General features: G+C 36.4%; 51 protein-coding genes and 3 riboswitches (2 of these 54 running past the window's edge). Of the genes, 33 read left to right on the top strand and 18 right to left on the bottom strand.

The window, feature by feature from the left end:
- The 3 genes in view from ACM9HF_RS16510 to hisD are tightly spaced (at most 14 nt apart) and all read right to left on the bottom strand, a layout consistent with a single transcriptional unit that may run on beyond the window.
- Window positions 1–554 carry the 5' portion of an alpha/beta fold hydrolase gene (locus tag ACM9HF_RS16510; protein WP_473611524.1) on the bottom strand. 157 nt of this gene lie to the left of the window's left edge, so only the first 554 of its 711 coding nucleotides appear in the window; the start codon lies at window positions 552–554; its stop codon lies beyond the left edge, outside the window.
- A 14-nt stretch (window positions 555–568) separates the two neighbouring features.
- Window positions 569–1,576 carry a LacI family DNA-binding transcriptional regulator gene (locus ACM9HF_RS16515; RefSeq protein ID WP_473611528.1) on the bottom strand — a complete coding sequence of 336 codons (1,008 nt, stop codon included), beginning with the start codon at window positions 1,574–1,576 and terminating at the stop codon, window positions 569–571.
- 3 nt (window positions 1,577–1,579) lie between these two features.
- Entirely contained in the window at window positions 1,580–2,854 is a 1,275-nt protein-coding gene (hisD, locus tag ACM9HF_RS16520) for a histidinol dehydrogenase (RefSeq protein ID WP_473611532.1), read from the bottom strand.
- A 120-nt stretch (window positions 2,855–2,974) separates the two neighbouring features.
- On the opposite strand from hisD, the gene ACM9HF_RS16525 reads away from it, so the two are divergent.
- From ACM9HF_RS16525 to ACM9HF_RS16540, 4 genes are all read left to right on the top strand, one after another.
- Complete coding sequence (locus ACM9HF_RS16525; protein WP_473611536.1) at window positions 2,975–3,715, top strand: SDR family NAD(P)-dependent oxidoreductase; 741 nt, start codon at window positions 2,975–2,977, stop codon at window positions 3,713–3,715.
- Between the two features lie 65 nt (window positions 3,716–3,780).
- Window positions 3,781–4,779, top strand: a complete 999-nt coding sequence (locus ACM9HF_RS16530; protein WP_473611540.1) for a cupin domain-containing protein — start codon at window positions 3,781–3,783, stop codon at window positions 4,777–4,779.
- 209 nt (window positions 4,780–4,988) lie between these two features.
- Window positions 4,989–5,303 carry a DMT family transporter gene (locus tag ACM9HF_RS16535; protein WP_473611544.1) on the top strand — a complete coding sequence of 105 codons (315 nt, stop codon included), beginning with the start codon at window positions 4,989–4,991 and terminating at the stop codon, window positions 5,301–5,303.
- Between the two features lie 48 nt (window positions 5,304–5,351).
- Complete coding sequence (locus tag ACM9HF_RS16540; protein ID WP_473611547.1) at window positions 5,352–5,759, top strand: ACT domain-containing protein; 408 nt, start codon at window positions 5,352–5,354, stop codon at window positions 5,757–5,759.
- Window positions 5,760–5,850: 91 nt separating this feature from the next.
- On the opposite strand, the gene cydB is transcribed toward ACM9HF_RS16540, so the two are convergent.
- From cydB to ACM9HF_RS16555, 3 genes are all read right to left on the bottom strand, one after another.
- Window positions 5,851–6,849: a cytochrome d ubiquinol oxidase subunit II gene (gene cydB, locus ACM9HF_RS16545; RefSeq protein ID WP_473611551.1), complete on the bottom strand. Its 999-nt coding sequence runs from the start codon at window positions 6,847–6,849 to the stop codon at window positions 5,851–5,853.
- Complete coding sequence (locus tag ACM9HF_RS16550) at window positions 6,849–8,213, bottom strand: cytochrome ubiquinol oxidase subunit I (protein ID WP_473611555.1); 1,365 nt, start codon at window positions 8,211–8,213, stop codon at window positions 6,849–6,851. The genes cydB and ACM9HF_RS16550 overlap by 1 nt, the downstream gene beginning before the upstream one ends.
- Window positions 8,214–8,347: 134 nt before the next feature.
- Window positions 8,348–8,893 (bottom strand): GbsR/MarR family transcriptional regulator, encoded by a 546-nt coding sequence (locus ACM9HF_RS16555; RefSeq protein WP_473611559.1) that lies wholly within the window; start codon window positions 8,891–8,893, stop codon window positions 8,348–8,350.
- 414 nt (window positions 8,894–9,307) lie between these two features.
- Between ACM9HF_RS16555 and ACM9HF_RS16560 the strand changes: the two genes are divergently transcribed.
- The 4 genes from ACM9HF_RS16560 (at window position 9,308) to ACM9HF_RS16575 (ending at window position 16,681) form a co-directional block, all read left to right on the top strand.
- The gene (locus ACM9HF_RS16560; protein ID WP_473611563.1) at window positions 9,308–11,830 is read left to right on the top strand and encodes a TonB-dependent receptor plug domain-containing protein; all 2,523 of its coding nucleotides are present in this window, start codon (window positions 9,308–9,310) and stop codon (window positions 11,828–11,830) included.
- A 338-nt stretch (window positions 11,831–12,168) separates the two neighbouring features.
- Window positions 12,169–12,364, top strand: a riboswitch (cobalamin riboswitch).
- Between the two features lie 135 nt (window positions 12,365–12,499).
- Window positions 12,500–13,060 carry a bifunctional adenosylcobinamide kinase/adenosylcobinamide-phosphate guanylyltransferase gene (gene cobU, locus ACM9HF_RS16565; protein ID WP_473611567.1) on the top strand — a complete coding sequence of 187 codons (561 nt, stop codon included), beginning with the start codon at window positions 12,500–12,502 and terminating at the stop codon, window positions 13,058–13,060.
- Window positions 13,060–14,553 (top strand): cobyric acid synthase, encoded by a 1,494-nt coding sequence (locus ACM9HF_RS16570; RefSeq protein ID WP_473611570.1) that lies wholly within the window; start codon window positions 13,060–13,062, stop codon window positions 14,551–14,553. Before cobU ends, ACM9HF_RS16570 begins: the two co-directional genes overlap by 1 nt.
- A gap of 55 nt (window positions 14,554–14,608) precedes the next feature.
- Window positions 14,609–14,737: riboswitch (cobalamin riboswitch) on the top strand.
- Window positions 14,738–14,791: 54 nt separating this feature from the next.
- On the top strand, window positions 14,792–16,681 hold the full coding sequence (locus ACM9HF_RS16575; protein ID WP_473611573.1) for a TonB-dependent receptor domain-containing protein: 1,890 nt from the start codon (window positions 14,792–14,794) through the stop codon (window positions 16,679–16,681).
- A 306-nt stretch (window positions 16,682–16,987) separates the two neighbouring features.
- Here ACM9HF_RS16575 and cobD read toward each other — a convergent pair whose 3' ends face one another.
- From cobD to ACM9HF_RS16590, 3 genes are read right to left on the bottom strand one after another with little or no spacing between them, the layout of a single operon-like run.
- Complete coding sequence (gene cobD / locus ACM9HF_RS16580) at window positions 16,988–18,010, bottom strand: threonine-phosphate decarboxylase CobD (RefSeq protein WP_473611577.1); 1,023 nt, start codon at window positions 18,008–18,010, stop codon at window positions 16,988–16,990.
- 26 nt (window positions 18,011–18,036) lie between these two features.
- Window positions 18,037–19,056: a cobalamin biosynthesis protein CobD/CbiB gene (locus ACM9HF_RS16585; RefSeq protein ID WP_473611581.1), complete on the bottom strand. Its 1,020-nt coding sequence runs from the start codon at window positions 19,054–19,056 to the stop codon at window positions 18,037–18,039.
- Window positions 19,057–19,085: 29 nt separating this feature from the next.
- Window positions 19,086–19,673, bottom strand: coding sequence for a histidine phosphatase family protein (locus ACM9HF_RS16590; protein WP_473611585.1), 588 nt, complete (start codon window positions 19,671–19,673; stop codon window positions 19,086–19,088).
- Between the two features lie 129 nt (window positions 19,674–19,802).
- Window positions 19,803–20,188: riboswitch (cobalamin riboswitch) on the top strand.
- Between the two features lie 122 nt (window positions 20,189–20,310).
- Between ACM9HF_RS16590 and ACM9HF_RS16595 the strand changes: the two genes are divergently transcribed.
- From ACM9HF_RS16595 to cobO, 4 genes are read left to right on the top strand one after another with little or no spacing between them, the layout of a single operon-like run.
- The gene (locus tag ACM9HF_RS16595) at window positions 20,311–20,907 is read left to right on the top strand and encodes a hypothetical protein (protein ID WP_473611588.1); all 597 of its coding nucleotides are present in this window, start codon (window positions 20,311–20,313) and stop codon (window positions 20,905–20,907) included.
- A gap of 40 nt (window positions 20,908–20,947) precedes the next feature.
- Window positions 20,948–22,309: a cobyrinic acid a,c-diamide synthase CobB gene (locus ACM9HF_RS16600; protein ID WP_473611592.1), complete on the top strand. Its 1,362-nt coding sequence runs from the start codon at window positions 20,948–20,950 to the stop codon at window positions 22,307–22,309.
- A 53-nt stretch (window positions 22,310–22,362) separates the two neighbouring features.
- Window positions 22,363–23,247 carry a tetratricopeptide repeat protein gene (locus ACM9HF_RS16605; protein WP_473611596.1) on the top strand — a complete coding sequence of 295 codons (885 nt, stop codon included), beginning with the start codon at window positions 22,363–22,365 and terminating at the stop codon, window positions 23,245–23,247.
- A gap of 13 nt (window positions 23,248–23,260) precedes the next feature.
- On the top strand, window positions 23,261–23,878 hold the full coding sequence (cobO, locus tag ACM9HF_RS16610) for a cob(I)yrinic acid a,c-diamide adenosyltransferase (RefSeq protein ID WP_473611600.1): 618 nt from the start codon (window positions 23,261–23,263) through the stop codon (window positions 23,876–23,878).
- Window positions 23,879–23,895: 17 nt separating this feature from the next.
- On the opposite strand, the gene ACM9HF_RS16615 is transcribed toward cobO, so the two are convergent.
- Window positions 23,896–24,387 (bottom strand): DUF3592 domain-containing protein, encoded by a 492-nt coding sequence (locus tag ACM9HF_RS16615; protein WP_473611604.1) that lies wholly within the window; start codon window positions 24,385–24,387, stop codon window positions 23,896–23,898.
- Between the two features lie 513 nt (window positions 24,388–24,900).
- Here ACM9HF_RS16615 and ACM9HF_RS16620 point away from each other — a divergent pair.
- The 4 genes from ACM9HF_RS16620 (at window position 24,901) to ACM9HF_RS16635 (ending at window position 31,167) form a co-directional block, all read left to right on the top strand.
- A complete protein-coding gene (locus ACM9HF_RS16620) occupies window positions 24,901–26,997 on the top strand; it encodes a DUF1800 family protein (RefSeq protein WP_473611608.1) in 2,097 nt (698 codons plus the stop codon).
- Between the two features lie 15 nt (window positions 26,998–27,012).
- Window positions 27,013–28,359: a DUF1501 domain-containing protein gene (locus tag ACM9HF_RS16625; RefSeq protein WP_473611611.1), complete on the top strand. Its 1,347-nt coding sequence runs from the start codon at window positions 27,013–27,015 to the stop codon at window positions 28,357–28,359.
- A 304-nt stretch (window positions 28,360–28,663) separates the two neighbouring features.
- Window positions 28,664–29,296, top strand: coding sequence for a hypothetical protein (locus tag ACM9HF_RS16630; protein ID WP_473611615.1), 633 nt, complete (start codon window positions 28,664–28,666; stop codon window positions 29,294–29,296).
- 245 nt (window positions 29,297–29,541) lie between these two features.
- Window positions 29,542–31,167 (top strand): 7TM-DISM domain-containing protein, encoded by a 1,626-nt coding sequence (locus ACM9HF_RS16635; protein WP_473611619.1) that lies wholly within the window; start codon window positions 29,542–29,544, stop codon window positions 31,165–31,167.
- Window positions 31,168–31,227: 60 nt separating this feature from the next.
- Here the strand turns inward: ACM9HF_RS16635 and maiA are convergent, their stop codons facing one another.
- From maiA to hmgA, 3 genes are read right to left on the bottom strand one after another with little or no spacing between them, the layout of a single operon-like run.
- Window positions 31,228–31,872 (bottom strand): maleylacetoacetate isomerase, encoded by a 645-nt coding sequence (gene maiA / locus ACM9HF_RS16640; protein WP_473611623.1) that lies wholly within the window; start codon window positions 31,870–31,872, stop codon window positions 31,228–31,230.
- A 15-nt stretch (window positions 31,873–31,887) separates the two neighbouring features.
- Window positions 31,888–33,216 carry a fumarylacetoacetase gene (gene fahA / locus ACM9HF_RS16645; RefSeq protein ID WP_473611627.1) on the bottom strand — a complete coding sequence of 443 codons (1,329 nt, stop codon included), beginning with the start codon at window positions 33,214–33,216 and terminating at the stop codon, window positions 31,888–31,890.
- A gap of 25 nt (window positions 33,217–33,241) precedes the next feature.
- Window positions 33,242–34,546 carry a homogentisate 1,2-dioxygenase gene (hmgA, locus tag ACM9HF_RS16650; RefSeq protein WP_473611631.1) on the bottom strand — a complete coding sequence of 435 codons (1,305 nt, stop codon included), beginning with the start codon at window positions 34,544–34,546 and terminating at the stop codon, window positions 33,242–33,244.
- A 582-nt stretch (window positions 34,547–35,128) separates the two neighbouring features.
- Here hmgA and ACM9HF_RS16655 point away from each other — a divergent pair.
- From ACM9HF_RS16655 to ACM9HF_RS16715, 13 genes are all read left to right on the top strand, one after another.
- Window positions 35,129–36,028: a LysR family transcriptional regulator gene (locus tag ACM9HF_RS16655; protein WP_473611635.1), complete on the top strand. Its 900-nt coding sequence runs from the start codon at window positions 35,129–35,131 to the stop codon at window positions 36,026–36,028.
- 115 nt (window positions 36,029–36,143) lie between these two features.
- Window positions 36,144–37,922 (top strand): GGDEF domain-containing protein, encoded by a 1,779-nt coding sequence (locus ACM9HF_RS16660; protein WP_473611638.1) that lies wholly within the window; start codon window positions 36,144–36,146, stop codon window positions 37,920–37,922.
- 261 nt (window positions 37,923–38,183) lie between these two features.
- Window positions 38,184–38,759 carry an RNA polymerase sigma factor gene (locus ACM9HF_RS16665; RefSeq protein WP_473611642.1) on the top strand — a complete coding sequence of 192 codons (576 nt, stop codon included), beginning with the start codon at window positions 38,184–38,186 and terminating at the stop codon, window positions 38,757–38,759.
- Window positions 38,760–38,762: 3 nt separating this feature from the next.
- A complete protein-coding gene (locus ACM9HF_RS16670) occupies window positions 38,763–39,827 on the top strand; it encodes a FecR family protein (RefSeq protein ID WP_473611646.1) in 1,065 nt (354 codons plus the stop codon).
- Window positions 39,828–40,118: 291 nt separating this feature from the next.
- Window positions 40,119–42,818: a TonB-dependent receptor gene (locus tag ACM9HF_RS16675; protein ID WP_473611650.1), complete on the top strand. Its 2,700-nt coding sequence runs from the start codon at window positions 40,119–40,121 to the stop codon at window positions 42,816–42,818.
- A 140-nt stretch (window positions 42,819–42,958) separates the two neighbouring features.
- Window positions 42,959–44,251, top strand: coding sequence for an NRAMP family divalent metal transporter (locus tag ACM9HF_RS16680; protein WP_473611655.1), 1,293 nt, complete (start codon window positions 42,959–42,961; stop codon window positions 44,249–44,251).
- A 111-nt stretch (window positions 44,252–44,362) separates the two neighbouring features.
- Entirely contained in the window at window positions 44,363–45,301 is a 939-nt protein-coding gene (locus ACM9HF_RS16685) for an SPFH domain-containing protein (RefSeq protein ID WP_473611659.1), read from the top strand.
- Between the two features lie 2 nt (window positions 45,302–45,303).
- Complete coding sequence (locus ACM9HF_RS16690; RefSeq protein ID WP_473611663.1) at window positions 45,304–45,780, top strand: NfeD family protein; 477 nt, start codon at window positions 45,304–45,306, stop codon at window positions 45,778–45,780.
- Between the two features lie 369 nt (window positions 45,781–46,149).
- The gene (locus tag ACM9HF_RS16695; protein WP_473611667.1) at window positions 46,150–46,857 is read left to right on the top strand and encodes a glutathione S-transferase family protein; all 708 of its coding nucleotides are present in this window, start codon (window positions 46,150–46,152) and stop codon (window positions 46,855–46,857) included.
- A 52-nt stretch (window positions 46,858–46,909) separates the two neighbouring features.
- Entirely contained in the window at window positions 46,910–48,853 is a 1,944-nt protein-coding gene (locus tag ACM9HF_RS16700) for a RecQ family ATP-dependent DNA helicase (RefSeq protein ID WP_473618324.1), read from the top strand.
- 263 nt (window positions 48,854–49,116) lie between these two features.
- Entirely contained in the window at window positions 49,117–49,659 is a 543-nt protein-coding gene (locus ACM9HF_RS16705) for a hypothetical protein (RefSeq protein WP_473611672.1), read from the top strand.
- A 192-nt stretch (window positions 49,660–49,851) separates the two neighbouring features.
- The gene (locus ACM9HF_RS16710; protein WP_473611676.1) at window positions 49,852–50,427 is read left to right on the top strand and encodes a hypothetical protein; all 576 of its coding nucleotides are present in this window, start codon (window positions 49,852–49,854) and stop codon (window positions 50,425–50,427) included.
- A 109-nt stretch (window positions 50,428–50,536) separates the two neighbouring features.
- Window positions 50,537–51,019, top strand: coding sequence for a RecQ family zinc-binding domain-containing protein (locus ACM9HF_RS16715; protein WP_473611680.1), 483 nt, complete (start codon window positions 50,537–50,539; stop codon window positions 51,017–51,019).
- A 79-nt stretch (window positions 51,020–51,098) separates the two neighbouring features.
- Here the strand turns inward: ACM9HF_RS16715 and ACM9HF_RS16720 are convergent, their stop codons facing one another.
- The 4 genes from ACM9HF_RS16720 to ygfZ form a co-directional block, all read right to left on the bottom strand.
- Window positions 51,099–51,944, bottom strand: a complete 846-nt coding sequence (locus ACM9HF_RS16720) for a hypothetical protein (RefSeq protein WP_473611684.1) — start codon at window positions 51,942–51,944, stop codon at window positions 51,099–51,101.
- Window positions 51,945–52,180: 236 nt separating this feature from the next.
- On the bottom strand, window positions 52,181–52,489 hold the full coding sequence (locus ACM9HF_RS16725) for an excalibur calcium-binding domain-containing protein (protein ID WP_473611688.1): 309 nt from the start codon (window positions 52,487–52,489) through the stop codon (window positions 52,181–52,183).
- A gap of 202 nt (window positions 52,490–52,691) precedes the next feature.
- Window positions 52,692–53,180, bottom strand: coding sequence for an FKBP-type peptidyl-prolyl cis-trans isomerase (locus ACM9HF_RS16730; protein ID WP_077340209.1), 489 nt, complete (start codon window positions 53,178–53,180; stop codon window positions 52,692–52,694).
- A 17-nt stretch (window positions 53,181–53,197) separates the two neighbouring features.
- Window positions 53,198–54,178, bottom strand: a complete 981-nt coding sequence (ygfZ, locus tag ACM9HF_RS16735) for a tRNA-modifying protein YgfZ (RefSeq protein WP_473611693.1) — start codon at window positions 54,176–54,178, stop codon at window positions 53,198–53,200.
- A gap of 132 nt (window positions 54,179–54,310) precedes the next feature.
- On the opposite strand from ygfZ, the gene ACM9HF_RS16740 reads away from it, so the two are divergent.
- Together ACM9HF_RS16740 and ACM9HF_RS16745 are read left to right on the top strand one after the other, a co-directional pair.
- On the top strand, window positions 54,311–54,562 hold the full coding sequence (locus tag ACM9HF_RS16740; RefSeq protein ID WP_473611697.1) for an FAD assembly factor SdhE: 252 nt from the start codon (window positions 54,311–54,313) through the stop codon (window positions 54,560–54,562).
- A 46-nt stretch (window positions 54,563–54,608) separates the two neighbouring features.
- Window positions 54,609–55,001, top strand: a complete 393-nt coding sequence (locus ACM9HF_RS16745) for a hypothetical protein (RefSeq protein WP_473611701.1) — start codon at window positions 54,609–54,611, stop codon at window positions 54,999–55,001.
- Between the two features lie 52 nt (window positions 55,002–55,053).
- Here the strand turns inward: ACM9HF_RS16745 and nadB are convergent, their stop codons facing one another.
- On the bottom strand, window positions 55,054–56,658 hold the full coding sequence (gene nadB, locus ACM9HF_RS16750) for an L-aspartate oxidase (RefSeq protein WP_473611704.1): 1,605 nt from the start codon (window positions 56,656–56,658) through the stop codon (window positions 55,054–55,056).
- Between the two features lie 215 nt (window positions 56,659–56,873).
- Here nadB and rpoE point away from each other — a divergent pair, with 215 nt between their 5' ends.
- Both rpoE and ACM9HF_RS16760 read left to right on the top strand, forming a co-directional pair.
- Window positions 56,874–57,452, top strand: a complete 579-nt coding sequence (rpoE, locus tag ACM9HF_RS16755) for an RNA polymerase sigma factor RpoE (protein WP_076420332.1) — start codon at window positions 56,874–56,876, stop codon at window positions 57,450–57,452.
- 40 nt (window positions 57,453–57,492) lie between these two features.
- On the top strand, window positions 57,493–57,671 hold the beginning of the coding sequence (locus ACM9HF_RS16760) for a sigma-E factor negative regulatory protein (RefSeq protein WP_473611709.1). The gene runs 445 nt beyond the window's last position; 179 of the gene's 624 nt are visible here — the first part of the coding sequence; the start codon lies at window positions 57,493–57,495; its stop codon lies beyond the right edge, outside the window.

A 57,671-nucleotide genomic window follows, 5' to 3' on the forward strand; every position in this document is an offset into this window, starting at 1 on the left:
TTGTCTTGTTTACCGCTAATAATAAGTATGTCGGCATTAAGTTGCTCAAGCACATTAAGCGTATCAGGTCTGTCTTCTATTGCCATAGCTTGTGCAGCAAAGCATTTTTCACCAAGAGATAATGCCATATCAAGAATTAACTTCTGATGATTTTCGTTTTGCTTATAAAGGTAGTTAGGCATAAAGGTATTTTTAATTAATTCGGTTAACTGCCCGTCGGTTGCTTGTTTTATTTGTGCGGCGCGTCCGGCTTTTCGTTCAGGTAAGTCGGCATGGCAATTTGAATTAACTAAAGCAAGTTTAACAATAAGATGAGGATGCGTTTTAGCGACTTCTTCAGCGACAATACCGCCCATTGAAAAGCCAATAATAGCGCAGGGTTGATCATTTGTTGCTTTTATAACGAGAGCGGCCATTTCTGCGAGAGTGGCTTCTTGCGTAAATTGCACCACAGATACATGGTTGCAATGCTTTTTTAATTGATTAATTTGGTGGGTAAACATGGCACCTGTACATAAGGTGCCGGGTAAAATTAATATAGGTAAAGAATGCATCTAAAATAACCTAGTTAAGGTCGCTTTACAGAATTCCCTTTAATTAAGGTGCCCGTTAATACACGAGCTTCTGGCGGCGAATCAGAGTTTTTAATATGCTCTAATAACATGTCTACAGCTGCTTTTACCAATTGCTCTACCGGTTGTTTTATGGTGGTTACTTGGTAACTCTGCCAAAACGAAGAGGCGATGCCGTCAAACCCTACAACAGACATATCGTTTGGAATATGTATGTTGTGGTTTTCTCTTATTTCGTCAATTACACCTATGGCCATTGTATCATTACTACATACTACAGCATCGGGAGCAGGGTGCTTTTTCAACCACTTAGCAAGGCAATCTCTGCCCGACTGGTAGGTGTAATCGCCGTAAAGAACATGAACGTTTTTTTCACCCATTTTTTCTAGTAAATCAAGGGTGATCTCTCTACGTTCATTGGCTACATCAGAATCTGTTGGTCCTGAAAGCACTAAATAAGACTGAGGATTATTCAGCTTTAATTCAGCAAGCAGTTGTTTAATACCTTGTTCGTGATTACAGCAAACTGTATTGGTTGACGCATCAGGAACATTACGGTTATAGAGCACAACGGGTACTTTATGTTGCTCAAATTGGGCTAAGCGTTGGCTTTCAAAATGAGCAGCAAGTGCGATAACGCCATCTACTTGGAAGGTCCAGATTTGTTCAAATAAATCATCTACACCATCGGCATCATCTAAGGTAAATAATAAAACTCGCTTATTGCGAGCCGCAAGTTGCTTACTGACTTGCGAAAGTACTTCAGGATAGTTTTCGTTTGCACGTGATGAAACAATTACAGCAACCATGCCAGACTGTTTAGTAATTAACATTCTGGCGATAGCATTAGGTCGATAACCCATTTTATTTGCGGTTGTCATAACCTTTTCACGTGTTTTTTGCGAAACACTTAACCCTGGTCGAAACACGCGTGATACGGCTGATTGTGATACACCAGCCTCACGCGCGACATCATAAGAAGTTACTTTTTTATTTTTACTCAATGTTTATCCTTTATATCTTCTCAAGCGAATATCTGCTTGCTCCTTGTGGCCAGCAAACCCTTCAACAGCACAAAGTCTTGAACAATACTCGCCCACAACAACTGATGCTTCTTCTGTAGCGCTTTGAAATGTACAGGTTTTGATAAATTTACCTACCCATAATCCGCCAGTATAACGCGCCGCTTTACGAGTTGGAAGCGTATGGTTTGTACCAATACATTTGTCGCCGTAAGACACGTTAGTTTCAGGGCCCAAGAATAGTGCGCCAAAGTTACGCATGTTTTCTTTAAAGTAAGGAATATTCTCTGTCATTATTTGTACATGCTCAAAGGCTAAGTCGTTAGCAACTTCGATCATTTCTTCGTAGGTGTCACATACAATTACTTCACCGTGATCTTTCCATGCTGCACCTGCAACTTCTGCCGTAGGTAGAATAGTTAATTGTCTTTCTATTTCTGCCATTGTATCGCGTGCTAGTTTTTCACTGTTGGTTAGTAAAATAGCTGGTGATGTAGGACCATGTTCAGCTTGGCCTAGAAGATCGGCTGCACATAATTCACCATCTACACTTTCATCTGCAATAACTAATGTTTCAGTTGGACCAGCAAATAAATCGATACCCACACGACCAAATAATTGACGCTTAGCTTCAGCAACAAAAGCATTACCTGGGCCAACAATCATATCTACTGGTGCAATGGTTTCTGTACCAATAGCCATTGCAGCAATCGCTTGTACGCCACCAAAACAATAAATTTCGTCAGCGCCGGCTAAGTCCATTGCTACAACGATAGCTGGTGAAGGTCTTCCATCAAATGGAGGAGCTGCAGCAATAACACGCTTAACGCCTGCTACTTTTGCTGTTACTACACTCATATGAGCAGACGCTACGAGTGGATATTTACCACCTGGTACATAACAGCCTACGCTTTCCATAGGAATATGCTTGTGACCTAAAATAACGCCCGGTATTGTTTCTACTTCAACGTCTTTCATTGAGTCACGTTGAATTTGAGCAAAGTTACGTACTTGTGTTTGTGCCCATTTAATATCTTCAATTATGCTGTCATCGAGTTCGTCGTAACAGGCTTTGATTTCTTCTGCACTCAATCTGAATGACTTCGGATTCCATTTGTCGAAAGTCGCAGAATATTTTGCAACCGCTTTATCACCATCAGTTTCAATGTCTTCGATTATGTTTTCAACAGTGTTTTTAACTGATTGTAAATAATCCTTTTTTTCTTCTTCTTGCTTGCCTTTTTTAAGGTATTTAATCATTTCAATATCTCCGGTTTTATTGACGTATATTAAGGTTTACTTAATTATTTTACTTGAACTTAAGTAAATCCTACGTAATAATGACTTCGAATGCAATAAATGATTTCAGGAAGTAAAACGATGGGTTTTGATAAAAATTTGTTCACTAATAAAAAAATACTAATTGCAGGTGCAGGTAAAGGCATTGGTTTAGCTTGTGCGGCTATGGCGGCTGAATATGGCGCTGATGTTATTGCTGTAGCAAGAACAGAAAGTGATTTAGATAAACTTGTTGCACGCTACCCTGAAAGAGTCACTCCATGGGTAATGGATGTTACCAGTGAAGATTTTTATCAAAAATTACGTGAATTACCGACTTTAGATGGCCTAGTAAATAACGCGGGTATTAATCGTGTTGGTCCAATGGAAGAGCAAAGTAACGAGAATATAGATGCGGTTATCGACTTAAATATTCGTACCCTTTATAAAATATCTCAAGCGGCTATTACGCCTATGAAGCATTCTAAAGCAGCATCTATTGTAAATATGTCGTCACAAATGGGTTTTGTTGGCTCACAAGGGCGTACCTTGTATTGCATGAGTAAACACGCAGTTGAAGGCGTAACTAAAGCCATGGCTGTAGAATTAGCCGATCATAATATTCGTGTTAATACCGTGGCGCCCACTTTTGTTTTAACTCCCATGACTGAGCCTATGTTTGAAGACGAAGATTTTAAAAACTTTGTGTTTAATATGATCCCTCTAGGCCGTTTAGCCAAAGTAGAAGATATAGCCAATAGCTGTACATTTTTGTTAAGTGATTTAGCGTCAATGATCACTGGCACTAGCATTAAAGTCGATGGCGGCTGGACAGCACGTTAATCAATAAAACAACAGATGAACATTGTTCATTATATTATTCCACATTAAAAATTAGGATATAAAAGATGAAGTTAGCAGATAGATTAATTAGATATGATGACTTAAAACCTTGCACTAATGCTTTTATTGATACGCGTAGCCCAGGCAGTGACAAAAAAGAAAACTTTACTTTAATTGGCCCCGGTGTGGCTGAAAACCCAGACCAACATATACATATTTCAATACCACATGGCTTTAATATTGGTGGTGCACGCCAACCAGCAGGGTGTTTAAATTCGCAACATAGTCATTTAACCGAAGAAGTTTTTATTATTCATAACGGTACTTGGGCTTTCATGAGTGGTGTTAATGGCGACGACGGAAAAATAATACTCACTGAAGGCGATATTATTTCAATTCCTACTGATATTTTCCGTGGATTTGAAAACGTAGGTAACGATACCGCTTACTTATATGCTGTGTTAGGGAGTGATGATCCAGGACGCGTATTATGGGCACCACAAGTATTTGATTTAGCTAAAAAGTACGGTTTGGTATTACTTGAAGATGGCAGTTTAGTGGATACCACCTTAGGTGAAGAGATACCTACAGACAAAAAACCAATGCCTGTAACCTCAAATGCACAAATTGCCGAACACCGTATTGTTGGTAGCGAAGCGATGGAAAGTATCGTGCAGCGCAGAGACACGTTTGAGTGGGCTAAAAATTCGTGCCTTGCTCAATTCGACGGCGTTGAAGAAGTACCACTCGCGGGACCTGAAAACCCCGCAGAAGATTTACCAGCAAGTAAATTAAATTGGGAACATGGTTTTGCTATACGTGCCTTAAAGCTTGAAGCAAAAGCTGTTATTCCTGCGCATATTCGTTTTGAAGAAGAGGTTATTTTTGTTCATCAAGGTCAAGTTGATATTACGGTTGATGGCGAGACACTTTCTTTAGGAAAAGGCGATACCTTTACTACGCCAATAGGTTCAACACGTACGTTTGCACAAAAAGGTGATGTTGAATGTATTTTGTATGTTACCAGACGAAATAATCAGCCGAGTGCACCTAAGTTTGTATAGTTAAAGTTAAGTATAAAGCTTTTGAACTTAGTGAGCTTTATCCGCCTAACCTGATAATTGGGTTAGGCGTTTTTAATAAACTATCAGGCATAAATTATTGTAGTTTTAGAATATTGATATAAAATATAAGCGTATTAACATTGAAGTGAGGACGACCTCACCGCTCTATCTTTATTAGGGGACGACCCCAGAATTAAAGAGAATGTTATATGTCTTGGTTTATTCTGTTTGTTGCAGGACTTTTAGAAGCTGGTTGGTTATACGGTATTCAAAAATCCGAATCTTTCACAAACATTCCTTCTGTAATCTTTGCCGTTGTTTCAATGGTACTAAGCCTAGTATTATTCTCTATTTCTATTAAAGATATCCCTATTGCTCACGCTTATTTGGTGTGGTTAGCTGTGGGCGTTATATCTATTTCTATTATAAATCATTACTTTTTTGACCAGCAATTAAAGCTACAACATTTGCTTTGCTTTGGCTTGATTTTTATTGGGGTTGCAGGACTGAAAGTTTTAAAGTAATGATTAATATAATAATTAACCTAAATTTATTTAATGTGAGGGTATAAAATGTCTGGTGAAAAAAACTTAGCAAAACTTATTACTTCAATGACTCCTATCTTACTAAGCGATGAGTATATTTTTGGTATGCTTGAGCAGGTAGATTATCAACAATTGAGCGTATTAGAGCCTGTAGGAACTTTCCAAGAAAAGGAAGGCTTAACGGTTATGCTAACAAAAGAAAAAGCTGACCTGCACAACATTGCTTACGAAGGTGTTTTTAAATGTATAACACTGAACGTACATTCTAGCCTTGATGCTGTTGGCTTAACGGCTGCGGTTTCTACTAAGTTAACGCAAGCTAATATTAGCGCCAATGTAGTAGCGGCTTATTATCACGATCATATTTTTGTTGCAGCCAAAGATGCTGACAATGCGTTGGCTGCTTTACAAGAATTAGTGCTTGAAGGTGTTTGAGGTTAAATAATAGTTGTAGAAATAGTATGAGTCATATTGGTTAAGCAGAATAATTTAAAACCTCTCTTATTACTAAGAGAGGTTTTATCATTTAATGATACCTTAGCTCTTGCACCTTGCCCCAAAACACACGATATGAAAACGCGGTGTAGCTAAATATTACTGGTACAACAATAATGGCACCCCATAGTATAAAGCTTAATGATTCTGGTGCTGAAGCCGCTTCCCAAATCGTAATTTTGTTTGGCACTATGTAAGGAAAAAAGCTAAAACCTAAACCAATAAAACACAATACAAATATGATTGCGGCAGCCGTGAAGGGCTTCCAACAACCTTTATCGTTTTCTGCGGGAAGTTTTTTTAATTGTACAAAACTGTAAACAAACAAGCTAAAGCAGAGTATAGGCAGCGGTAACATGAAAACCATGCTAGATGATTCAAACCAACGGTCAAATACATTAGGATTAATTATTGGGTTGATTACTGATACAGCTAATATGCCAATAAAACAAATAAGACCTGACTTTTTAGCCCAAGCAACGGCTTGCACTTGTAAATCACCTTCGGTTTTCATTATTAACCAGCAAGCACCAATATAGCTGTAAGCAGCAGCAACACCTAAAGCACTGAGCAAGCTAAAGCTGTAGGCAGCAAATGTACTTTCAAAGCCCATTACATACATGCCTAACATGTAACCTTGGCTCATAGAAGCGAGAAGCGATCCCATTTTAAACACTTTGTTCCATGTGGGTTTATGGCTAAACGCTGCTTTAGCTCTAAAATCGAAAGCGACGCCACGCAGTACTAAACTAATCAGCAGCACCGCAGTGGGTAAGTACAGCTCTTTAAATATATAGCTATGAGCTGCAGGAAAAGCGATCAGCAATAAACCTATCGCTAAAACTAACCAAGTTTCGTTAGCATCCCAAAAAGGGCCGATAGAGGCGATCATGGTATCGCTGTTATCTTCTTGTTTTAGGGGAAGTAAAATACCCACGCCTAAATCGTAGCCGTCTAATATGGCGTAAAGAAGAATTGAAAATCCCATTAAAGCGACAAATATTATGGCGAGTGCGTTAGCTTCAAACATTATTTTATTCCTTCTATTGCTGAAGTGATAATGGGTTTTGTAATTTCATCATCGCTGATTTCTTCAATTTCAACCGCTCTACCTGCCATAGTGAAAATAGTATGTAAGTAAGCAATCATTAACACGGTATACAAGATTAAATATAAGATTAACGATAAACCTACATTTGCGGGAGCTATATCAGTAGCAGCATCTTTAACACTTAATATCCCTGTTACTAGCCAAGGTTGGCGTCCTACTTCAGTAACGTACCAGCCAGCTAATGTGGCTACCCAACCTGAAAATGTCATGAACAATAAGGTTTTTAACACCCAAGGTGATAGCTCCTTTTTACGCCAGAGTTGAATACGCCCAGTCCATGCAACAAATAACATCAGAAAGCCGAGGCCAACCATAATGCGGAAAGAGAAGAACACTGGCATAACAGGCGGATGGTTACCTTCAAACTCGTTTAAGCCCTTGATCTCACCATTTAAGTCATGAGTTAAAATCAGGCTAGCCATATTGGGAATGCCTATTTCAAAATGGTTAGTTTTTTCTACGGCATCAGGTAAGGCGAAAAGTAACAAGGGGGCGCCTTTTTCTGTATGCCAAATACCTTCCATTGCCGCTATTTTTTGTGGTTGATGTTCTAAAGTATTTAATCCGTGAAAATCCCCTACTAATGCCTGTGTTGGCGCTAAAATAGCTGCCACCGTTAAAGCTATTTTTAAGGTAAGTTTAGGTGCGCGTTTGTCGTCACCTTTTAATAAACGATACGCACTGATGCCCGCAATTAAAAATGCAGCCGTTAACCCTGAGGCAATCAGCATATGTGTAAATCGATATGGGAATGATGGATTAAAAATAATGGCCAACCAATCAATAGGAAAAGCAACTCCATCACGCATTTCGTAACCTTGCGGTGTATGCATCCAAGAGTTAAGCGCTAAAATCCAAAAGGCTGATAACGTAGTACCAAAAGCAACAATAAAGGTAGAAAGGGTATGAACTAATGGTGATACGCGATTAATACCAAATAGCATAATGCCTAGAAAACCAGCCTCTAAAAAGAAAGCGGTTAGCACTTCATAACCTAATAATGGACCTGCAATATTACCGACAGTTTCCATAAATTTTGGCCAGTTAGTACCAAACTGGAATGACATGGTAATGCCACTTACCACGCCAAGAGCGAAAGTTAGAGCAAATATTTTTACCCAAAAGCGATAGGCTCGCATCCAAACTGGATCATTCGTTTGGACAAATCGTACTTTGAAAAAAAGTAAGAACCAACTTAATGCGATAGTGATAACGGGAAATAGAATATGAAAACTGATATTAGTTGCAAATTGAATGCGAGATAAAATCAAAGTATCTAACATTTTTTACTCCATTAGCCCTATGCAGCTCGCTGTGGGCCGTTGTTAAAATATGTGTAAAAAGATCGCTATGGCTTTGTAGCCAATAGCGATAAGGGAGGTTAATCGGCTTGGTTGTGCTATAAAATTAAAACTTATTAATTGCTCTTAAGTAATTTATCTTTAATATCAATTACTTTACTTACGCCTGCGCCCAGCTTCATTAAAGTATTCAATTTTTCTGGACTCATACTTTGTAGTTCACTTGCCCAATGAGTAATAGTTTCAAGCAATTCATGTATTTCATGCATTTTTACTTGTGCATATTGCTCTTCTTTATTAGCGGGTTCGTTTAATAAATTATCGCGTAATAAAGATAAGGTTGGGTCAACTTCGCGTTTACGACGTTCTTCAAATACACGTATAGCCATTTCCCAAATAGAACCAGCAGGAGAGTAATACTCTTTGCGATCTTTTGGCTTATGCTGCACCTGAACTAATCGCCACGATTGCAGTTCTTTAATACCCATGCTGACATTGCCACGAGAAATATTTAACGCTTCAGAAATTTGTACTGCGCTTAAAGGTTCTTGGCTAATCACAAGCAAGCCATACATTTGACCAACAGTACGGTTAAACCCCCAGCGACTGCCCATTTCTCCACAGTGCATTACAAACGATTCTATTTTATCTGTCATTATCATGATATGTATTTTCTGAAGTTTCAGTATTTTCTGAAAGTTTAAACCTTTGTTGATTTAAATCAATATTTATTTGAATATTTTTTAATTTATTTGAAGGTGAGTTAAGGAATATGAGGTTAGTTTTAAAAGTGCTAGTACATAAGTCATTTAGACCCATCGAAGAAGCGCTTGAGCAAAATCACTTCTTCGTTAATCCTTTTTATAAGGAACAACCATTATTACAAAGCATTGCCTTGAATTGATATCGCTCAAGCGCTCTGAAATACGTATCTTGATTGGTAACGGGTATATGAGCTGCTGAAGAACTAAAACTTAGGTTATTTAGCTTAAGTCTTTTGCATCAAATTAAGGGAGTCGTTAGAATAGCGCCAATAAAAACATCCCTCAAAAAATTCTCAAACAAAGAGCACTCACATGAAAAAAAAATTCCATTTACATGCAATTTCGCTTGCATTAAGTAGTTCATTTGTCGGTTTACCTGCTTTAGCACAAACACCAGCGGTTGAAACTGAAGAAGAAGTTGAAACCATCGCTATATTAGGTTCAAGGGTTTCAACGCGCACAGCAACTGAGTCTACTTCTCCTATTGATATTATTACGGGCGAATCATTAACTAAAGGGGGTTTTAGTGAGTTAGGCCAAAGCTTACAAGCCAGTGCACCGTCGTTTAACTTTAGCCGTACACAAGTCTCTGATGGTTCTGATTTATTTAGACCTGCGACTTTACGTGGTCTTCAGCCTGATCAAACTTTAGTGTTGATCAATGGTAAGCGTCGTCATAACCAAGCCATTTTTGGTTTAAATGGTACAGTAGGTGCTGGTGCGGCTGGAACCGATATGAACTCTATTCCTATGACTGCTCTTAAAAATGTACAGATTTTACGTGATGGTGCCGCAGCTCAATATGGTTCAGATGCGATTGCTGGCGTTATTAATTTAGAATTAAAAAATAGTACAAATGAAACCACTGGCTTTGTTCAAGCGGGATCGACAGGTGAGGGCGATGGCGACACGGTATCATTTGGTTTAAATACAGGTTTTGATATTGGAACTGAAGGCGGATTTATTAACCTTTCTGCTGAATATCGTGATGCTGATGGTACTAACCGAGCGCAACGAGATACAGGCGGTAGTTCTACCACTCCTGCTGGTACATTATCTGACGATGTTCGTTGGATCCAAGGTAACTCTGCTTCTGAATTTGGATCCGTTTTTTATAATGCGATGATCCCACTGAATGATATAGAACTGTATGCCTTTGGTGGCTTTTCAAATCGTACCGCTTTAGGTAATGGTTTTTATCGTGACTTTGGTGATGCTGTTAAAAACGTACCTCAAGTGTATGCGGATGGATTCTTACCAAGAATAGACAACGAAGCTGAAGATCTTTCAACAGCGGTAGGTGTTCGCGGTGAAATGAATGACGATTGGAGCTATGACGTTTCAGCTACTTACGGTCAAAACGAATATGACTTCCATTCTGCAAATACGATTAATGCTTCTTACGCTGCTGAATACTTAAGCTTAAATCCTAGTGCAACTGATGCTGATATAGCCGCTAATGCTGGACCTACTTCAGGCTATTCAGGAGGCTTTAGGTACGATCAATTAACCCTTAATGCTGATATTACGGGCTTAATTGAAATAGGCTTAGCAGAACCACTTTATATCGCTTTTGGCGCGGAATACCGTGATGAAGATTATGCTATTGTTGCTGGTGAAGAAGCTTCGTATGCTTGTGGACTTGCGAACCAAGATGTAGCGTTTCCATCGGTAATTGATGATTCAGTTTTTGCAGAATGTGGCTTTCAAGCCTATCCAGGATTAAGACCTAACGCAGCAAGCGGTGCGGATAGACATAGTTATGCCTTTTATGTAGATACAGAAATACAGTTAATGGAAGATTGGAATTTGGGTGCAGCCCTTCGTTATGAAGACTTTTCAGATGCAGGTGATAAATTAATTGGTAAATTATCAACACGTTTTAACATCACTGAAAATTTTGCATTGCGTAGTGTTGTATCAACGGGGTTTAGAGCACCTTCACTTCAACAAAGTGCGTACACGGCTTATACTGCTAATTTAGGTGCTGATGGCGTATTGTTACCGTCGTTTACTGCAACAGCAGGTTCAGATTTTCCATCCGCTTTAGGTGTTGATAGCTTAGGTCTAGAAACCTCGAAAAACTATAGTTTAGGCGCTGTTATCACTTTATTTGATGACATATCTGTAACGATTGATGCTTATCGTGTAGAAATTGACGATAGAATTACATTAGGCAGTTTACTTAATGCTGACGACGTAGCGTTTAATCCAGCAGCGGTTACAGCATTAGAGGCTAGCGGAGCAGTACAGGCTAACTATTTTTCAAACTCGGTTAACTCTATAACAGAGGGTGTTGATGTGATTGTTTCATACAATACTGACTTACTTTCTGGTGACTTTGGGGTAACTTTTGCAGGTAACATTAACGAAACGGAAATTGACAGTGTTAATACCCAAAACGGTATTCCTGAATCGGTAGCGTTAGACAACTTACAACGTAGTTTTTTAACTAACGGACAACCTAAAAAACGTGCAACCTTAACCTTTGATTACGCGCAAGATGCTTGGACAACCGTTGTAAGAGCGAATTACTTCGGTGAAACGGATGTAACTTACTTTGGTAATGATCATATTAACTTAGGCAGTGGGTTTAAGCCAACGAGTACCGTTGAGTCAGCCGTGTTGATTGATGTGAATCTTGATTGTCAAATTAATGAGACCTTTACTGCTTCTATTGGTATTAACAATATATTTAATAAAACACCTGATGAGTTAGGGCAAGATGAAGTGCTTGATGCTATTACTAATGGTGCGTTTAAATATCCAGTTAGAGCTTTACCATACGGCTTTGATGGCATGACTTATTACGCACGTTTGAACTTTAGGTTTTAATAGTTTTAGTTTTTTAGCGAGTAATTGCTATGTAAAATAATGGTTAAACGCTCAAGCATATAATATATGTTTGAGCGTTTTTTTATTATTATTTTTACATTAATACCGTTTAAATTCTTAAAATAAATCAATGCAGTAAGAATATTGAGTATCTGTAGTAGGCATGCGAGTCAACATATCTTTATAGTCTTATGCCCTATAATACTGGCCTAGAATAAAATAAACCTTGCTATTTTTTTCTATAAACCGATAATCTCGTCCGTAATTATAGCCAAAACATTGCAATACACATATTGCAATGTTTTGGCTATATATCATGTATTTTTCATATTTATTTCATTCAATTTTATCATTAAGCTTTGGCTTAGAAAGAAGAAATAAAACTGGGAATGTGGTGAAAATCCACAACTGTACCCGCAACTGTAAACAGAGCGACATACATACTATTTAGTAATACCACTGAGTTAACTTACTTGGGAAGGTGTATGTTGAGATGCTGTAAGTCAGGATATCAGGTGAAAATACATGAATTTTAAGGTCGAGCGGGTCTACTCGAACAATTCATATTTTTATCTGTTTTACTGAACAGATGAATGTGTTCTGCTTCCCCTCTTGTACCTATGTTTAATGATCATTTTAACTTATTGATACATTTTATAAGGAGACAGTATGGGGCAAGTACATTTAATTTTAGGCGGTGCGCGATCGGGCAAAAGCTCGCTTGCAGAGCAGTGCGCCAAAAAAATAAACCTACCTGTTACCTATATAGCTACTGCTCAAGCACTTGATAAAGAGATGGAAAACCGTATTGTACTTCATCAGAAGGACAGACCCACACAATGGAAAACGGTAGAATCACCTCTCTTATTAGCTGCTACGATTGACTCTCTTATTGAACTTATAACAAGTAATACTTCAAATAAGGGCCAATGTATTCTAATTGATTGCCTTACCTTGTGGGTTACTAATTGTTTATGTAATCACGATTTAGCGTATTTCCAACACGAAAAACAGCAATTATTAGCCAGCTTAATTAACAGTCAAAAATATAAAAATCTGCATATTATTTTAGTCAGTAACGAAGTAGGACACGGTATCGTTCCTATGGGCGATTTATCACGTGAATTTGTAGATCAATCAGGCTGGCTACATCAAGCTATTGCTGAAATAGCCAATAAAGTCGACTTTGTTATGGCGGGCCTTCCTTTAACCTTAAAGGGAGATAAGTAATGAAAACCATCATGATACAAGGCACAACGTCTGACGCAGGTAAAAGTACGTTAGTGGCGGGTTTGTGTAGAGCTTTAGTAAATCAAGGAATTAAAGTTGCACCATTTAAGCCACAAAATATGGCGTTAAATAGTGCGGTAACTAAAGACGGTGGCGAAATTGGTCGTGCCCAAGCATTACAAGCAATAGCAGCCAAAGTAGAAGCGCGTATAGATTTTAACCCTATTTTATTAAAGCCCAATAGCGATACTGGCGCCCAAGTTATTGTTCACGGCAAAGCTATTTCTAATATGGAAGCGGGTAAGTACCACGACTATAAAAAAGTAGCCATGCAAGCTGTGCTTAAATCGCACCAACGCCTTGCTAACGAGTACGATGTATTAGTGGTAGAAGGCGCAGGCAGCCCCGCAGAAATTAATTTACGCGCTCATGATTTAGCCAATATGGGATACGCTGAAGCGGTAGACTGTCCCGTAATTATTGTGGCAGATATTGATAAAGGCGGTGTTTTTGCACATCTTGTAGGAACGCTTGAATTATTGTCTGAATCGGAACAAAACAGAGTTAAAGGTTTTATTATCAACCGTTTTAGAGGTGATATTAAACTGCTTGAGTCAGGCTTAACCTGGTTAGAAGAACGCACAGGTAAACCTGTTTTAGGTGTTATGCCTTACTTACATGATTTAGCGTTAGACGCTGAAGATGCCGTTGCATTAAACAATAAAGTTAGCCAAGCCAAAGTTAAGATATTTGTTCCGCTACTACCTCATATGAGTAATCATACCGACTTTGATCCGTTACGCTTACAGCCTAATATTGATCTGCAATACATAAAAATAGGGCAGTCGTTACAAGGTGCTGACTTGATCATTATTCCGGGCAGCAAAAACGTGACTTCAGATCTTCAATTTTTAAAAGAACAAGGTTGGCAGCAAGAAATTAATCAACATTTGCGTTACGGCGGTAAAGTGATGGGGATTTGTGGCGGCTTTCAAATGCTAGGGAAAACGATATTTGATCCCCTACATATAGAATCTCATGTTGAAGAAATAACAGGACTGGGCTTACTTGATTTTACGACCACACTGACTCAAGAAAAAACCTTAACGCAAGTATCTGCTGTGATGAAATTAAATGATGAATCTTGCACATTGCAAGGCTACGAGATCCATTGTGGTGTTTCGACTGGCGAAGCATTAAGTCATCCTCTTTTGCATATTATGCATAACGATAACGCTATCGCAGATGGCTGTATTTCTGAAGACAATCAGATTATAGCCACTTACCTACATGGATTTTTTGATTGCCCAGAACCTACCCAGAAAGTTTTAGACTGGTTAGGGATCACAACTTTAGATCAACCTGTTATTGATATTAACCAACACAGAGAAGTGCAATTAGAGCGCTTAGCCGATGTTTGTGTGGATCACTTAGCACTAGAAAAAATTCAAAAAATTATCGAAGAAGGTGTTAATACTCCAGCTATTTTATAGTTTTTACGTATAAATAAAACTTAACTCTTTACTCATAACACGACAGTACTTACTGCTTATTTAAGTAGTAAGTACTGTTTACCATAATAAATTTAAGGAAAGAGGATGAAAATTCCTCGCTGCCCCCGCAACGGTAAATACATAAAAAATGTATGAGCCCGACCGCTTAAATTTATTTAATAAAGTCGTGAAACACGGCTGCCAAATGATGCGGAGGGCATCATTAACGAGGTAAAACATGAAAGCACTACAAACACATAAAGTTAAACAAACAAACACATTTAAAAAATCAGTTCTTTTACTAGCAATTACAACGGCTATTTCTATGCCTGCTATGGCGGTAGATAAAACCGTAGCTGAAAAAGATTTAGATATTATTACGGTAACGGCATCGCGTACAGCGATGAATATTGATGACTCATTGGCATCTCAAATTGTAATTAATCGTGCTGATATTGATGAAGTTCAACCAAAATCTGTTTTAGACCTTTTATCTACGGTTGCTGGTATTGATTTTTCAACTTCGGGTGGTAGAGGTCAGGCTTCATCTGTGTATATGCGAGGTGCTAATTCTAGTCACACATTAATTCTACTAAACGGTGTTCGTATTAGTTCTGCAACCTTAGGGTCAACTAATATCAATGATCTAGCTCCTGAATTAATTGAACGTATTGAAATCGTTAAAGGTCCTCGTGCTGCTTTATGGGGGTCTGATGCTATTGGTGGTGTTATTCAAATATTCACTCGTAAACTTAATGATGGAGAGCACTTTGTTCGTGCAAGTTTAGGGAGCGAAGGTTACAAAATGTTGAATGCTGGCGTTGGCATCGAACATGGTGATGGCCATACAAGTATCAATATTGATCATGAAGAAAGTAATGGCTTTGATGCTAAAGATGATGCTGAAACGGATGATGATGGTTATAGTTTTGATTCTATCTCTATAAATGGTCAACAAAAGATTACTGACACATTGAGTGTTGATTGGTTGACACAAGTGGATCAAGGCGATACTGAATATGATAGTTCATTTGGTGGCAATGAAAGTGCAATAAGTAATTACGTTTGGAAAATTGGTGCGAATTATCAATGGGACCTTGGTGATATAAAAAATGATACTCAATTTAACATTGGTCAAAATAGAGTGTCAGATATAAGACATGGAAATGGTACAAGTAAAGATGACGGTTCGTCATTTGATTCTAGAAGGAAGCAATATTCAGTAATTAATAGCAGTTTACTTTCTGAAGAATGGCTATTGAATTTAGGCGCTGACTTTTATAGCGAAACATTGAAAGGTGATGCTGAGTTTCCTGTAGACGAACGAGATACAACGGGCGTTTTTGCACATGTAATGTATAGCAAAGACAAATTATCTTATGAATTAGCAACACGTTATGATGATGTAGAAGGGGTTAAATCAGAGGTAACTTATAACTCAAGTATTGGTTATCAAGTGCTAGATAATACTCAAGTGAGTTTATCTGTAGGTACAGGATTTAAAGCACCAACCTTTAATGATTTATATTATCCTCTTCAATTTGGTTTTGTAGGTAATACGGATCTGGTTTCTGAATCATCAAAGAGTTATGAATTAAGTATAAAAAGTTCATTTGATAATTTATCAACTACATTTAATCTCTATAAAACAGATATCGATAATTTAATCGAGTGGACAGGTAAAGATGCAGACAATAACACTACCCCTGTAAATATTAGTGCTGCTGAAATAAAAGGTGCAGAGCTTGGCGTTATTTATAAAGGTTTGGGTGGTCAACATCAGTTTAATGTAAGTTACATTAAGGCCGAAGATGCTTCTACAGGTGAACAATTGGGCCGTAGAGCAAAACAGCAAGCAAATTATAAGTTTAGTAAACAAATGGAAAATACGAACATTTATGCAGATGTTCAATACAAAGGTAAACGCTATGATTACCCTTTTTCTGGTGACGCTGTAGTATTAGATAGCTATTCTTTAGTTAATTTAGGTATTAAATACGCCATATCGGAAAGTGTAAAAGTTACAGCAAAAATTAATAATGCTTTTAATGTGCAATATCAAAACTCTATGACTTATTTTACTCAAGATCGCGTTGTATATTTTGGTGTTACTTATCAAAACTTTTAAGCTGTGAATAAACGGTAGCGTTAAATTAATATAAACAGCGCTCTAAAAACACAACCCCAAAAATATTCTTTTGGGGTTTTTCTTAGTTTATTTCAAATAAACGCTTTACAATCTAAATAAGAATGATTATCATTAAGTTGTTGGTTAGGGATGAGTCCACTACTACTTACTCTAACCGATATTGATAAGCCTGAGTTTATGTTACAGGACGCGTAAACTCAGGCTCTCCCTCTATTATGATGTAGAACTTTTATCTCCGGTTATTAGCTATTCCCCAATAGTTAATAACCTTTTTTTTATTCTTTTTTACTTTATTGAATGACACACATTAAAAAGTTTATCTAATTTATCTTCTGTTGTGATACCAAATCTTAATTTATCTTTTTCGTCGGTTAGGCGAACGTAAACAGCTTGTTGGCATAATAATTCATATATTTTTTCAGCGCTTTTAGTGTTATTAAAGGTTAGGGTCAAAAATAAATCGCTTCCTTTAATTTCGGCTATCACTTCGCTACCAAAGGCTTGCCATAATAGGGCTTCTTGCTTTTTTCGCAATATATGTAGCTGTTGTTTTTGCTGTTGATGCCAATCGGTATCTTTTAGTGCGTGTTGGGCTACAACCTGCGCTGGGCCATTCACTTGCCAAGGCCCTAAATGCTCGTTAAATATATCGCACCAATTTTTATTCGCCACTAAAAAGCCAATACGGATACCCGCTAAACCAAAAAATTTCCCAAAAGAGCGAAATACTAATGTATTGCTGTTTTCAACCTGCGAGCAAATAGAATGATCATCTGTTATTACATCCATAAAAGCTTCATCAACCACTAACAAACCATTAAGCTCTTGCATTAATGTTTGATATTGCATGATTATTTTACGTGTAAATAACTTACCTGTGGGATTATTTGGGTTAATAATAACCAGCACGCTGTTCAGGTAAATAGTATCTATTGGTGGTAACTCATCTAAATAAAAATGTAACTCGTAGCCAGATTTTCTCCATGCTTGAGCATGTTCTTTGTAGCCATATTTGGGTAGGTAAACATGTTGAGAAGTGCTATTTTTTAGCTGCCACAATTCAGGCAGTGCTTTTATTATGGCTTGGCTACCGTTGGTTACGGTTACGTGTTTGCATTGGTAATAATGTTTAGCCGCAGCTAATAACTCGTTATTACTTTGGGGTAAATTTTGCCATATGCTTAATGGAATATTTGGAATAGGGTAGCTGGTTGGTGCAATGCCAGTGGATAGATCAAGCCATTGTTCTGCAGGTATTTTATATTGGTTAGCTATTTGCTGAAGCTGTCCGCCGTGGATAAGCGCCATGAAAAGTTCTCACTCATATTTGAATATTATATGATGTTTAAAAGTAGGTTAACTGTTTGCCATAACAATACGATTAACGTGAGTATTATAGCGGCTCGCTTCACAATTAAGATACTTTTAGGAATATCTTCAACTGTTATATTTTCACCACAACCTAAAGTAACCGATTCAACTATTTTACCATTATATTGCGCTGTGCCACCTAGCTTTTTATTCATCACGGTTGCACCGGCTGCCATAACCCAGCCGCCATTATGGCTTTTGTATGTATTACCTTGTTTATAGGCGTTTGCTAATGCTGTAAGGAATGTATCTTGAATGGCATATAACAAGGTGCATATTTTTGCACTAATAAATCCTAATGCATCATCAAGCCGAGCACTGGCGAAACCAAAAGAGTTAAATTGTAATGTACGATAGCCCCACATTGCATCTAACGTATTGGCAAAACGATGAAAAATAACTAGCGGTGCACCGCCAATAATAAAATAAACTATCGATGCGATAACCGAGTCGTGGCCATTTTCTAACATAGACTCAACCGTTGCTCGCGACATTTCAGTAGGCGTTAGTTCAGCCGTTTCTCTACTAACGAGGTAACCAGTAAAGTACCTTGCTTGTACTAAATTATTTTCTTTTAGCGGTTGGTAAACCTGCATAGCATGTTGATACAAACTGTTTAGGCCAATGGCTAAATAAAGCACGATAGCGTCTAATAATATTTGCCAGTACCAAGTTAAATGATTGAGATATAAACAATAAAGTAACGGAATAGGTAGCACTAAAATAGCCCATGCGAGTGAGCCTAATAATGCCTTTTTTATATTGAAGCGTAATGGCTGTGTTTCGTCTGATTTTTTATCGGTTTGAAAGGTGTTTAAACGTTTTTCGATTTGTTGAGCAAGCCAACCAAAGCCCACTAAGTAATGATACTGACGAGCTTCGCCTAAGTACTTATCAAGTAATAAAGCTAAAATAATTGTTAATGTTAGCGTATAAAAAGGCAGTGTAGAAAACAACCATAAAGTAAGTTCGTTAAATGTCACTTTCTTTCCTTTTTATAGAGCAATTTAGCTTAGGTCGATGGCGTTAAATGAAAACTTGAGGTGTTATGCTCATAAGTTAGTTTGTTAATAGAACCATTTTTAAATAAGTCGTAGGCATTCATATTCGAATTATTACCAATATAACCATAAAAACAACGCAGAGCCTCACCATGAAAAATCACTAAAATATGAGCTGTTTTATATTCTATCGCTATTTTTTCAAGTGCTTTGTAAATACGTTCGCCACAAGTTACAGCGCTTTCTCCACCTTGAGGTGTTAGCTCAGTAAATTTCTGCAATAGCTCAACATAATTAGGATCTTTCGATAAGGTTGTTATTTGCTTACCTTGCCAATAGCCTAAATGCCTTTCGGTAAGGCTAGATTTTACTTGGGTGTTTACGCCAAGCGTTTGTTTACATATTTGAGCACTGTTTACGGCACGTCCTAAATTTGAAGAGAAAATAACTTCGATATTATGCTTAAGCACGTTTTGAGCTATTTGCTCTGATTGGGTTTTACCTAACTCGGTTAAGTTGCTATCAAGCTGTCCTTGAAAACGTTGTATTTTATTCCACTGAGTTTCGCCATGGCGAGCTAAATATAAAGTTGTAATCATAGAGCCGTACTTTTGCTAATTGCAGCGCAGCATAACTAAATCAGCAACAGTGTTCAATGCACAATATTAATAGTGTGCATCATTTACTTTGATATGGGTATATGTTGTATAAACAGCTTGCTTCAGGTACTATTTCAGTCAGATTTAGGTGTCGAAATTAATGCTTATAATTTAATGAATAAGTATTAATTAAGATGAAACGTGAAACTGGTGAAATACCAGTACTGCCCCCGCAACGGTAACTGTGAGCAGCAATAAAAACCACTGTGTTTATACCAATCGCAATAACCAATTGATCATTTATACTTGTTTAAATGGCCAATTACATCGTTATTTATTTAATAATTAGAACAACTAGTTATTAAAATAAATGCCTTGTATTTGACCATTTATTCTTCATATAAAATAGTTCAATTCATTAATGCGTTTGGTATTCTTCATTCAATGAAAGCATGGGAAGGTATTGCAAAGCGATGAACAGGAGTCCGGAGACCGGCCTAATTTATACTCGACAACTGCGGTGGGCGGCTTTTCAGAGACTAGTAAATTTGTATTAGCCTATAACGTTCTTATTTATAGTTTTCACTTCTTTTACTAACTTTGATTTCTCCACCGTTAACTATTTAACGGGATTGTTATGAAATTAACTGAAGTAAAATCACCCCTTTCTTTGTTCTTAAGCATATGTGGCTTATTAACTTTGTTAATGATCGCTACACGTGGTAATCATTTTTCTACTTTCAATAGCCTGCCAAGTGCTTCTACAGCTGTGTTCTTTTTAGCAGGTATGTACTTGCGTAAAGTGAAAGACTTTTGGTTTTTTTATATTTTATCTATCACTATTGATTTAGCGTCTTCATTTCATCGAGGACAATTTGGTGATTGTTTAACCGCGTCTTATCCTGCTCTAGCTTTTAGTTATGTTGCTATGTTTGCAGCGGGTTATTACGTGCGTCCTGATTGGTCACAACAAAATATGATAACCAATATTGTTAAAGTGAGTGTAGCGTTAATTATTGCTAGCTCTATTGCCTTTTTCATCTCTAATGGTAGTTATTATGCCTTCTCGGGGAAATTTCCAGATTTATCGTGGGCTGAATATGCAACACGAGTAAATAAATACTTTTTTAAATCAGTTTCTAATCCTGTGTTTTATGTTGCTACAGGAATAGTAATGCATTGGTGTATCAATCGTTTTTTCACTGAAAAAACAACAGCTCAACTTTCATCATAAATTGTTGCTTACATCAACTTATTAATAAAAGGCGTTTACTTTGGCATTTGAAAATACTCCTGATAATGTAAAGGGCACAGGCACTATGTGCCCAGCATTAATTGTTGCTGCTCCTTCATCAGGCACCGGAAAAACAACAATTACTGCTGCTATCGCTAGGTATCATCGTAATCAAGGTAAAAAGGTTACCGTATTTAAAGTAGGACCTGATTTTATTGATCCTATGATTTTACGCCAAGCCAGCGGCGAATTAGTGTATCAATTAGATTTGTGGTTAGTGGGTGAACAAGACTGTAAACAGTTGTTATATAAAGCTGCGCTTGAGTCAGATCTCATTTTGATTGAAGGGGTTATGGGGCTTTTTGATGGTACGCCAAGTAGTGCTGATTTAGCTGAGTATTTTAATATTCCGGTATTAGGTATTATCGACGCTTCTGCCATGGCGCAAACCTTTGCAGCGGTTGCTTTTGGATTAGCTAACTATCGTCCTAATTTGCCATTTTCAGGTGTTATAGCAAATAGAGTTAACACGCCTAGACATACCGAAATATTACAAAATTGCTTGCCTGACGATTTACGCTTTTACGGTCGAATGCCTAAAGATGCAACCATTACGTTACCTCAACGTCATTTGGGTTTAGTACAAGCACAAGAGTTGGCTGATATTGATGTACAACTTGATCAAGCTGCGTCTCATATTGCCGCTACAGGTTTAGCTGAACTTCCTGCCAGTATAGAGTTTTTTCCTTGTGAAGAGGTTGAACACGAGTATCAACATGAAGGTGTTTTAAAAGGCACTCGTATTATTATTGTAAAAGACAAAGCTTTTAGTTTTATTTATGCGGCTAATATCGCTTTTTTACAAGAAACAGGCGCTGAGTTAGTTTATTGTTCAGCACTTACCGATGCTGAGTTACCAGCAGGTGATGTGTTATATATTCCCGGTGGTTACCCAGAATTATATGCTGAGCAACTTGTTCAAAATACAAGCTTTATATCGAGCGTACGATCTTTTGCTAAAACCAATAAACCATTGATTGCAGAATGTGGTGGTATGTTGTATTTACTTGAGCAGCTAACTGATTTACAAGATAAAAAGTTTTCAATGGTTGGCTTGTTACCGGGTAATGCCATTATGCAAAAAAAGCTAGCGGCTATTGGTTCTCAGTGGGTTGAATTACCTTTAAAAGGAACTGAAACGTTAGAGAATAATGTAATGCGCGGCCACAGTTTTCATTACTCAAGTGCCGACATTTCGTTAGAGCCTATTAGTCAAACTAAGCATCACCCCAGTGAACGCTTAGGCGAGTTTGTTTATCAGCACGGTAATATTATAGCGTCGTACATGCATTGGTATTTTCAAAGTAATCCTGAATTAACGGTAAAACTTTTTACTAAGTAATGGCTGCAGGGTAGTATGGTCAAATAAATTAAAACAAACTTCAAGGAAGTTAGGTGACAGAAAATACAGGAATAAAAGCAGCTATGGCATTAAGAACCATAGGTTTCCGTCCAATAAAAATTCCCTTAAAAACGTTTGCGGTGGTTCTTGCTCTTATTGCTTTGTATTTCAGCTTTACAGAATATATGGACTATAAGCATCAAAAAGATAACTCTTTGGCTATTATTTTAGAACCTAAAATTAACGACATTTACTTTATTGATTTTAGGCTGATTAAAAAAGATTTACGACCCCATGAAAAATACAGAATTGCTAAGGTAGTGGATATAACGGGCGACATTGTTACGCTTATGTATGGCGGTTTTTATTATCAAAGTAAGCATGCGGTTATTAATGCAATTTACTATGGGCAATTAGGTTTTAAAAAATACTTTGAAACTCGACGTTACGATATATCACATAATGAAATTAAGAATATGTTTAGCAACGGGGCTATCTATTTAGCTAATAGACCTATTCAAAATCTGCTCTATGGTAACGTGGTTGGGCCCATGAAAGAAAATTATCGTTCTAGTGGTTTAATATACGGTAAAAAAGAAAATAATAAAGGCGTAGCTTTTTTAAATGATCGTTTTAATGAAACGGGTTTAGAAAGCGCTTTTAACTTTTTTCAACAATCAGCAGAATTAGGTTACGCAAAAGGGCAAGTTAACTTGGCTCAAATGTATATTAATGGGCAGTTTGTTAGTAAAGATTTTAACAAGGCGTTACATTGGTTAAAGCTCGCTTCTTTACAAAGTAGTAAAACCGCTATTTTAAAATACGGTATTGTATGTAAGCAGGTTAAAGAGTGTAACCTTGCCGATTTTTATCAAGAACTCACAAAATCAGGCGTAAACATCAAAGTAAGAAAACTCGACTTTGAACTTAGCCCCTAGAAAGAAGACAATTATGACAGAACAACGTAATACCTTAACCGATGAAGAAAAACATAAAGCTCGCCAACAAAAAATTAAAGCTAATGTAGATGAGCGTGTAGCAAAAGCCACCGAAGAACGCGGTGTTTTAGTGGTTATTACTGGTAATGGTAAAGGTAAAAGCACCTCAGGTTTCGGTACTATATTACGTGCCGTAGGACATGGTTTAAACACAGGTGTTGTGCAATTTATTAAAGGATCAAAATGGGAATGTGGCGAAATGAACATTCTTAAACAATTTCCAGTAGAGCATCATGTGATGGGAACCGGCTTTACTTGGGAAACTCAGAGTAAAGAGACCGATATCGCTGCGGCAAAAGTCGCGTGGGAAAAGAGTAAAGCAATGTTAAGTAACCCAAACATAGATATGGTGCTGCTTGATGAAATGACCTACATGGTGAAGTACGGATACATAGATTTAGATGACATTATTGAAACATTAAATAATCGCCCCATAATGCAACATGTATTAATTACCGGTAGAGCTTGTCATCGACGCTTACTTGAATTAGCCGACACAGTATCTGAAGTTCAACCCGTAAAACACGCCTTTAAATCCGGTGTTAAAGCGCAAAAAGGTTTAGATTGGTAACTCGCTTTTTATGTGATTTATAAGTATTCATGTAAATATAAATATAAGGGAAGAACCGCCAGAGCTAAAGTAATAGCCATACCGAAAAGTCCAGGTTTTACCAAGTAGCTCTTTTTCGGGTTTTTAGGGTTATAAAATACATTGACCGTGCCATCTTCATTCTTTTGAATATAACTTAATTGTTTCGTAAGCAATGATTTAGCATTGTGGGAGGCGACTATTATCCAAGGTGATACTCTTGTTCCTTGGTATTCCTTTTCACACACCTGATATGTATACAAAGAATCAACTTTATAATCTTGCTCTGATACAATTAACTCAGCGTCTCCCCATTTTTTGACAGAAGCATTTTGTAAAACACCTTTTGCAACGGGCCATTGCTTTATTAATACTTGCCGAACAAGAGAGTATAAGCAAATAACTAATGCGTAAATTACTACAAAAAATAGCACTCCTTGCTTATCTCCTTCAGTAGCAAGTTCCCACATGTTTATTGTATATTCAATCATATTTTTAATACCTATTTACCAATCGCAATAACCCATTTCTCATTTATATTCTTTTAAATGAGTTTAACAACTCAGCTGTATATGAAAAAGTTTTGTTAGATTCAATAAAGTTTGGTACTGCTCTAGCGTTATCCACATTCCTTACATTCATTTAGGAACTTTATAGGAATTAATAAAGCATCAGTATTTATAAACCAGACGTTCTGAACTTACATTTTAAATGGTTTGGATATAAATATATTTATTTTTTCACGGCATCAGCGCAGTCTTTATCTAACCCACAATATCTATATCTTAAGTCCTAAATAAATAATTTCTTTTATATCATGTTGATAAAATTATTTTTTTAACGTCTCAAATCATGATTTAGGACGACCTGCATGCTTTACATCGTTAATTTCCCACTTTAAAAATTCTAATGTAGCGTAATATTTTATTTAAGGTTTGCTAAATATGCATAATTTAAACCCGCTTTTATCTTTGTTATACATAATGAAAAGATATAAAAAATTCATGATGTTTCTGGTAGTTTTTTGTACCGCTGCCAGTTCATATGCAATGGAGCCAGTTGCTGCTGTAAGGTTATTGCAACAAGCGACATTTGGCCCAACACAAGAACAAATAACTAAACTTGAAAAAATGAGTGAAGAAGCATGGATTGATGAGCAATTATCTAAGCCAGCGACTTTACATAGGTCTTATTATGATGCTGCTTTTGAGTATCCGCGAGCTAACTTTAGGCGTAATCAAGGATGGTTGAAAGCGGCATTACATGCGGAAGATCAGCTACGCCAACGTATGGCATTTGCATTAAGCCAAATATTTGTGGTTTCTCAGGTGGGCACAAGCTTAGAGCGTTACCAAGCAGGATTAGTTAACTATTACGATACATTGATTGATGGTGCTTTAGGTAATTATCGTGATCTTATGTACAAAGTTACTATGCATCCTGTTATGGGAACCTATCTCACTTACTCACCAAATTATAAAGCTAATCCTGAAGGTTCAAATGAGGCTGATGAAAACTATGCTCGTGAGATGCTACAACTTATGAGTTTAGGTACTTATTTGCTCAATCAAGATGGAAGTTATCAGGTTGATGAACGTGGTAAGCCGATTGAAACATACTCTCAAGCACAAATTAAAGGCTTCGCTAAGGTATTTACCGGTTTATGTTATTCGGGCCGTTGTGATTGGCGTTTTGGTGATTATACGAAACCTATGGCCATGAGTTATAACGCACATGATCTTACTGAAAAACAATTGCTTTCAGTAACACTGCCTGCAAATCCTAAGAGTGTAGAAGAGGATATTCAAGCAGCTCTTGATGATGTTTTTGCTCATTCAAATATAGCTCCCTTTGTTAGTCAACGATTAATTCAAATGTTAGTTACATCTAATCCTACACCTGGTTATATAGCTCGAGTTGCAGCGGTATTTAATGATAATGGGAATAATGTAAAAGGGGATTTAGCTGCTGTTGCTAAAGCTATACTTCTAGATGATGAAGCACGTAATGGCCATATGGGTGAAAATGCGCTGGAGTTTGGTAAGTTACGTGAGCCACTTATTATGATGACTCATTTTTTCCGAGCGTTAGATATGTATCAAAATACCGATACGCCTGAAAGTGGTTTTTATAAATTGGAAAATGATTTATACCAAGCTCCAATGATGGCCTCTTCTGTATTTAACTTTTATCATTTTGATTATAGTAATCCTAGATTATTACAAGCGGGATTAGTTGATGAATCAGAAGCTATAGATGAGCCTCAAAATACAGATACTCGTATAATAAGCTTGGAATCAGCAAACTATCCTGGACATTTTGTGCAGCATGTTGAAAGTAAAGTAAGAATTAGTGCTATAGAACCCGAAGAGGTAACTGCTCAGTGGAAAGTTGTTGAAGGTCTTGCGGGAGAAGGTACGTTTTCACTTGAGTCTGTAGATGTACCAGGTAATTTTCTTCGCCATAGGAAAGGCAATATTTTACTTCAGCCATTTGAAGATAAACAACTTTATAGAGAAGATGCTAGTTGGTTTTGGAAAGATGGATTTGTTGATCCTAATGCTATTTCTTTAGAGTCATTGAACTATTCTGATGAATATATCCGTCATCGTAACTATTTCTTAGACAGAACCGTTATTAATAGCGAGCTGGATAAAAATGATGCAACTTTCTTTGTGAAAGATCTAGTTAGTACAACCACAGGTACTAATAACCCAAGTAGTAATAAGCCAAATTTAGTTTTTCCTGTATTCGAACTTTCACCTGAAGACAAATTGCTTTCTCGTTTTAACTTTATTCATAGACATGTTGTTGGAGGATCTGCGGCAATGCGTGCATATGATAAATGGGCTGAAATTATTAATGAAGGTCAAACTAGAGAAGAAGGTATCAACAACTTAATTGATTACATTGATTTAATGTTTACTCAAGGTGAAATGTCAGATGCACTGAGAGAACAAATTCTATATATCATCAATATGGTTCGCCAAAATGATACTAATTTAAATGGGACTTTGAAAAATCAGCACAACGACTCTAACGCTTTGAATGCAGTAATGATGTTGCTGTTTACAAGTCCAGACTTTGCCATTCAACGATAATTAAAGGGGGAAAAAATGGAAAATTTAACAATGAATCGTCGTCGTTTTATGCGCAATATGCTAGTTAGTGGCTCTGCGGCTTACGCGGCAGGTGGGATGCAGTTGGTTAATGCTGCTACCGCGCAAGATCAAACGGATTATAAAGCATTGGTTTGTGTGTTTTTATTCGGTGGAAATGACTCATTTAACATGCTCACACCTTTGCATGGACAGGCAAGAACTGACTATGAAAATGTGCGAGGAGGGTTAGCTCGACCTTTAGGGTTAGAAATATTTCCTCGCGGTCAAAGTTTTGAGGGAGGGTTGGCTCTTGATATTGAAATGGCTGGATTAAAAGATTTATTTGATCAAGGGAAGTTAGCTATACAAGGTAATGTGGGGCCTCTTATTGAACCCGTATTAGATGAGCAAGGTAACATAAGACCTGATAGTTCTTATCCTAAAGGTTTATATGCTCATGATGCCTCTCAGCAAAACTGGATGCGTGGTGCTGATTTAGCGCAAAAAGGTACGGGGTGGGGCGGACGTGTATTAGATGCTGTGGAGGGCGAAAACTCTTCCAATCAAGCATTTATGAGTAATATTAGCTTAGCAGGATCTAATTTCTGGCAAGCAGGGGCACTTCATAGCCCATACAGTATTCCTCGAGATGGAAAAATACAGACCAATTTTATGGGTAACGGTAATATTACTTGGATCCGAACGAATGCTATTGAAAACTTACGTCGTAGTGAGAAAAGTAATCACAGACTTAAAGCCGCTTTTGGGAACCTATTTGAAAATGCGATGGATAACAATAGTAGCCTCGTTGAGCAACTCGCTGATGTTGAAGAAAGTACGATTGTTTTTCCTGGAGATAATGGTCTTGCGCAAGACTTAAAGGCTGTATCTAAAATGATTGAAGTAGGGCGTAATAATGGTTTAAGTCGTCAAGTATTCTTTGTTGGCTTAGGTGGTTTTGATACGCATAATAATCAAAGCAGTAGCCATCCTAATTTACTTAGAATATTAAGTGAAGCTATGGCAACATTTTACGATTACAGTGTAGAGAAAGGCCTGGAAAATAATATTACAACATTTACCATGTCTGATTTTGGGCGTTCAATACGATCTAACGGTGACGGTACAGATCATGGTTGGGCAGGACATCAATTTATCCTAGGTGGCGCAGTTGATGGTGGTCGAATATACGGAGATATGCCGCTTCAAAGTTCTTCAACCAATCCAGTACCTACTACATCGAATGAGCAGATGTTTGCTTCATTGGCCAAATGGTATGGCGTTACTGATGATCAAGCGCTTAAACAAATTTTTCCTAATTTGAAAAACTTTAATGCTAATCCAATTGACTATTTCGGATAAGTTTACTTCTTAAATACCTCTTCTACCTTGTAACTTTATGAGGTAGAAGAGGCATGTTTAATAGACAGAATACCTCAGTTCAGTCCATCCTTTTCTATACGTTGGTATAGCAACTTTTTTATTACGTTCAATATTATGTATAAACATGTGAAAGGAAACGTTTCGTTAATATTGGTATTACTGCTTCTGGGGGCTGTAATATTTAATCACTCTTTACATTAATGATAACGGGGTACGCTGATGGTAATTTGCAGAATATGTAGTATTAAATCATTTAATTATTATGCAAAGTAATGGAATAATCATGAAGCTTAAACTTTTTCAATATATGCTAATCGTCCTGATCACGATAAGTAGTATTAACTTGGCAAATGCCTCTTTGTTAACTTGGGACTTTACGAGTGTTGTTAAATGCATTATTCAAGATGGCTCTAATAAAATCGATGGTAGTATTACAGGGGGTTCTACATTGTTTGAAAGTATCCCTTATGACAGTAGATTTATGAAGTATTCACCAAGGATCTACTATTCGGATCCCATTGGTACTTTTACTCTTTCAGGTTTAGGATTGTATAGCTGGAACGCTGATGTTTCTGTGTTATATAACCGTGATGGAGATATTTATGATGTTAATAGAGATTATTATTTAAGTGAAATTCGCGAATCTATAGAGATTAGTTTCTTGGATTATAGCCAAAGTTATGTTGATGGTTTATTAACAGAAAACTGGTATATACCGCCGTTAGAATTTAGCAATATCGTTTTTGACTACACGTTAAAGCTTGATACGAGCCCATGCTGTAAGGATTCCCGTTTACAGGGGGATATTGAATTACATACATCACCATCACCGAACAATTCGCCAGAACCTTTTAAATTAGCTGTTTTTGCTGTTGGCTTGATGGGAATGGGATTACACCGTATAAAAAAGCGCTAAGTGAATATCAGTTTTATTAAATAACGGTAGTGGTTATTGATTCTTCTCGGTTGCTTAAATTGATCTGGATTAGCTTAAAATAAGGTATGTTATTTGAACAATTCCAATCAAGAAGAAATGTTGATAATGGTGTATCTATAATATAAAGTACTCCGCATTAAAGTTTTAACTCGGCTAATAAGGCAATAAGTGTGGGCAGACGAATAGCACTTATTTTACTCTTTATAGTCTAATAAGGAATGTCAGTGCTTCACTGGAGTATAAGGATATTAAGCGTATTTTTTGCGTTGTTTGCAAGAATGACTTTCGCTACGACTACAGATTTTATTGTATTAGAGGATCAGCACACCGTTACTTTCCCTACCTTAGAATATCAAGCGATAGAGGCCGATTTTGATACCATTAAAGAGCTTTCTACAGGTTGGGCAACTACAGAATCAGAATTATTTAATGTAGGCTTTTCTCCCTCTACTTTTTGGCTTAAGGTAAAATTAAAGAATCAAAGTAGAAATGATGAATGGTTTTTAACTTTAGATAATACTCGACTTGATTTTGTTGACTTTTACTTATTGAATGGTGAAGGCTTACAGTATCTTTCATCAGGCGACCATCGGCCTATTTCTGGGCAATCTTCATCTTCTCCAACGTTTAAATTCTACTTAGCCCAAAATCAATCTGCACAACTTTATATCCGAGTACGTTCTGAAGCAAAAATAGATTTTACCCCTAAAATACGCGGTAGTTTTAAATATGGGGAACATCTTTCTGAGGTCAAACAAATACATGTTTTTTATGTATTAATTTTATTAATGTTTGTAGTTTTTCAATTGGCTTTAAATCAGAGGATAATCAATAAAATTAATCTATATTATATAACTAGCTTATGTTTTGGATTTGCTTACAGCCTATTTTATTATGGCGAAGGTAATTTATTATTTTGGCCAGACAATATAATATTAAAAAATCGTGGTTTTTTTGTTTTTGCTATGATGTCATATGTGTTTTCAACCTTGTTTCTACAAAAGTACCTACGTAGTCGTATTATCTCTCCACATCTACATTATTTACTAAATTGTTTCTTGGTGTTTCTTGGGGTTAGTATCATTATTATATTATTTCCTGTAACAAATATGGTACGTGTAGTATTGGTTTTGCTAGCAACCTTTGCAATGTGTTTATTTATTCTTATTGGTACAGTGCGAACTATTCGTTACGATAGTTATTGGGCTATGGGGCTGGCAGTTCCGTTATTTTTTACTATCTTAGCCTTGATTATTTATACATTTACTTTTCTTGGTGTATTGCCTAGTACAACATTTACGTCGCACTTAATATTATGGTCTATGCCCTTAGATATATTGATGATATCGGTAAGTTTGGTGTTTAGACATTCGGCCTTACGTCGTGAAAGAGATGCTTTATTAGCTAAGATGCGAAATATCTCACTACAACAAAAGAATATGGATACGGGAGAGGTATTGTCGATAAAGCCGTCACTGATGGATAGTAATCAATGTGAGCCTAATAAACGACTTAGTAATATTAATACAGATTCAACTATTCTAAGATTAATTCAATATCTTGAGCATGATAAACCATTTTTGGAGCCAGGAATAAGTGTTGAAGATGTAGCATTGCATTTACAGGTGAGACCAGATCAACTATCAACTTTAATAAATAAAGAGTTGCATACCTCTTTTCCAACGTTGATCAATATTAAACGCTTAGAAGCCGCAGGTGAACAGCTTAAAACACAGCCAAATAAAACAGTTCTTGATATTGCTCTAGAGTGTGGTTTTGGTTCGAAAAGTAGTTTTAATCGGTTGTTTAAGGGGCATTTTAATACAACTCCTTCTCTTTATCGCAAATAAATAACTAAAGTTAAGGTATACGTATTACTGCCTGAGGTTAATTTATGTAATTGTTAACGATCAGATCGCTTTAGGATTAGGAAAATCTATTTGACTTTCAGGCTTTGCCTCATCAAATGCAGGCAGTTTATTGCAGTTGTTATAAACAGCTAAAATATTAGGGTAGAGTGTCATATCAAGCTTAAAACGCAGAGCATTATATACTTGTGGAACAAGGTATAAATCTACTAAGGATACTGTGTCGCCTAAGCTATAAGGTGTTGCCTTTATTTGACTTTCTAACGCGTTAAACCCTTTGTTTATCCAATGAAAATACCACAACATTTTTTCATCTTCATTCACGTTCAAGGTTTGTGTTAAATATTTAAGCACGCGTAAGTTATCGAGTGGGTGAATATCGCAGGCAATTAAATCAATCATGCTGCGTACTTCTGCTGCAGCAAACGCGTCAGTAGGAATCAGTGGGTGCTGCGGATACAGCGCTTCTATATATTGAATAATAGCGCCAGACTGGCTTAAAAACCGACCGTCGTCTGTTTCTAAACAGGGCACTAGGCCCTGAGGTTGTTTATCAGTATATGGAGCTTGTATATGCTCACCTGTTAGTAAGTTTACCGGTACTAGCGTGTGTGCAACGTCTTTTAAGTTTAATGCAATTCTTACACGGTAAGCCGCAGAAGAACGATGGTAGCTATAAAGTTTCATATTTACACCTGTTCATTAGCTAACATATTTATTTGCGACAGCAGGAAGTACCGTACCTACCACTTCACCAAAACCAATTCTAGCTGCGCCTTCACGTTGACATGAAGCGCGCATAATAATGGTATCGCCGTCTTCTAAAAAGGTACGTTTTTCACCGTTTGGTAAGCTAAACGCTTCTTTGCCACCTTTACTTAACTCTAATAAAGACCCCGCTTCAGGCTCGGTTGGGCCTGACTGTGTACCTGAACCTAGTAAGTCACCCGCGCGCATAGTACAACCGTTACTTGCATGGTGTGTTACTAGTTGTGCTGCGGTCCAATATGAGTGTTTAAAGTTAGACGTTGATAGCTGAACCATAGGTTGGTTAGCGTCACGCATTTTTTGTGTTTCAATGTAGCATTCAAGATTTATGTCTAAGTTACCTTGCGCTGAGTTTTTGTCAGAGCTTAAATAAGGCATAGGTGCAGGATCTGCTTCAGGGCGTGTGAACGAGTCGCGATACGGAGCAAGTGCTTCCATGGTTACAATCCACGGTGAAATAGTTGAGGCAAAGTTTTTCGCTAGAAATGGCCCTAAAGGTTGGTATTCCCACGCTTGAATATCGCGTGCAGACCAATCGTTAAAAACACATAAGCCGAATAAGTGATCTTCAGCATCGTCAATATCAATTTGCTCGCCTAAGCTTGTTTCTTTACCAATAAACAAGCCCATTTCTAGTTCGTAATCTAAACGCTTACAGGGGGCAAAAATAGGTGCTTCCATGTCAGGTGTTTTTGTTTGGCCAATAGGGCGATGAAACTCTTGACCTGAAATATCGATAGTTGAAGAACGACCGTGGTAGCCAATAGGGATCCATTTATAGTTTGGTAATAATGGGTTGTCGGGTCTGAATAATTTACCTACTGAGGTTGCATGATGAATTGATGTGTAAAAATCAGTGTAATCACCAATAACACAAGGCATGCCGTATTCAATATTGGCTTGGTCAATTAAACAGTCAGCAATTTTATCTTGTAAATTTGAACCAGTTCTAAGGGCTTGAGACAAGGCTAATCGTAATGCTGAGTTTGCTTCTTTACCCATAGCCATTAAGGTATTTAATGTAGTTTCGCTACTAGCTTCTAGCGCTTGTTGAGTAAGCCCAGTAAAGATGTTTTTTTGCGCTAATGCCGCTAAATCTACAACTTTTGAACCTATAGCAACTGCGCCACGAGGTGCTTCATTACTCCCTTTAGGTTTAACAATAGCAAAAGGTAAGTTTTGAATAGGGAAGTCGCTGTTTTCATTCGCGCAGCTTACCCAACTTGTTAAGTTTACGTCATGAGTTTCATTAATTTGTGTCATTACTTATTCCTATTATTGGGTATAACTATTTCTTACCATTAAAATGCTTTTTCATGTTGCCCCAGCAAGCTAAATAGTTTTCTTGTTTAGCGGGTGTGGTTAAGGAAAATTCGGTTGGTTCAATCACATAACGCGATTCGAACATAAAGGCTAATGTATTTTCGTATCGTTGCGGAGCAAGTTCTGCATTGCTGGCTTTTTCGAACACATCGGCTTCTGGACCATGGGGTGTCATGGTGTTATGTAAACTCATACCACCGGGCACAAAGCCTTTTTCTTTCGCGTCGTAAACACCTTCAATAAGTCCCATAAATTCACTCATAATATTACGGTGATACCAAGGTGGGCGGAACGTGCCTTCTGCCACCATCCAACGAGGAGGAAAAATTACAAAGTCTACGTTGGCTACACCTTCTTCACCACTAGGTGAAGTAAGTACGGTAAATATTGAAGGATCGGGATGATCAAAACTTACGGTGTTTATTACATTAAAGCGCGATAAATCATATTTATAAGGTGCGCTAGTACCGACCCAAGCAACTACATTCAATGGTGAGTGATCTAAAGCGGCTTGATGTAGCTCACCGCAAAACTTAGCAATAAGTTGGTAATCACCTTCTACGTCTTCAAACCATGCCGTAGGGTATTGAAAGTCGCGGTCGTTAGCATAACCATTGGCACCTACAGGGCCACGTTCTGCTAAGCTCAGTGCATGGCCATAGTTTTCACAAATGTAACCACGAATAGGGCCATCAACAGGGTCTATTTTAAAGGTGATACCACGAGGAATAACTAAAATTTCACCGGGTTTTACGTGCAAAATACCTAATTCAGTATAGGCAATTAATTCACCTTGCTGAGGTACAAACAACATTTCGCCATCAGCACTGTAAAAAAAGCGATTACCCATGCCTTTGTTTGCGGTATAAACATGAATACCAATACCTGCTTGGCCTTTGGCATTACCGTTAGCAGCCATGGTCGTTAAACCATCAATAAAATCAGTTGGCTTAGTAGGTAGTGGTAAAGCGTTCCAACGCATAACATTGGGCGGGCATGTTACTTCAGTAATCGGCCCAGTTCTTAATAAACCTTTATCAATAGGAGTAAAGTCACCCATACTGATTGAAGGCTGAATTCTGTACATCCAGGTTCTACGGTTTGTATTACGCGGTGCAGTAAATGCGGTGCTACTAAATTGTTCTGCGTATAATCCGTATGGACATTTTTGAGGATTAAATTGGCCAATAGGCAAAGCGCCTTTAAGTGCTTCTGACTCGTGCTCATTGCCAAAGCCGTTTGAATACTTAAGAGAATTAATATCTATCATTATTACCTCTTTTAACATTGACGTGGTTAATGCATAAGTTTATGTAAAGTAATGTACTTTTTGTGTTTTAGGTTGTTACTTATTACATAACCAGAGCTCAAGTTACTTTCTCATATGTATGATTAACTGTAGTTTACGGCGGTAAGACTGCTTGAGTAAATTGCACTTAAGCATTAATTCTTCAGGCGTTTGTACAGCTATGTTTACCGTTACTGTAAATGGTTTAAGTATTATTAAAGCCACTTTTTTAATCCATGATTTAATAGATTTTTTCTATATACGGTTATTGCCTGAATGAATACTTAACTATATTTTTAGCAGGATGAAAGGCTCTTGTTAAATATAAAAGGTGTTAATGAATTTTATTATTTTATCTATTAATCAAATGGTTATGTTTTTTATCGAAGGGTAGGTAAATATGTACTTCTTCACTTACGTTATTGAAAAAAGAATTGATGAAGTTTAGTTTTATGAGCATTTTTATTGTTATGTTGTTCTGCATTTGTATTTTTTGATAAATAGCAAGATTCATTAACTTTTTAAATGTATATTAACGTTTACATATTATTTAGGAATAGTGTGATGAACGTAACATTAAAACAAATTAGGGCTTTCGTTACCGTTGCAAAAAGCAATAGTTTTGCTGAAGCGTGTGAAATTCTTCATTTGTCTCAACCTGCTTTAAGTATTTCTATAAAAAACTTAGAAGCTACCGTTGGCGGCCCTTTATTTATTCGCTCAACGCGCAGCGTGTCTTTAACGCCTGAAGGTGAAAATTTTTTTCCGGTAGCTAAAAACTTATTAATTAATTGGGACGATGCCTTTAGCGACTTAGGTAATTTGTTCTCGTTAAATAGAGGTAAATTAACACTGGCGGCTATGCCTTCTTTTGCCAGTAGTGAATTACCGGTTCAATTGCAAAAATTTAAAGCAAGCTTTCCTAAAATTAATATTAAAGTACATGACGTAATCGCCGAAGATGCTGTAAATATGGTACACAATGGCCAAGTAGAACTGGCATTAACTTTTGATCCTGACGAAGCCGATTATTTGCATTTTGAGCCATTATTTACTGATAACTTTATTATTGCACTTCCACAAGAACACCCGTTATTAAAGCACGATATTATTACGTGGCAGATGGTGTCGCAATACCCTTTTATAACGCTACAGCGTCCATCGAGTATTAGACAATTACTTGAAACATCGTTAAGTGATGAGAATATTGATTTAAATATAGAGTTTGAAGCGAATCAGCTCGCCACTATTGGGCAAATGGTATCTATTAACTTAGGTATTAGTGCTATGCCGTCTTTATGTAAAACACAATTACAAGCGCAAGGCGTAATTTGTAGGCCGTTAACATCACCGCCTATTAGTCGTAGAGTAGGTATTGTTACTCGTAGGCGCTATCCTCTTTCAAGTGCAGCTAAAGCCTTTATTGATATTATTAAAAATGAATATCATTCTCGCACAATATAAATTTGTAACTCATTGTAAATATTTACATTTTATTAACTTTTGATTGTTTGTTTGTAATAAAACTGACATGAATGTTTTATAAAGTGTACAAAACCCTCCGCCTTGAAAAGTTACTTTGAAAAAGCAATTACAAACAATCATTGAAAATGAGCAATTAACGGCTTTATTTCAACCTATTTATAACACTAAAGAAACAGCTGTGTATGGATATGAAGCACTTATTCGAGGACCGTCTGATAGCCCATTGCATAGCCCGCAAGCTTTATTTGATGAAGCCGTAAATCACGGGCTTTTATCAGAACTTGAACTGGTTTGTAGGCGCATATCTATTGCGCGTTTTGTAGAATTACAGCTTAAAGGGAAGTTGTTTTTAAATGTTAGCCCTATGGTATTTTTACAGTCAGACCATCCACAGGCTGTTACCTTATCTTATTTAAAAGAACATAACTTATCGCCCGAGCAGGTGGTTATTGAGCTAAGCGAGAAATACCCGATTGATGCGTCAGATCTTTTACAAACGGCGCTACTGCATTATCGTAACTTAGGCTTTCAAATAGCGGTTGATGATTTGGGGGCAGGGTATGCAGGGCTTAAACTGTGGTCAGAAGTTAAACCTGATTATGTAAAAATAGATCGGTATTTTATTAATCAGTGTGATCAAGACCCAGTAAAAAGAGAGTTTATAAAAAGCATTCTTAACTTGGGGCAAAGTATTAACGCTAAAGTAGTAGCAGAAGGTATTGAAACCCAAGGTGAGTTTGAACAATTAGAAGAGTTAGGCTTGTCTATTTACCAAGGCTTTTTATTTGCAAGGCCTGCGTTATATCCTCCGTTAGAGCTACCCGTAATATTGAAAAATAGGCAGCGTTCGCAACTTTATCCTGTTCATTTTGAGCAAGTTGCTAGCTCGTTATTACAGCAATTAACTCCTTTAGATCATAACGAGTTAACAAAAAACGTTGTTGACTATCTTCATAAAAATCCAAAAATCAATTCAATTCCTGTGGTTAAAGATCATAAACCTATTGGAATGATCTTGCGGGATCATATTCTAGAATTGTTTTCTACGCCTTATGGTCGAGCGCTAAATGAGAAAAAACCGGTTGTAGAAACGATGTTGAAAAATCCGGTAATTGTTGATGTAGATGCAAGATTAGACGAAGTGGCTCAAATGGTGACTTCTGAACATAATGAAAAATTACTATGGCACTTTATTTTAACGCAAAAAGATAAATACATAGGCATTGGTTCTGTGCGTGATTTATTGCGACAACTTACGCAGTTGCAATTACAGCATGCTAGATACGCTAATCCATTAAGTTTACTACCAGGCAACGTACCTATTTATAGACACGTAGATAAATTGATTTCTCGTAAACAACATTTTCACTTTGCCTATTTTGATTTAAATAATTTTAAGCCTTATAACGACCAATATGGTTATGCTAAAGGCGACCAGATTATTCAGTTAGTGGCTAATCTTGTGCAGCTGCATTGTCAGGGACATGACTTTGTTGGTCATATTGGTGGTGATGACTTTGTTGCTGTATTTCAAGGAAAACACTGGAGAAGCAGCTGTGAAAAAATACTTGAAGATTTTGACCAGCAAATACAGCAGTATTACACCAAAGAACATTTACTCGCTGGGGGAATTAAATCTAAATCTAGAACGGGCGAATTACAGTTCTATCCTTTATTGAGTTTAGCTGTGGGGGTTGTAGAACCTAACCTCGATTTATGTTTATCGCACCATGACATTGCTGAAATGGCTACAGCCGCTAAAAAGCAAGCTAAGCAAGTAACCCATTCTTCTATCTTTGTGTGCCAGCGAGGTGCTCCTTCATATAGAGTAAGAGAAAATCATAAAAATAAAGTATTAGAAAGAGTACTGTAATTTCATATCCCGAAGAATAAACCTATTTGAATAATGAGTTAAATAACCTGAACTCTGGTTAAGTTATTTTACTCAGTAATGCTATTTAAGCGCCTATCTGCGTTGTTTTTACTTCCAATAACCTGTTAACTAAAGTTCAGGTTAAATAGGTATGATTTCCTGCTAAGTTTACAACGAGCTTTAATGTGATCTTACGACTAAAATATACTTTTATTATTGCCTCTGATATAACAGCAGCAGATATTGGGGAAGAAAATAATAATGAAAAATCCTTTTAAGGGGTTATCCATAGCAGAAACATTTCTCGGAAATGAGAAAATTTTAAAACAATTTTTGCGACGGTTTACCTCTAACAAACATGACATTGAAGATATTTGCCAAGAGACGGTAGTACGGGCTTTAGAGGCCGAGAAGTCTAAAAAAATCAACGAGCATAAAGCTTTTTTATTTGGTGTTTCACGTAACATTGTTAGAACAAAGCTTGATAAAGAGTCAAAATCTATTATCGACTTTATAGAGGATTGTACGCCGCAAGAGTACTTAATAAATGAACCAACCATAGAAGATAACTTAGATAGTCGAAAACGTATGTTATTATTTATGGAAGCGGTAACGACTTTACCTAAGCAATGCCAAAAAGTGTTTATATTAAATAAAGTTAAAGGCTATTCGCACAAAGAAATAGCGGTAGAGTTAGACATTTCAATAAGTACAATTGAAAAACATGTCGCCTCAGGGTTAAAGCGAATTAATCTGTACATGGAGAGCAAAGCGGTAGAAGCACAAGTAAATACCGATAGTAATATCCCAATGAGTAAATTTAAAACAGATGTGTAAGATATGAGCGAGCGTACAAATTTTAACGACACTACAGAGATCACCGCAGAAGCTTGTGCTTGGATGGCGCAGTTAAGCACGGGCGAACTTACCACGGCAGATGAATTGGCACTGAGAGAATGGATCCAACGTAGCCCTCGCCATGCCGCAGAATTAAAGAAAATAGCTAACCTTTCAATGGAAATTAATGTCTTAACTGAAATGGGAGATGCTATTGAAGAAGCCGCAACTGAGCAGCACTGTATTGTAAAATCTCAAGTGAAAAGAAAGAGTCGATTAATGCCCTTTGCACTTACTGCAATGGCTGCCTTTATCGTAATGGGCGTGTTATTTTTTAATGTTAATTCTCTTTCTGTAGTTCAGCCCATGCTCATCAGTACTGCGATAGGGGAGTTTCGTGAGGTTGAACTCCCAGATGGTTCTATTGTAAAAATAAACACTAATACCAAGCTGGAAGTTAATTATACCAAGCAGGTTAGAAAGGTACGTTTATTGTCTGGCGAAGCTCTTTTTGAAGTAAAACATAATCCTAATAGACCTTTCCTTGTTTATGCCGACGAGCAATACGTGCGTGCCGTAGGTACAGCTTTTACCGTGAGCTTATTAAGAGATAAACTTTCAGTTACCGTAGTAGAAGGTAAGGTTGAATTTGCTAAACTTGAGTTGTCTAAAGAAAATAATATTGATGAAGAACAATCTCAACTCAGCACACCTTCATTGTCTGTAAAACCGGTATTTTTAGAAGTGGGTCAACATATTTCAATTTCGGCTGATATTCCTATTGGTGTAGTAGAAAACATGCCAGAGAATGATTTTAAAAGAGAGCTTTCTTGGCAACATGAATTGTTCGATTTTTCAGATACCCCCCTTAAAGATGTTATCCAAGAGCTAAGTCGCTATTCTGATGTTAAGGTTGAAATAATAGATTCGTCTTTGTTTGATATTAAATTTGGTGGCATATTTCGTACAAACGATACCAAACCTTTATTTGAAGCATTAGAAACAACCTATGGTGTTGGTGTGACTTATCTCAATGATAAACATGTTCAATTAAGTAAAATTAATTAAACGACAACAAATATTAAATATAATTTTTACTAGTTACCTCGTTAAGTGGCACTTTCTCTTTCTCATTTTGAGCATTTTCAACGAGTACTTAAAAATAATTAACATTTCTTATAGAGGATTCTTGTGAGTAAAAGTACTTCCTATTTGAGGCCGCATGAGAAGTGTTTAATATTTTTAAACTTTTTGCTGGTTGATATAAAAAATAAAACAAAACTGTTATGTTTTTGTTTATTTGGTATGTGCTTTGTAACTACTCAGGTTTGTGCGAATAATATCAATAAAAAATACTCATTGAATATTCAATTAACACAAGCAAAAGTTTCAATTAAAGCCCTATCTAGACAAACAAAAAAATCAGTCCTATATCAATCAAAAGATGTTGAAAATATAAAAACAAATCCTGTAAATGGAGATTTTACCTTACAAGAGGCGTTAGGTATTTTATTTGCAGACACTTCTTTAACCGGCAGCCTTACGAAAAGTGGAGTTATTACAATTTCACGTTTGGATTCAAACAAGCTGGTAAATAATACTATGAGAAATACTACTACAATAAAAAAATCATTCTTTACAGGATTAGCCACATTTTTTGGGTTACTTGCAGGTACTCAAAATTTATCTGCTCAAGAGCAAAACCCAGAAAATAGTCAAGAAGAAAAAGAAGAAGCTAAGTCAGGAAAAAGCTTCGGTGTTGAAGTTATTACTGTTACTGCGCGTAAGCGTGTTGAGAGTTTGCAAGACACTCCTTTATCTATCACGTCTATTCAAGGTGACCAATTAGAAGAAATGGGGGTAGCTGATTTAACGGGGATTGCGAGTGTTGCACCTAATGTAAGTTTTAGTACATCTGGAGCGGTTTCTGGTTCATCTTCAAATGCGGTTGTTTATATTCGAGGTATAGGTCAAAACGATTATGTGCCTGTAGTTGACCCTGGTGTTGGTATATATGTTGATGATGTATACATGGGACGTACATTAGGTTCAGTACTTGATCTTGCCGACGTGCAAAGTGTCGAAGTTGTACGAGGGCCACAAGGAACATTATTTGGTCGTAATACTATAGGTGGTGCAATTTCACTTACCTCTAAAGATCCCGATCAATATGACAATGGCAAAGTACGTGTTTTGGTGGGCGATCAGGGGCGACTTGATGTGTTTGCAACCGTTGCTGGCGATTTAAGTGACAATGTAAGTGGTATTATGACGCTGATGTCGCGTGATAGAGACGGTACTGTTGAACGCGTTAACGTACCTGACAGCGAAAAACTCGGTAATACCAATGCTCAGGGTTTCAGAACCAAGCTACTTTATAACGCAACGGCTGATTTAAGTTTTAAGTTTATTGCTGATTACATAAGAGAGCGTGAAGAGTCATCTGCAGAAGTTAATGCTAAATATGTAGATAACAGAACCTTACCTGGCGCATGGAATGGCTTTAATGGTTTTTCTGGTTTTGCGCCTAACTCGACATCTCAAGGTTGTGTTGAAGGAAATAGTTCAGTCGGTACAGATTGTTATAATGAGTCGCAACAATTGGGCCCTTATAAAACGGGTGAAAACACATTATCTCAAAATGATATTGACGCTTGGGGCGTATCACTTGGCACCAATTATGTTGTAAACGAAAATATTGATGCGACCTTTATTGTTGCTCATCGTCAATTAGAAGCTAATATTGCTCGTCAAGTTGATGGAACAACGTTAAATATTTTTGAAAATCGTGAGTCTTTTGATTCTGAGCAAACCTCTTATGACTTTAGGCTAAATGGTATATCAGAAAAGTTAACTTGGGTTGCTGGCGCTTTTTATTATGAAGAAGAGTCAGATAATCAGCTTGATTTTGATGGTGCGCTACAAGGTACGTTGTATCCTATTCACATCGGTGGAATTACAGATAACTCAAACTACGCAGTTTACGCTGAAGGGACTTATGATCTAGATGAAAAATGGAGCTTAACACTTGGTGCTCGTTATACAAACGAAGAAAAAAATGCAACACCTAACGATTTCGCCTTTCCCGGTTGTTCTATAGATTTACGTCCTACTTCACCAACAACTGATTGTGATTCAACCACTGCAACTATTCCTCGTCGTTCAATAAATACAACGGATTACTTAATCGATAATGTAGAAAATACCATTTCATTCGACGAAACAACATGGCGAGTAAGTGTCGGTTATGATGCAAGTGAAGATGTTAAACTTTATGGTACAGTTTCTACTGGTTTTAAATCAGGTGGTTTTGAGTGGCGTATAACAAATACAAGTTTTACTACGCCTGAAGCACAAGCATTAATTGCTCAAGGTAATGGTGAATGTGGTGATGGTAATGAATGTTTGCCTACTTTTGATCCTGAAAAAGTTACAACCTATGAAATGGGAGTGAAAATTGATTTTAGTGATTCACTTCGCTTTAACTCAGCTGTTTTCTATAGTGATTATACCGATATGATCGTAGCTGCAAATAGAGGCGGTATTGCTACTTTCCAAACTAATGCTGCAAAAGCAACCATTAAAGGTTTAGAAACTGAAATTACATGGGTACCTGTTGATTCAATGCTGGTTAACTTAGCTTATGGTTTTACAGATGCAGAGTATGATGAAATATCAGAAGATGCTCAAGCAGCAGGTATTACTGTGGATGACGAGTTTGTATTTACGCCTAAACATAACGGTAGCTTAGGTGTTTCTTATATGTTTGAGTTAAACAGTGGAGCATATTTATCTACAAGATTAGACGCTGTCTATAAAAGCTCTCAAGAATTTGAGGCCGCTAACTCTGATTACGTAAGAGCAGAAGGATATGCTGCCTATAATGCTGCACTGGTGTATACCAGCTCAAATGATGATTATAAAATTACTCTCGGTGTTGAAAACCTAACTGATAAAATTTATAAATTAGGTGGTGATGCGAATAACGAAATTGGTTACGAAAACGTTATTTATTCTCGCCCGCGTAATTACTATTTATCTGTAGACTACGAGTTCTAACTTTTCTTCAGAAGTATTTATGATTTAAGCGCTTATATGTCAATTTACTAATAAATTTGATATATAAGCGTTTTTGCTTTTCAATTTATATATCGTCAATTTGTTTTTATTGTATTAGTTGACGGATAATGGTGAACATTATGAAACACTTAAACGCTAATGTTAGCGAATCCCCACCGAACTTCTTTGACTTTTTTATACAAATTAAAAATAAACTCGGTCCAGGTTTATTACTTGCTGCAACAGCAGTAGGAACATCTCATTTAATTCAATCAACAAGAGCTGGCGGAATGTACAGCTTAAGTTTGGCTATATTTATTTTATTAGCCTGTTTATTAAAGTATCCCGCTTTTAGATTAAGTACTGATTATGCTGCGGCAACAGGGCGCACTTTACTGCATAGTTACCGAGAGCAAGGTAAATGGTGCATTGCTATATATTTTATTGATGCAATTATTACTATGTTTGTGGCAACCGCTGCGTTATCAGTAGTTACCGCAGGATTATTGAAAAATATATTCTCGTTAGACTATAGCTATGTTTCTATTTCTGTTTGCTTATTAGCAACCATTGCGGCGGTATTAATATCGGGTAAATATCGTTTGTTAGAACGCATAGCCACTTTTTTTGTTGTGTTGTTTACTGTATTTACTTTTGCTGCTGTTTTTATGATCGCACCTGATTTTGCATGGCAAAGTGCTCAATATGTACCCGAGTTAAGTTTTGATACGACCCAAGTGCTTTTTTTAATTGCGTTAATTGGTTGGATGCCTACAGCTGTTGGTGTTTCTATTTTTCAATCGTTATGGGTGAATGCAAAGTCAAAAGAGTTAGGCAGAAGAGTAACAATGGCTGAAGCACGTTTTGACTTTAATTTTGGTTACTTTTTAACATTTATTTTAGCCATTTGTTTTTTATTTTTAGGTGCTGGCTTGCTTTATAATACCGGTACTGAAATGCCTTCTAGTGCCGCTGGTTTTGCTTCAATGTTAATCACTATGTTTGCTAATGCAATTGGCGATTGGGTTATTCCTCTTATATCTGCTGCTGCAATAGCGGTTATGACCTCTTCATTAATGACGGTTTTAGATGGTTATCCAAGAGCTTTTCAAGCCATGCAAAAAATAATATCGCCTGATTCAGCTGAAAATAATCGTTATTATTACGCAACATTGTTTATACAAATTTCAGGTGCTCTCTTACTCATTCTCTTTTTATTAAAGTCTTTCAAAACCTTCATTGATCTTTCAATTAGTGTCTCTTTTTTAACGGCGCCATTCATTGCGTGGCTAAACCATAGAGCAATGTACGCTGATGAAGTTGCTGAAAAAGACAGGCCCACTAAAGCAATGAGAAGGTGGAGTATATCGAGTATTGTTATTTTAGCGTTAACGAGCCAAGTTTATATTTATTATAATTTTTTCTTAGATTAGATAAACAAGTCTTCATTTGATGAAATAAAGCAAGTTGACATATTATGTCGTTAATTGATAGGGTAGAGTTAATTAACCCGAACCCGGGATAATCAATGCAAGGAGAAAAATATGGAAATAATTTTTGAGTATGTTTTAACTGTACCCTTCGCGATATTAATATTTGTTATTATTACCTTGAAGTCATCTATTAAGTTTGTTCCTCAAAATCGAGCTTGGGTTATTGAACGTTTTGGTAAGTATCAATCAACTAAAATTGCCGGATTAAACTTTATTATCCCTTTTGTAGATACAATATCAGCAGACCGTTCCTTAAAAGAGCAGGCTTACGATATTCCTGGTCAGTCAGCTATTACCAAAGATAACATTTCTTTGCATGTTGACGGTGTTTTATACTTCCGTGTGTTAGACCCATACAAAGCCACTTACGGCGTTGAAGATTATGTGTTTGCGGTAACACAAATAGCTCAAACCACTATGCGTTCTGAAATCGGTAAGATAGATTTAGATAAAACTTTTGAAGAGCGAGATATGCTTAATAGTCGCATTGTTACCTCTATTAACGAAGCCGCTGAAGTATGGGGTGTTGCAGTTTTACGTTACGAAATTAAAGATATTACGCCACCACAGTCTATTATGCATGCGATGGAATCTCAGATGAAAGCCGAGCGAGAACGTCGCGCTAAAATACTTGAATCTGAAGGTGAAAAACAGTCAGCGATTAATATTGCAGAAGGGCAAAAACAGGCGCAAGTACTGGCTGCCGAAGGTGAAAAACAAGAACAAATACTACAATCTGAAGGTGAAGCTAAAGCAATAATAGCGGTTGCTGATGCACAAGCATTGGCATTAAAAGTTATTGGTGAAGCTGCTTCAACAGATCAAGGACAAAAAGCCGTTCAATTAGATCTTGCCACCAAAGCGATTGCTGCAAAAGCTGCTATCGCTAAAGAATCGAGTATTGTTTTATTACCTGACAGTGCAACAGAGGCAAGTTCGCTCGTAGCACAAGCAACCACCATTATAAGTGCACTGAATGGGAGTAGATAATAATGAATGAGTGGCTTACACAATATTTAGCTGAAACCATAGTTGCCATAGGTTTGTTATTATTAACCGTTGAAGTAGTTATTTTAGGTTTTGCTACTTTTATATTGTTTTTTATGGGCTTAGCTATGGTGTTAACTGGAACTGCCCTCTGGTTAGATATATTACCTCATAGTTATAACAGTGTATTAATGTCTACTGCATTGCTCACGGCAATATTAGCTTTTAGTTTATGGAAGCCCTTAAAACGCATGCAAGGCGATACTGATAATAAAGAAGTTGATAGTGATTTTGTGGGTGTTTGTTTTATGACAGAAGAAGCGATAAGCCTACATGAAAACCCTGACTATAAGTTTTCAGGCATTATGTGGAAGCTAAAATCTGAACAAGAAATAGAAGCAAACACTGAGGTTAAAATCATTAAGGCAGAAGTGGGAACGTTATGGGTGAAGCCTGTAACTAAACACAACGCAGTGTGCTAAATTAATTAAGTGATATTGCATTGTATAATAGCCTGTAATACTGGTTATTACAGGCTTTTGATAAAGTGCAGATTAACACTGTTGCTTACTTGTGCTATTTAGGAAAATGAGCACTTAATAGTAACAAGAGTGGTTTGGGGATATTCATAATTCCCTCATTTATTTCTAATATTTCCGAATATATATCAAAATAAAAATCTAATGACTTTTTATCATACTAAACTAACAATGTTATGAGCTTGATAGTAAAGGGGGTATTTCAATCGTCCTTTTATTTTTTAATAATGTATTAGGTAAAAATGAATAGTAAACTACACTGTTTTACTATAGATTTTTGCTGATTATTAGTATTAAGGAAGTGTTACATACATGATTACTTTATATAGTTTTGGTCCAGCTTTCGGTGTTATGGATGCAAGCCCGTTTGTTGTGAAGGTTGATTTGTATTTACGAATTGCTAAGTTAGATTACCAAGTTAAAAGTGGTATAAATAACTTAAAAAAATCACCCAAAGGTAAACTCCCTTTTATTGAAGATGATAACCAAGCCATTGGTGATTCAGCTTTTATTATTGAATACCTCAATAATAAGTACGCGATAAATATCGACAAGTCTTTAACTCCTGAGCAAAAAGCAACGGCTTATTTATTAACAAAGTCGTTAGACGAAAATCTATATTGGTGTTTAGTGTATTCACGCTGGGCCGACGATAAAACATGGCCTATATGCAAAGAGACTTTTTTTGCGGGTATTCCTTTTCCAATCAACAATATTGCTGCTGGCGTTATTCGTAAAAAAACCATTAAAAAATTAGACTCCCAAGGTGTTGCACGCCACAGTCGAGATGAAGTGTTATCTATCACCGATCAATCTTTAGCGGCATTATCTAACCTATTAGGTGATAAGGATTATTTCTTTGGTGAGTCTATATCAAGTTTTGATGTAACGGCTTATTCAATTCTTTGCCAGTTTTTATTAGTAGACTATTCAAGTGACTTTAATTTATTAGCTAAAAAATATGATAACTTAGTGGGTTATTGCGCACGTATTCAAAGCCACTATTATTCAACTAAATAAATAGTCACTTTATTCGTTAATATGTATTTTTTCGTTATTTATAAATAAGGTCATTTTTTTGCAGTTACTTTCTAATTTAAAACAGGTTTTTGGTTTTGATGGCTTTCGAGAAGGACAAGAGCAAGCCATCAGGCAATTAATTGATGGGCAATCGTCTCTTGCTATCTTTCCTACAGGTTCAGGTAAGTCGCTTTGTTATCAACTAAGCGCCTTACACTTGCCTCATTTAACCTTAGTGGTATCGCCGTTATTAGCGTTAATTAAAGATCAACTCACCTTTTTAGAAGCTAAAGGTATTCCGGCTGCTAGCATTGACTCTTCTTTAAGTGCTGAACAGCATCAACAAGTTATTCAAAACGTAAAAGCAGGTAACATTAAAATACTTATGGTGTCGGTAGAGCGTTTTAAAAATGAAAGATTTAGGCGTTTTATCTCATCGGTAGCTATTTCACAGTTAGTGGTTGATGAAGCTCATTGTATTTCAGAATGGGGTCATAACTTTCGCCCCGATTACCTCAAATTACCTGCTTATAAAAACGAATTAAACATACCGCAAGTATTGTTACTTACGGCAACCGCCACCGCAAAAGTAAAAAAAGATATGGCAGCTAAGTTTGCTATTCAACCACAACATATAGTGCAAACAGGTTTTTACCGAGCCAACTTAAATTTATCGGTTGTACCTGTTGCTCAGCAACATAAAAACCAAGAACTAATTAATACCATTAATCAGCAAAGTGGCTGCGGTATTGTTTATGTTACTTTGCAGCAAACTGCTGAAGTTGTTGCGCAATACCTGCAACAGCAAGGTATTAATGCTCAAGCCTATCATGCGGGTTTTGCTGACGATAAAAAGCAAGATATTCAACAACGTTTTATGAGTGGTAATATTCCCGTAATGGTCGCCACTATTGCTTTTGGTATGGGGATTGATAAATCAGATATTCGTTTTGTAGTGCATTACGACTTACCTAAATCTATCGAAAACTATAGCCAAGAAATAGGAAGAGCAGGGCGAGACGGGCAGCAATCAAATTGTATTACCCTAGCTAATTTAGACAGCTTACATACCCTTGAAAATTTTGTTTATGGCGACACACCAACGCTAAATAGTATTGAGCTACTGCTCGAAAATATTAAAAAAGAAAGTCAGCACAACCAATGGGAAGTGCAAATAACAGGTCTTTCTAACGACACTAATATTCGTCAACTACCGTTAAAAACCTTACTCGTACAATTAGAGCTAATGGGAATGTTAACGCCTAAACATGCTTACTTCGCTGAATTTAAATATAAATTTTTAGCGAAAGAAAATGACATTGTAGCCATGTTTGAAGGAGAACGAAAAACCTTTTTACAAGCGGTTTTTGCTAATACACAGTTTAAAAAAATATGGGGGGAGCCTGACTTTCTCTCGCTACAGCAGCAGTATCAATGTGATCGATCTCGCGTAGTAACCGCTTTAGATTATTTACATGAGAAAAAATTAATCGAACTACAAACTAAAAAGATGACAGAAGTGTATCAAGTAGTTCCACAGCAACTTAATTCACCTGATTTAGCACAGCAAGTGTTTGTGTATTTTACTGAAAAAGAACAAAGTGAGATTAACCGCATAGCTGCACTCATTCGATTTTTTGAATTAGACCGTTGTTTAAGTAAAAACTTATCGCTGTATTTTGACGACAAACAAAGCCCTGAAAACTGTAATCATTGCTCCGTGTGTTTAGGCCAAGTCGCAAAATTAGCATATTCATCAACACCACAGTGGCCAGACGACAACACCATAAGTGATGCTTGTATACAGTTAACCGAGCACTTAAAAGCTGCTGGCATAGTCGATTTACCTATCAGTATTTATTGCCAATTTTTAGTGGGGTTAACCGTCCCTATGTTTACTAAACAAAAAGTGAAAAAGCTGTCAGGCTTTGCAATGTGTGAAGCGCTGAAATATGGAGAGGTGAAAGGGAAAGTGCAAGCGTTGATGGGGAGTTAGGTGAGGTTATAGAGTTTGTTGTGGCTGAGTTAATTTGGCTACAACATCATGGTTACACTCCATAAATCTGTATCCACAATAGTAGTAACAAGCTTATAGAGGATGTTGATTTATCATCATATGATGTTAACTTTGAGCCTAAATTCGTCTAAAACCACCTTAAGTAACAGAAATTAAAATAGGAAAGAGAATTTATTGTTGTCTATAAAAAAAAGGGTTAATATTATTTGGTAAATTAGGAAGATAGATTAAAAGGGATATAAATGAACAAGTCAAAATTACCATATATTTTACCAAAAAACCTACCTGAACAGCTCCGACACTTAGCTAAAATAACAAACATACCATTCTCTTTTGTTAAGGATGGAGGACAGTTAGAACTAGAAGCAATGTCAGGAGTAATATTATATAGACATCTTAATCGAATTCAAAAAACAGAGGCTATGTCTCTGATTAGGCAAGTTGGTAATAAAAATAAACCTTTAGAGGGACAGTTAGTGAATTTAATACTTGATATAAGTGTTAATCCTCAGTGGGGAGTTTGGTCTTTAAGTAATGATGAGTTATTAAATGACCGTAACTTTCATGATAGTATCAATCGTTATGCGGGTATTATTGGTTTAACGGCTTCCGCAGTAGGAGTTAAAACAATAATACAAGACACATGGAAAAGAAAAAGAATGACTAGAGGTGGGGTTGTAACATTAGTTCTTTGGGGAGCTTTCTTGTTTAACAGCTCAGAACTTGAAAAGGTCAATCAAGAAATAACAAACAGAAGTCAATTAAAAACCTCCCCCGTTTATTAAAAGTAGGTTTTATGTTATTTAATAGAATTTTTGCTGTCGTTTATTTGGTGGTGACCATTGTTGGAGGTATTACCTTTTTCAATAACTCAAGTATTCAAGATAAAGAATATATATTTTATGCTGTTTTTATTTTCTCTATTGTACAATTCGTTTATTCCACCTTTAAAATAGTTAGATTGGAGAATAAGCTAAATGAAAAGCGTTAATTTTTTATTTTTTTTTATATTATTCAATATTCAAACAACCTTTGCTGCTGACTCACTAACATGTAATGTCGAAAAATTTAAAATACCCAACGTTGATGTATCAACTGAAATCAATCAGGGTATAAAAAAGGCATCGGTCAACTTTATGTTACATGATAGTTACTGGAATTTGTCTATTTATGAATTGGATAAAAGTGATAATCTTCACCTATTAAAAGGTATTGAAGATTTAGATAAATCTCAAGATATTTATAAACAATTCTTTGATAATTATAGTTACAGGCTTAAAGACAAATTCTTTTACTCTAATAGGCTTGCAGAAGCTAGCCCTATTATTCTGTCAAATATTAATGGGTTAGAGTTCGTTCTTAAAGCTAATTTTAAGGAGTTGCATTCGGATATAAATAAGAATGAGGAGATTTTTATTATTCGGGTAGCAACAAAAGAAAATAAAATTTATTTTGCTGAATTTCATATAAACCATGTAAAACAGATGGAAGTAACAATTAAAAAAGCAAAAGAAATAATGAACAGCTTTTCAAACACTTGTCTGATCAATTAAATAAAACTTTGATCAAGTAGAGCGACTAGATTAATTTGGTCGTTCTCGCGTAGTAACCGCTTTAGATTATTTACATGAGAAAAAATTAATCGAACTACAAACTAAAAAGATGACAGAAGTGTATCAAGTCGTTCCACAGCAACTTAATTCACCTGATTTAGCACAGCAAGTGTTTGTGTATTTTACTGAAAAAGAACAAAGCGAGATTAACCGCATAGCTGCACTCATTCGATTTTTTGAATTAGACCGTTGTTTAAGTAAAAATTTATCGCTGTATTTTGACGACAAACAAAGCCCTGAAAACTGTAATCATTGCTCCGTGTGTTTAGGCAAAGTCGCAAAATTAGCATATTCATCAACCCCCCAATGGCCAGACGACAACACTATAAGCGATGCCTGTGTACAGTTAACTGAACACTTAAAAGCTGCGGGCATAATCGATTTACCTATCAGTATTTATTGCCAATTTTTAGTAGGGTTAACCGTCCCTATGTTTACTAAACAAAAAGTGAAAAAGCTGTCAGGCTTTGCAATGTGTGAAGCGCTGAAATATGGAGAAGTGAAAGGGAAAGTGCAAGCGTTGATGGAGTGATAGGTGAGGCAGAGTAGATTCTTTTGATTTTAAAGTGTTTCCATGGTGATTTTTAAAGTTGTTAGTCAATGAATTTTCATTATGAATTACTTTTAATTAAAGGATACATGATTATTGTTTGATGGGTTTTACATTCCACACAATTAATTTGTAATTGCTCTTCAAATTTAAGTTTTTTGAAAATATTGGTTGGTACTTCTAAGTCTTTTTTACACTCATTACACTGTAATTTAATACAACGTTTTGTAATTTTATACCTGCTTTCTATATCATGTTCTATGAGATAACTTTCATTACATTTAAGGTTAATACAATTAGCTATAATAGATGTCTTTATATACTTAACTGGTTTTTTTATTAAACTGTCGCAGGAATAACAATTAAAACAAAAATCTACTCCCTCCATGCCTCCCATCAAAAGGTTACCATCTTTTATTTTCGATAAATACGTTAAAAACTTTTCAAGTTTATTTTTTGTTTTACTTTTATCTCCATAAATTTCTATTTCACCGGAGCAGATAGTAGGAACAGGAATATGAAGAGCTAAACCAGAAAAGCTTTGCCAAAATCTGTTTAAGAGATTTAAATTAATTGCAGATTGTTCTCCTAAAGGAACGTATTCGATAGATTCATATTCTTCTTTTGTCGAAGGATGCTTACCTAGTATGGGGTCTTTTGAAATTGAGACAGTAAAACCTTTATCTACATTTTCATTAATTTCTTCCAATACCTGTTTTAATATATTTTTAGGTCTCCAATCTTTAAGATCTTCTGAAGATAAATGAGAATGTGAAAGCTTAAATCTTTCATAGAATATAAACTCAATTGTTAATCTACTTTCTAAAGCCGCATAAGTTAAACTTTGCGCAGTATCTTCTAATACTAGAGATTCTATGATTTGTATACGTTTGGCTATATTTAACAATTCAATTCCTTGATTCTTTATGCATAGACTAAATTAATGTTTGAAATAGTTAGGAACCATTTGTAAATAGTCGACTTGAGAAACTTAGCCAAGTTATGAATATAATCAATTGCTTAATTGATTTAGCCCTTTCTTTTCTGCTTTCTCAATTGGAATATCTTCTATTTTTCTAGGGCCTGCAATTAGCTCTTCATCCATATCAGCGAGTTCAGGAGGCTATCTTTACTGAAAACATCTTATCTATTAAATTGTCTTTCACAAGGAATGCCATCATGATCACCGTCCATTTTTGTATTAGGACAGTAACTGATAAAGTATTTTGCTTCTTCATATGATTTCATTTGAGAACAATGTTGTCTACCATCACATTTATAGGTGGCTTTGGGTTTAGTTATCTCTTTAGCTTGAGCTAATGTTTTTATAGCATCGCTATTTGATAATTCAGATATTATTTTTTTGTGAGTGGTTTCGACTGGGGCATTGTTTTTAAAGTAGAACTGCCATGCAGCCCCACAAATAACGATGAGAATTAATAAGTTTTTCAATTGAACACCATCCCTGATAAAACTTCTAATAACTTATAATGAAAATGTCTCGTAATGACATTCATTTCAATAGTCAGAACTTACCAGAAAACACCATGAATTCAATAAACCTTGAAAATAAAAATCCCACTATTTAAACCATTAAATAGCGGGATTTATGTTTCTGATTAGGTTGCTCTACAACACCTAATAAATCAGTTGCCTAGTGAGTATGTCCACAACCGCCTTCACCATGAACGTGGCCGTGAGTTAGTTCGTCTTCCGTTGCATCTCTTACTTCTAATACTTCAACTTCAAATTTTAATTCAATACCGGCTAATGGGTGGTTTCCATCAACGGTAATGGTGTCGTCTGTCATATCAACTACTATAACTGTTTGTTCGCCGTCGTCAGTTGTTGCACGTAGTTGTGCGCCAACTTCTAGATCATCAATTTCAGCAAACATTTCTTTTGGTACTGTTTGTACGTAGTCGTCAAAACGTTCGCCGTAACCTTCTTCAGGAGATACTGTTACTTCAAATTTATCACCTACTTCATGTCCTTCTAACGCATTTTCTAATCCAGGAATTAAGTAACCTGTACCATGAATGATAGATAGTGGTTCGTGATCGTATGAGCTATCAATTAATGTATCTTCACCATTTGATACAGCGTAATGGATAACGGCGACTTTGTTTGCAGTAATTTTCATAATAATGTCTGATTAAATCAGTCCTGAGTAGTTAAAGTGTAGGGTAAAGGTTGTATATGTAATGATGCTTCATTCGCGTCTTTAATGCGAAGGTTTGTTGTTTCATCGGTGTCGCTTGCTAATACGGCTTGCAGGTAATAGTCACCATTGTCGGCAGTATAACTTGTTAGTAGGTCGCCTGCTTTGCGCCAGTTTTCGCCCAGTTGTTTTTCAATAATGCTGTCGGCGCTAATTACTACGTCGCCATTGCCTTTTAAGCTATATAACGCGCGTTTATTTTTACCAAGGTATTGCATTCTTGCAACGGTTTCTTGGCCTAAGTAACAGCCTTTGGTAAAGCTAATGGCATTGACTGCCTGCAAGTTTAACATTTGTGGAACGTAAGCTGAAATTGAAGATTCGTTTAATGTAGGAAATCCTTCGCTAATTTCAAGTAAGTTCCAAACCGCATGAGCATAGGTGGTTATATTGAGTTTGCTGGCAAGCGCTGAAATTTTGTCTGCTTCGTTAATGATTATATATCGAGGTATTTGCCCTTCAATATAAACAAGCGTTGTAGAATCTATAGTTTCAACAGGAGAGCTTTCGCATGGTAAGGTTGAAAAATGTTGAGCTAATGTTGTTTTAGCCTCTTGCCCGCAAACGGCTATATAAGTTAGGTTTTCAACTGCTTCAATGGAGACCTTAGCAAATACGCCAAACTTTTTTAGCTCGGCAAGTGATGCGGCTAATGTTGCTTTTGGTTGTATTAATAAGTTGGCTTTGTTGCGCATAATAAAACGAAAAGCTGAAAATACTTTGCCTTTGGCATCGCAATGAGAGCCATTAAGTAAGCTATTTTCGTTAGCGCTATTAACATCACAAGTGACTTGCCCTTGTAGGTATTTATTTTGTTCTTCACCGGTTAAAGATATTGCGGCTAAATCATCAAGCGTAATAGCAAAAACACTAGGGAGTTGTTCAAGCGAAGGTAAAGATTGATCTATTTTTATAGTCATGAAATGTGGCATTTTTTGCGAAAAACATTAGTTAATTAATAAGGCCAATTAAAAAAAATACAAGCTTATATGAACTAAATTGTTAGAATAGGCGCATATCTTTACTTTTACTTTGAATTTTACTGGTGCTGTATGACCCTATTAGATAATAAACCAAGATTACGATGGGCTTGTCGTCGTGGAATGTTAGAGCTTGATGTTCTACTTTTACCTTTTGTAGATGAAGCTTACGACGATCTTTCTGAAGAAAATAAAGTTATTTTTGAACGTTTACTCGTTTGCCAAGATCCTGAGTTATTTGCTTGGTTTATGGGACATGAAAAGTGTGAAGACAGTGAACTTAACTCCTTGGTCCAACTTATACTCAACCGAGTTAAGCTTTAAGATAAAAATATACTCGTCGATATTCCCTAGGATCATTGTTTTTTCTGTGGTTTATTTATTAGCGGTAATGTTAACGAGTGTTTTATTATTTGAGCTTAACCCTGTTTTAATACAGCTACTTGCTACAACAGCTATTATATTTTTTATGGTTGTTATTAGCTTTTTTAGCGCGTCTTATTCTAAGGTGCGTTCAACACCTCAGTATTTTCTCAAAGAACTTATATTACTGCCTGATAATATTGTTGAATTAAATAAGCAACAGTATGAAATGGGTTTGAATAGCCGAGTAGGTATATTCGGTTGTTGGCTATGTTTAAGTTGTGAAAAGGATAATAAAGTAAAATCAGAAACCCACTTTATTTTTAAAAGTAGTGTTTCTGATTATCATTATTCTCAATTATGCCGTGTAATTAAGCGAAATGCCTTTCATGCTGACTAGGTGCGATACCACACCCAATAATTAATAGACCTTTTTTACTGGTTTAAATAGCTTAATTTATTAACGGAGTTGGTATTAAAATAGTTGTTTTAATTTCGTTACTTAATTCTGGGTAATCTAATGTGTAGTGCAGGCCGCGGCTTTCTTTACGTTCCATCGCACTTTTTATTATAAGCTCAGCCACTTGTACTAAGTTACGTAGTTCTAGTAAGTTATTACTTACTCTAAAGTTTTGATAATATTCGTCTATTTCTCTTTGCAATAATTCAACACGATGTAAAGCCCGTTCTAATCGTTTAGTTGTTCTTACAATACCCACGTAATCCCACATAAATAATCGTAGTTCATGCCAGTTATGTTGAATAACAACTTCTTCATCAGAATCCGTTACGCGGCTGTCATCCCAAGCTGGAAGGGCGATGTATTTAACTTTTCTTTTTAGGGTTTCTTCTATATCTTGCGCGGCACCACGCGCAAATACTAAGCATTCTAATAAAGAGTTACTTGCTAGCCTATTTGCGCCATGTAACCCCGTATAAGCAACTTCACCAATTGCATATAAATTGTTGAGATCGGTTTTTCCTTGTTTATCTATCATTACTCCACCGCAGGTATAATGAGCGGCAGGTACAATAGGAATAGGTTGTTTAGTTATATCAATACCGAGTTTGAGTATTTTTTGGTAAATGGTAGGGAAGTGTTGCTTGATAAAATCATCAGGTCTATGACTGATGTCTAAATACATGCAGTCTGCACCTAAGCGCTTCATCTCGTAATCGATTGCTCGTGCAACTATGTCTCTTGGTGCTAACTCGGCTCGCTCATCAAAGCTGGGCATAAAACGACTACCATCAGGACGTCGTAGCAATGCACCTTCACCGCGCAGAGCTTCCGTTAATAAGAACGTTCCTGCTTCTGCGTGAAATAAACACGTAGGATGAAATTGGTTAAATTCCATATTGGCTACTCTACAGCCTGCTCGCCAAGCCATAGCAATACCGTCGCCACTAGCAACGTCAGGATTAGAGGTGTATTGATATACTTTACTTGCGCCACCTGTGGCTAAAATGATTTTTTGAGCGGCAATACTTTCAACTTTTTCTGTGTTTCTATTCCAAATATAAGCACCAATACATTCAGATTTTTTATTTTTATCTGTTTTGGTGATCAAATCGATTGCATTATAACGTTCGAATAAACGTATTCTGTTATTGTTTTTGATTTGATCAACCAAGGTCGTTTGAATCGCTTTGCCTGTAGCGTCGGCTGAATGCAAAATTCTACGGTGGCTATGCCCGCCTTCACGAGTTAAGTGGTATTTTACATCGGTGTTTGTAGATTCTTCTTTATCAAAATTGACACCTTGGCCAATAAGCCATTCCATGCATTCTTTAGCATTTTCAGCGGTATAACGCACAACATCCTCATCACATAAACCCGCACCAGCAACTAAGGTGTCTGCTACATGTGAATCTATATTATCATTTTCATCAAATACCGCGGCTACTCCACCTTGTGCATAGTAGGTAGAACCTGCGTTTACTCGTGATTTACTGAGCACTACAACGTCAGCATTTTTGGATAAATGTAAAGCAAGAGATAAACCTGCTGCGCCACTTCCGATAATTAATACGTCACAGTTGTGTTGTTTGTTCATAATATTTCAATATTGATGTACTATATGATTTAAGATATTAACTTTTATTCAATGTCTATAACAGTAAAAATAAAGGCTTATAGCGCTATTCTTTAATTTATTGTTACATTTATTATTTTTTTTCGAACTTTTTCATATTAGGGCAGTCCTAATTAATGCGTTTGTCATGAGCCAGATGTTAAGAAGTTAAGTATTATTTAGAGGAAAGGGCTCGGATGGGTGAACAAAACGTTGACCAACAATTAGTTGAACGCGTACAGAGTGGTGATAAAAATGCTTTTAACCTTTTGGTATCAAAATACCAGCATAAGGTAGCAAATTTAGTTTCACGATATGTAAAAAACCAAAGTGATGTGCCTGATATTGTGCAAGAAGCCTTTATCAAAGCATATCGAGCATTACCTAATTTTAGAGGTGATAGCGCTTTTTATACTTGGCTTTATAGAATAGCCGTAAATTGTGCTAAAAATCACTTAGTAGCAACTGGACGTAAACCACCAGGTTCAGATGTTGAAATTGAAGATGCAGAGATTTATGATAGTGGAGATGCATTAAGAGAAAACGCATCCCCTGAAAAATTATTATTAACGAACGAAATTAAAAAAGTAGTATTTAATACAATTGAGCAGTTACCTGAAGATTTACGCACAGCGATAAATTTAAGGGAGCTTGAAGGATTAAGTTACGAAGAAATAGCCGTTATTATGGAATGTCCTGTTGGTACAGTACGTTCTAGAATATTTAGAGCACGTGATGCTGTAGATAAAAAAATACGACCATTACTTCAAAGTTAAGTAACTAATTTAGTTACAACGCTAATTTTAAGGTGCATGTATGAGTGAAAATAAGTTTGAGACAGTTTCTTCTTGTGTAGATAACTATATACAACAAGATGAATCTTTTGATGAAATTATCAAAGATAGTGAATTGTCTGATACTTGGGGACGTTATCAATTGATGGGTGACATCATGAGAAACGATGTACCTCAAACATTACAATTAGATTTATCTGC

The sequence above is a fragment of the Colwellia sp. RE-S-Sl-9 genome (assembly GCF_048296855.1).
Lineage (GTDB): Bacteria > Pseudomonadota > Gammaproteobacteria > Enterobacterales > Alteromonadaceae > Pseudocolwellia.

Coding starts and splice junctions, on each gene's coding strand:
- cobU (WP_473611567.1), top strand. CDS start 12,500: ATGGGGCAAGTACATTTAATTTTAGGCGGTGCGCGATCGGGCAAAAGC.
- hisD (WP_473611532.1), bottom strand. CDS start 2,854: ATGATTAAATACCTTAAAAAAGGCAAGCAAGAAGAAGAAAAAAAGGAT.
- ACM9HF_RS16540 (WP_473611547.1), top strand. CDS start 5,352: ATGTCTGGTGAAAAAAACTTAGCAAAACTTATTACTTCAATGACTCCT.
- ACM9HF_RS16525 (WP_473611536.1), top strand. CDS start 2,975: ATGGGTTTTGATAAAAATTTGTTCACTAATAAAAAAATACTAATTGCA.
- ACM9HF_RS16685 (WP_473611659.1), top strand. CDS start 44,363: ATGGAAATAATTTTTGAGTATGTTTTAACTGTACCCTTCGCGATATTA.
- cydB (WP_473611551.1), bottom strand. CDS start 6,849: ATGTTTGAAGCTAACGCACTCGCCATAATATTTGTCGCTTTAATGGGA.
- maiA (WP_473611623.1), bottom strand. CDS start 31,872: ATGAAACTTTATAGCTACCATCGTTCTTCTGCGGCTTACCGTGTAAGA.
- fahA (WP_473611627.1), bottom strand. CDS start 33,216: ATGACACAAATTAATGAAACTCATGACGTAAACTTAACAAGTTGGGTA.
- ACM9HF_RS16680 (WP_473611655.1), top strand. CDS start 42,959: ATGAAACACTTAAACGCTAATGTTAGCGAATCCCCACCGAACTTCTTT.
- ACM9HF_RS16690 (WP_473611663.1), top strand. CDS start 45,304: ATGAATGAGTGGCTTACACAATATTTAGCTGAAACCATAGTTGCCATA.
- ACM9HF_RS16730 (WP_077340209.1), bottom strand. CDS start 53,180: ATGAAAATTACTGCAAACAAAGTCGCCGTTATCCATTACGCTGTATCA.
- ACM9HF_RS16740 (WP_473611697.1), top strand. CDS start 54,311: ATGACCCTATTAGATAATAAACCAAGATTACGATGGGCTTGTCGTCGT.
- ACM9HF_RS16665 (WP_473611642.1), top strand. CDS start 38,184: ATGAAAAATCCTTTTAAGGGGTTATCCATAGCAGAAACATTTCTCGGA.
- ACM9HF_RS16530 (WP_473611540.1), top strand. CDS start 3,781: ATGAAGTTAGCAGATAGATTAATTAGATATGATGACTTAAAACCTTGC.
- ygfZ (WP_473611693.1), bottom strand. CDS start 54,178: ATGACTATAAAAATAGATCAATCTTTACCTTCGCTTGAACAACTCCCT.
- ACM9HF_RS16655 (WP_473611635.1), top strand. CDS start 35,129: ATGAACGTAACATTAAAACAAATTAGGGCTTTCGTTACCGTTGCAAAA.
- ACM9HF_RS16590 (WP_473611585.1), bottom strand. CDS start 19,673: ATGATTACAACTTTATATTTAGCTCGCCATGGCGAAACTCAGTGGAAT.
- ACM9HF_RS16715 (WP_473611680.1), top strand. CDS start 50,537: ATGACAGAAGTGTATCAAGTCGTTCCACAGCAACTTAATTCACCTGAT.
- ACM9HF_RS16710 (WP_473611676.1), top strand. CDS start 49,852: ATGAAAAGCGTTAATTTTTTATTTTTTTTTATATTATTCAATATTCAA.
- hmgA (WP_473611631.1), bottom strand. CDS start 34,546: ATGATAGATATTAATTCTCTTAAGTATTCAAACGGCTTTGGCAATGAG.
- ACM9HF_RS16560 (WP_473611563.1), top strand. CDS start 9,308: ATGAAAAAAAAATTCCATTTACATGCAATTTCGCTTGCATTAAGTAGT.
- cobO (WP_473611600.1), top strand. CDS start 23,261: ATGACAGAACAACGTAATACCTTAACCGATGAAGAAAAACATAAAGCT.
- ACM9HF_RS16670 (WP_473611646.1), top strand. CDS start 38,763: ATGAGCGAGCGTACAAATTTTAACGACACTACAGAGATCACCGCAGAA.
- ACM9HF_RS16620 (WP_473611608.1), top strand. CDS start 24,901: ATGATGTTTCTGGTAGTTTTTTGTACCGCTGCCAGTTCATATGCAATG.
- nadB (WP_473611704.1), bottom strand. CDS start 56,658: ATGAACAAACAACACAACTGTGACGTATTAATTATCGGAAGTGGCGCA.
- rpoE (WP_076420332.1), top strand. CDS start 56,874: ATGGGTGAACAAAACGTTGACCAACAATTAGTTGAACGCGTACAGAGT.
- ACM9HF_RS16570 (WP_473611570.1), top strand. CDS start 13,060: ATGAAAACCATCATGATACAAGGCACAACGTCTGACGCAGGTAAAAGT.
- ACM9HF_RS16630 (WP_473611615.1), top strand. CDS start 28,664: ATGAAGCTTAAACTTTTTCAATATATGCTAATCGTCCTGATCACGATA.
- ACM9HF_RS16615 (WP_473611604.1), bottom strand. CDS start 24,387: ATGATTGAATATACAATAAACATGTGGGAACTTGCTACTGAAGGAGAT.
- ACM9HF_RS16705 (WP_473611672.1), top strand. CDS start 49,117: ATGAACAAGTCAAAATTACCATATATTTTACCAAAAAACCTACCTGAA.
- cobD (WP_473611577.1), bottom strand. CDS start 18,010: ATGGCGCTTATCCACGGCGGACAGCTTCAGCAAATAGCTAACCAATAT.
- ACM9HF_RS16575 (WP_473611573.1), top strand. CDS start 14,792: ATGAAAGCACTACAAACACATAAAGTTAAACAAACAAACACATTTAAA.
- ACM9HF_RS16595 (WP_473611588.1), top strand. CDS start 20,311: ATGAAATTAACTGAAGTAAAATCACCCCTTTCTTTGTTCTTAAGCATA.
- ACM9HF_RS16695 (WP_473611667.1), top strand. CDS start 46,150: ATGATTACTTTATATAGTTTTGGTCCAGCTTTCGGTGTTATGGATGCA.
- ACM9HF_RS16625 (WP_473611611.1), top strand. CDS start 27,013: ATGGAAAATTTAACAATGAATCGTCGTCGTTTTATGCGCAATATGCTA.
- ACM9HF_RS16550 (WP_473611555.1), bottom strand. CDS start 8,213: ATGTTAGATACTTTGATTTTATCTCGCATTCAATTTGCAACTAATATC.
- ACM9HF_RS16555 (WP_473611559.1), bottom strand. CDS start 8,893: ATGATAATGACAGATAAAATAGAATCGTTTGTAATGCACTGTGGAGAA.
- ACM9HF_RS16535 (WP_473611544.1), top strand. CDS start 4,989: ATGTCTTGGTTTATTCTGTTTGTTGCAGGACTTTTAGAAGCTGGTTGG.